Raw genomic sequence first — 47520 nt, forward strand, 5'->3', positions numbered from 1 at the left:
CCCCGTGAAAATGCCCATCGGCTCGTCGGCGCCCCCGCCGAGATCGGTCAACATTAGCGAGATGCTCTCCGGCGTATGGCCCGGCGTGTGCAGAACCTCGAACGAAAGGTTACCGACCGCAAACCGGTCCCCGTGCTTTATGAGCCGGCACTTCACCTCTTCCGCGTACCGGTAACGCCAATCGTCGCCGCCCTCGTCCGACAAATACAGCTTTGCCCCATGCGCGACGCCAAGCTCGCGGGCCCCCGAGACGAAGTCCGCATGAATATGGGTTTCCGTAGCAGCAACAATGCGCAGCCCTTCCGCCTCGGCGGTCCGCAGGTAAGGCGCCGGATGGCGGCCGGGGTCGATCACGATCGCTTCGCCCGTCCGTTGACAGCCGACCAGATAAGAGGCGTGAGCCAGTTTTTCATCGTAAAAATACCGCAGCAGCATATTCCTTCCCCCTTTTACAATACTCTCATTGCCAATAGGATTCGCCGCGTTACATCCGTCCTTTTAGCATGCCGTTCCAATACATGACGGGCAGCACATTTTTCTTCAGCAAGTACATGCTGAGCCGCTCCTTCGATTGATCGAACGGGAACGTCTCCTTCGGCGTCAGATTGTAATCGAACTCGGCCAGCACCAGCCGGTTGTACCCGGTGACCAGCGGGCAGGACGTGTAGCCGTCATAGCTTGCGGTCAGCGGCTCGCCTTGCAGGAATGCCAGCACATTCCGCTCGACGACCGGAGCCTGCTTGCGGATGGCCGCGCCGGTTTTGGACGTCGGCAAATTCGCGCAGTCCCCCAGGCCGAATACATTCGGGTACGCTTTATGCTGCAGCGTGGAAGGATCGACATCGACCCAGCCTCCCTTGTCGGCGAGCGGACTTTCGCGGATAAACGCCGGTGCATGCATCGGCGGCGTAACGTGAATCATGTCGTAGGAGAGGACTTCCTGCTCCTTCGTACCCAGATGCTCGAACACCGCCTGCTTGGCCCCCGGACGCAGCTCAATCAGATGGGTCCGGTACTTCGTCTCAATCTTTTTCCGCCGGATGACTTGCTCCAGCGTGCGCGCGTATTTGGGAACGTCGAAAATGACGTCCTTGGCCGAGGCGAAAATGATATTCGAGCGGTCGCGCACCCCCGATTTGCGGAAATAGTCGTCCGCCAAATACATGATTTTTTGCGGCGCGCCGCCGCACTTGACCGGCGAATTCGGATGCGTGAAGATCGCGGTCCCGCCTTGAAAATTCCGGATCGCGTCCCAGGTGCCGTCTACCGTCTCGTACGCGTAGTTGCTGCACACGCCGCCAAGGCCCAAGGCTTCCTTCAAGCCTTTGATGCGTCCCCAATCGATTTCCAGACCTGCTGCCACCACCAGGCAATCATAGCTAACGACTCTTCCCGGCTGCGTCAGCAACCGGTTGTCCTCCGGGGCAAACGATACGACCGCCTCTTGAATCCAGTCGACACCGTCCGGAATAAGCGAGGCCATGTCCCGCTCCGTCTCCTCCTTCTTCGCCGCGCCTGCGCCGACCAAGGTCCACAGAGGCTGATAATAATGCTTCGCCGCCGGATCGATGAGCGCGATTCGTCCCCTGAGCGACCGGGAAGCCCGGGCTAAGCGTGCCGCCACGGAAATACCGGCGGTTCCTGCGCCTGCGATCACAACGGAATAATGCTCTGGAGCTGCCATAATCATCCTCCCGCTTAAGTGTTAGGGTTTCCCCCGAATGCTGTTCTTGCGGTGCGATTTCCGTCAACGCCAGTGTACTGCCGGGCCGCTTCTTGCGCCATAGGGGAACTCCCCTACGGCCGCCGCTCAAAGCGCAAGCTCCAGATAGTTGTTTTTGATCGCATATTGGATTAATTCGTGCTTCGTATCCAGCTCCAGCTTTTGCATAATGTTCGTTTTGTGGTTTTCCACCGTTTTGACGCTGATGGATAATTGCTCCGCGATCTCTTTGTTGGCGTAGCCCAGCACGGTCAGGCGGACGATCTGCTTCTGGCGGGTCGTGAGCGGAGACAGCTGCCGCTCCTCATCGGCATGCATCCACTGCCTGATAGTATCGTCCGACACGGAGGTTTTGTAAAAGCGCTTGCCTTGGACGACTTCGACAATCGCCTGATGCAGCAGCTCGCCGTGACTGTTCTTCAAAATGTAACCGTCGGCCTCTACCCGAACGGATTGCCGTACGAAAATTTCTTCGTCGTGCATGGTCAGAATGACCGTCTTGACGGAAGGATGCCGCCTGCGGATTTCCCGGCAAGCGGCAAAACCGTCCAGTCCGCTGGGCATAGACAAGTCCATAACGACGACATCCGGCTGCAGCCGGCCCGTCATGTCGACGGCCTCGCAGCCGTCCTGGCTTTCGCCCACGATTTTAAGCTCAGGGTAGCCTTCCAGCAGCATGCGAAGTCCCTTGCGGACCATCGTGTGGTCGTCGACCAGCAGCACGCGTATCATGCTCTTCCGCCTCCTTGTACGGTACTTTGACTTGGATGGCGGTCCCTTCGCCGGGGAGGGACCGGATGTGCAGCCGCCCTTCCATTTGGCCGGCCCGCTCTTCCATATGCTTGAGCCCGAGTCCTTCGTCCACGCGATTACGGATAAACCCGATCCCGTTATCCTGTACCGTTAGCACAAGCTCGGCCCTCTCGCGGTACAAAATCACTTCGACGAGTCCGGCTTTCGAATACTTCAAAGCATTGTGCAGCGCCTCTTGAATGATCCGGTACAGATGGATTTCCAGAGCCGGCTTCAGCCGATGGCCGACTTGGCTGTGGCTGAACGTCAGCTGCCGGTCGGGATGCGCTTTGTTCAAGGTGGAGACGAGATGGTTCACCGTCGGAATGAGACCGAGCCGGTCCAGACTGTGGGGACGAAGCTGGAGCGAGTACAGCTTGACGTCCCGGATGACCTTTTCCAGTTCGTCCACGATCTCCTGCATATAGCCTCCCCAAGACTCTTCCTGGTGCTTCATCCGGGAGCGGATCGCCTGCAGGCCCACAGACACGGAATACAACGATTGCCCGACGCCGTCGTGCAACTCCTGCGCGAGCCGTTTGCGTTCGTTTTCCTGGGCTTCCAACGTTTTTTGCAGTACCATTTTGGAAATTCTCGCTTCTTCCTCCTTCCGTTTGGAGGTCAGGTCCTTCAGAACCAGAAGCACTTCCTGCCGCCCCTGCCCCGCATTCTCGTAAATGACGGCCGTGCTCATTTCCATTTCTACCAGACCGCCTTCGTACGTCGGCATGGAGGACAGAAAGTACGGGACCTCCCGTTTGGCCAGCAGATAACAGCGTTCTTCCCCCGGCTCCAGCGCTCGGGTTTGACAGTAGGAGCAGTACGGCACGTGCCCGCCTTCGCTCCAGCCGGTAATTCGTTCGGCCGACGGATTCATCATCACAATCCTTCGCTCTTGGTCCATCACGATGATGCCGTCCTGCAGGTGGGTGTAAATTTGCTTGAAATAATCGTTTTGATCCATCATAGGAACCTCGCAAAATATGGAAATAATATTATTTATTTTCCTTTTTTATGTGCGATGCGTCAAATTTGCGGCAGAAAAAAACAGCAAGCCTTTCCAAGAACGTTCGGATGATGCGCGAACGTTCTCTGGAAAGGCTTGCTGCATAAGGCAGCGAATTATAGGTCCGGTCATTCCGGCAAAGCGAGCTTGCCCATGACGGTGGGACGCGAAGCGCCGGTCGCGGATGGCAGCTGGTTCGGAATGCCGTGCAGGAAATTGTTCGCAAACACGGCAAACGCGATCGCTTCCTTGGCATCGCCGGAGATGCCGAACGCATCCGCTGTCAGCACCCGCTGCTCCGGCAGCAGTCCGGCAAGCATGTGCAGCAGCGTCCGGTTGTGCGCCCCGCCGCCGGACACGATCACTTCGTCCGCCCGGCAGGCGGGGAAGACGAAGTCGCGGTAGCCCGCGGCAATGGAACGCGCGGTGAAGGCCGTGAACGTGGCGACGATGTCCGCGTCCGCGAGCCCCAGCCGCCGCGCTTCGCCGATCCATTCTGCCGCGTACGGCTTGCCGAACATTTCGCGGCCCGTCGTCTTCACGGGCTTCAGCGCGAAGTACGGATGGCTGAGCATCCGGTCCACGAGCGAATCGTCCGCCCGCCCTTGCGCCGCCCAAGCGCCTCCGTCATCGTAGCTCTTGGTGCCCCCGGACAGCTGATAGACGGCTTCGTCGATCAGCATGTTGCCCGGCCCCGTATCGAAGGCGATGACCCCCTCCGGCAGACCGCCCGCCGGGATGGCGGTGCAGTTGCCGATTCCGCCGATATTTTGCGCGATTCGCCCCTTGTCCGCGTCCCGGAACAGGATGAAATCGGCGTACGGCACGAGCGGCGCGCCTTGCCCGCCAACCGCCATATCGGCGGTCCGGTAATCGCCGACGACCGGCTTGCCGGTAAGCTTGGCGATCACCGACAGATCGCCGATTTGCAGCGTCGAGCGGACCTGACACCATTCGCCCGGGTCGGCCTCGGGAATATGCCATACCGTCTGGCCGTGCGAGCTGACGAGGTCGATCTCGTCCATCGACAGTCCCGCTTCCGCAGCGGCCAGACGTACCGCCTCCGCGAAAATGCGGCCGAGATAAAAGTTCATGCCGCACACCATCGCCACGTTGGACCGGTCCAGGCTGCACAGCTCCTTCAGCTTTTCGCGGAGCGTGTCGTCGTATGAAACCGCGGTGTAATGAACGAGCTCGACCTTCGTATCAAGCCCTTGGCCTTCGATGCGGACGATGGCGGCATCGACGCCATCGAGCGACGTGCCGGACATCAGACCGGCGACCAGCCGCTGCGGTTTGCGGAAGTAGGACGCTAGCATGACCCGTCCGCCCCCCATCCCGCCGGGTAAGCTTCGCTGACCGTGACCGGCAGCCTGCCCCGCATCGGGATCGCGCCGGTCAGCCCCTTGGCTGCGCTTTCCAGCGCGAGCGGCCTCGATTCGTACACGGCAACATAGGTCGATATGCCCGGGAATTCGCGCAAATCGTACGGATTACGCAGCGCGACGACAACCGGGCGTTTGCCGAGCGATTGCAGCGCTTCGATCAACCGGACCTGCCCGGGATAAAAGGAAGCGTTGTACGTGCCCACCACAATCTGCCCGAACGGCTCCGCCTGCGTCAACAGCGCTTGCAGCGCCTCGCCGTCCGGAGATACGGGAATGATCCGTTCGACGACCTCCAGCCCTTGCGCAGCCAGCGCTTTTCCGAGCGTATGCGGCATATCGACGGCTTCGTCGGCAATCGAAGTCGCAACAGCCGACGTATGGATCACCAACGTCGGAACGCGCCGGAGCGGCAGCAGCCGCTCCTCGTCTTTGACCAGCGTCACGCTCGCCTCGCTGATCCGCCTCGCCGTCTCCCGGTGCTCCTCGCAGCCGACGGAGCGGAGCGCCGCTTCATGCGGCTGCGGCGCTCCGCCCGTCCCGGCGGCCAGCCGCTTCCGCTTCAGCGCAAGCAGCCTGCGGACCGACGCGTCGATCCGCTCCTCGCTGATCCGCCCGGAGCGAACCGCCTCCAGCAGCGCGTCGAGCGCGCCCTCCTGCAGCTCGCGGCTGTGGCTGATCAAGACGATGTCCGCGCCCGCTTCCACAGCCAGGACTGCCGCTTGCACCGTGCCGTAATGGGCGGCAATCGCCTGCATCTCCATGCAATCCGTCACGATAACGCCGTCGAAGCCAAGCTCCTCCCGCAGCAGTCCCGTCAGTACGCGGCGGGATAATGTCGCGGGCAGCCGCTCCGGCTCGAACGCCGGAAACACGATGTGCGACGACATGACCGCATCGACGCCTTCGGCAATGGCGCGCCGGAAAGGCACCAGCTCGACGGCTTCGATGCGCTCGCGCGAATGCGGGATCGTCGGCAGATCGAGATGCGAATCCGTTGCGGTGTCGCCGTGTCCCGGAAAATGCTTCGCCGTCGCCGACACGCCCGCGTCCTGAAAGCCGCGGATCGCTGCCGCCCCGTACTCCGCAACGGCCTCCGGGGCTTCGCCGAAGGAGCGTACCCCGATCACCGGATTGGCCGGATTGTTGTTGATATCCAGATCCGGCGCAAAATTCACGTTGATGCCGAGCGCCCGCAGCTCGCGGCCGGCAACGAGAGCCGCTTCGTACGCCGCCTCCCCCGAGCCCCCGGCGGCAATTGCCATCGCTCCCGGCATCAGCGCGACGCCTTCCGTCACGCGCGCTACCATGCCGCCTTCCTGATCGATGGAAATCCACAACGGAGCCGTTCCCGCCCGCTGCGCCGCCTCCTGCAGCTTCCCGGTCAAAGCCGCGACCTGCGCCGGGTCCTGCACATTGCGCGCGAACAAAATCACGCCGCCGATCCGCCGCCGTTCGATCAAGTCCAAAATATGCCCGTCCGGCTCCAAGCTGTGGAAGCCTGCCTGGATAAGCTGTCCGACCTTTTCCTCCAACGTCATGCCTGCAAGCTCCATCATGCTTCCCCTCCGTACAACAAATAAGACCGCCTCGCGTCGTCCCATGCCTTCGCTTGCGCGTCCCATAACGATATAATCCGGTTCAGCCCAGCCTCCGTCTGAATCGAAGTCCGGACCTGATCGCTGCCGGACAAATAGTCGATAAAAGGCTTCCGTCCTTCCTTAAACGGCGGCGTCCATTGGAACTGCGCCGGGTAGAGCGCCGCAATCGCATGCAGCAGATGCAGCGCCGTCGCAACGGAACGGTACGCCGCCGGATCGGTCACGAACAGCTGCACGCCGCTGCACAGCTCGCCCTGATACTTCGAGAACGTCGGCGTAAAATAGACCGGCTGCAAGTGCACGCCCGGCAGTCCCAAGCGGTTCACCGCTTCGCCGACCGTGCGTCCGTCCATCCAGGGCGCGCCGAGCAGCTCGAACGGCCGCGTCGTCCCCCGTCCTTCGGACACATTCGTGCCCTCGAACAGGCAGTTTCCCGCATACACCCGCACCGTGTCCATCGTCGGCATATTGGGCGAAGGCATGATCCATGGCAGCCCCGTGTCGGGGTATTCCATGTCCCGCTTCCAGCCGAGCAGCGGCACGACCTGCAAGTCGCACCGCACAGGCAATTGGCTGTTCACGTATCCCGCAAACTCGCCGATGGTCAACCCCGTGCGGAACGGCGCCGCCCACGCGCCTACCATCGACTCGTAGCCCGGCTCCAGCATGCCGCCCTCGCTGACGAGACCGCCGAGCGGATTCGGCCGGTCGAGCACAATCAGCCGTTTTCCGCAGGCCGCGCACGCTTCCATCATGTAAACAAGCGTGCTCAAGTACGTGTAAAAGCGCACGCCCAAGTCTTGAATGTCGAAAACGACGGCATCCACCCAGTCCATCATCTCTTCCGTGGGCCGTTTGTGGTCCCCGTATAAACTAAAGACGGGAATCCCCGTCTTGTCGTCCTTCTCGTCGCCGAAGCGGACCCCCGCCTGCCGTTCGCCGCGAATGCCGTGCTCGCAGGCGAACAGCGCCGTCAAAGCCGCCGACTTGAACCCGGTGCACCCGTCGATCACGGATTCGAACCGCCGGTTGATCCCCGTCGGGTTCGTCAGCAGCCCGAAGCGCTGCCCGCGAAGCCCGGATTCCAGCAGCGGAAGACGGTCCGCTCCCGTCTGAACCATCCGCTCCATCGCTCAACTCTCCCTGCCTGCAAAATGTAAGTCGCCGGACACGGCTGTCGATTCGTCCGCCCCGCTACCGGACCGGGATGCCTCCTCATCCTTCCGCAGCACGTTCGCCGTGACCAGATTCGCAAAAAATCCGATCATCCCCATATACAAGCAGGCGAATCCGACGACCGTCACGCCCAGCAGAACGGCGAAGCACAGCATCTGGAAGCAAGCGCCGATCGTATACATCGGACGGGCGACGAACAGCTTGACGCTGCGGCCCATGGCGCTGAAGATGCCGAGCCGCTCCTGAACGACCAGAGACAGCGTATAGGTCTGCGATATGAAAAAGAGCGCCACGAAGTAGGTCTGAAACACGGCCAGCGCCAATGGCATCATCCCGCTCCGGCTGCCGTAATACCACCAGGAGGAGACAAGGATCAGCACGAATAAGGCGCAGACCAGCCCGAAGACGAGCGCAGAGCCGTAATGGGCCAGCGTTCCTTTGAGCATGGTCCGCACGCTTCCCTTTTCCCCTTGCAGAATGCGGTGACACGCGTAGAGCGCGCCCGCCGCCAAAGGCACGTACAGCAGCACCAGTACAAGCAAGGCCAGCGGCACGGGCAGGAAGAGCAGCACCGGAAACAAGACGAGCGAGCTGACGATGCTGAACAAGGCGACATGAATGATTTCGCGGTACGTTTGCAATCCCGACCGCACCATGATTTCACTAAGCTTCCGCATCGGACATACCTCCCTTTTTTAGAAAAGTTCGGTGAATATGAGCGGAGCAACCGAAAGCGCTCTGTAGAAACGAAGTGTTCGCCTTTGTTTCCGGATTTCAACCTTTTAAGGAGTTGTAAGATCATGAAATCCGGGAACAAGAGCGATCGGAAGAGTGCTTCGGATGCGCAGCGCCAGCTATTCACCGGACTTTCCAGCTTCTTTTACGCCTCCAGCACGATACGTTCTTCCGTAGCCGGATCGAAGAAATTCAGCTTGCCTCCGTCGAAGGCGAACAGCTTCGCTTGCCCCACCTGCGCCGTCGTCTCCGGATGGACGCGTGCCGTCACCATCCGCTGGCCGACCCGGAAGTACACGAGGTTCTCCGCACCCAGATTTTCCACGACCTGCACGACGGCGTTCAGCCGGTACGCCGATGCGGCCGTCGGCGCGTACTCCTCGCCGTATATATTCTCCGGGCGCACGCCCAGAATGATGCTTTTGCCTTCATAGGCTTTCAGTCCCCGGACCGCGGCGTCCGTCAGAGCGAAGGAGGCCCCTTCTACATGCACGTGTCCGCGCTCGATCCGAGCGTCCATAAAGTTCATGGCCGGCGACCCGATAAATCCGGCGACGAACATATTGCTCGGCCGGTTGTACAGCTCCGTCGGCGACGCAATCTGCTGGATGCGCCCCTGGTTCATGACGACGATCCGTTCGCCGAGCGTCATCGCTTCGACCTGATCGTGGGTCACATAGACGATGGTCGCGCCGAGCCGTTTATGCAGCTCCGCCAGCTCCACGCGCATCTGAATGCGCAGCTTGGCGTCGAGGTTCGAGAGCGGCTCGTCAAACAGGAACACCTGCGGATCTCGCACGATGGCGCGTCCGACGGCCACCCGCTGGCGCTGTCCGCCGCTGAGCTCGCGCGGCTTGCGGTCCAGCATGTCGGTCAGTCCCAGAATCGACGACGCCTCCTTCACCTTGCGCTGAATCTCGTCCTTCGGGCGTTTCAGGTTTTTGAGGCCGAAGGACAAGTTTTCTTCAATGGTCATGTGCGGGTACAAGGCATAATCCTGAAACACCATCGCAATGTCGCGGTCTTTCGGATGCATTTGGTTGACGAGGCGGTCCCCGATGTAGATATCGCCGCTCGTCTGCCGCTCCAGCCCTGCGATCATGCGCAGGGAGGTCGTTTTGCCGCAGCCCGAGGGGCCGACGAACACGACAAATTCCCGGTCTTCGATTACAAAATTGGAGTTTTCGACCGCGGTAAAGGTCCCTTTTTTGTCGTCCACATACTCTTTGCGTATATTTTGAAACACCACGCGTGCCATCGCTTCGCTTCCTCCTTCTAGCCTTTCACGGCTCCTATGGTGATCCCTTGCAGGAAATATTTTTGCAGCGCGAAGAACAGGATGATCATCGGCAGAGCGCCGATCGTCGCCCCCGCCATAATCGCGCCATAGTCCGTGGACTCGGCAAATTTGAAGCTCGCGAGACCGACCTGGATCGTCCGCATCTCACTTGAGCGCGTCACGAGGAACGGCCAGAAAAAATCGTTCCAGTTCGCCACGAACGTGAAAATCGCCAGAACGGCGAGGCCGGGCTTGGCCATCGGCAGGATGATTTTATAAAAAATGCCGAATTCGCTGCAGGCATCGATGCGTGCGGCATGAATAAGCGATGTCGGTAACGTGGACATGTACTGCTTCATGAGAAAAATATTCCCGACGCTGACCAACGTCGGTATGATCATCGCCGTATACGTATCCGCCAGGTCGAAGACGTTGATCACCAGCACGTACAGCGGGATCAGCGTGACCTGCGCCGGAATCATCATCGTGCCGAGCAGCACCCAGAAGATCGAATTGCTCCCGGGAAATTTGAGCTTCGCGAACGCATAGCCCGCCATGGAAGCGAAGAGCAGGTTCGTGACGGTCAGCACGGAAGAGACGAACAGCGAGTTCAACAGCCATTGGACGGCGTTGTTTTTCATGAAAAAGCGCTCGTACGGCGCGACGGACCAAATGTCCGGAATCATCTGCGGCTTGAAGACGGCCGAGGCCAGCGAATCCTGAAACGAGCCGATAATCATCCAGTACAAGGGGATGACCGTGATGACCGCCCAGAAAGCGAGGATGATCACTGCAATGCCGATGAAGATCACTTTCGATTGGTTGCTCAACGCAGTCACCCCTTAATATTCGATGTCCGATGAGAAATATTTGAATTGAATGATCGAGATGATAATAATGACGATGGCCAGCACGAACGATTGCGCAGACGCCAAACCGAAGTCATAAAATACGAACGCCGTCTGATAAATGAGATAAGCGATCGTCGTCGTGGCGAAGTTCGGACCGCCCTGCGTCATCAGGTACACGCTGATGAACACCTGGAACGAGGTGATGACCCCCGTCACCAGCAAGTACAGCGTCGTCGGCTTGAGCAGCGGCCACGTAATTTTCGTGAACTTCGTCCAGCCGCTCGCATGGTCGATATCGGCCGCCTCGTACAGCGATTTCGGAATGCCGCCCATCGCCGCGAGGTACAGGATGATGCCGCCCCCGTGCGAGCCGAGGTATGTCATCAGCATCAGCGAGAACAAGGCGCTGTTCGATTTTCCGAGCCAGATGACCGGATCGATGCCGAACCAGCCGAGCACCGTGTTCATCGGTCCCCAAGGGGTCGGATCGAAGATCGCCAGCCAGACGAGCGAGATCGTCACACCCGAAACGACGCCCGGCAAGTACAAGGCCGCTTTGAAAAACGTCTGCCACGACTGACGCATCTGGAAGATGAGAAAAGCGAGCAAGAACGTCAAAATTATGTTGACCGGCACCGTGCCGATGGTGAAAATCACGGTATTTTTCATCGACTTCCAGAACACTTCGTCCTGAAACATAAACTTGTAGTTATCCAGGCCGACCCAATCCGTTTTCATGACGGTATACTTCTGAAAGCTCATCAGAAACGCCGAGATGACCGGATACAAGGTGAACACCAGAAAGAGCAGCACCGGAACGAGGATAAACAAGTACGACCAGCCGTAATCCCGGATGAACTGCTTGACGGAAGTGTTCGCCTTCCTTTGCCCGATGGCTGGGCCCGGCACACCCGGCCCGTTGTGTAAATTGTCCATGGCGATCCTCCTTCATGCCTATGCCGGCGAGTCCGAAAAAAAAGGCCCCATATGACTCCATACAGGGCACCTTTTCGCACGGCTTGTTGCTGAATTACTGGCCGAACATTTGCTTGCCTTTGGTTTTGAATTCTTCGGCGATTTGCTCCGGCGTTTTCTCTCCTGCGAACAACGCCTGGAAGGCCGGCTTCTGCACCTGCTCCCGGAATTGCTTCAGCTTCGTCGACTTGTCGACGTCCAGATTGTTCTCGACCGATCCCGTGGTGCTCTTCATGAAATTTTGTGCGGCTTCCCAGTTGTACTTCTGGGCTTTGCCCTTGCCTTCGTACATTTTCGCCTGGGATTTGCGGACGAACGGCAGGTTCAGCTCGTTGGAGGAGTTCCCCGCTTTTGCACCGCTCAGCGCTTCCATCACGAGGAAAGTGTTCTTGGCGTGCTGCTCGCCTTTGTCGTTCTTCTGCTTGAACATGACATAGCCTTCGCCCATCACGTACGTCTTGCCCGGTGCATTCTCATGGTGCGGAACCGGCAGCAGGATGAAGTCGATTTTCTCGCCCTTCAGTTTGCCCGCGTCGATATCCTTGTTGCGGTTGGCGATAATCGTATCGTAATAAGGCAGCGCTTTGCTGATGACGGCGGCTTTGCTGTCGTAGAACATTTGCGTTCTTTGCTGCGGGTTGAGTCCGCCCGTTTCCTTCGGCATTACGCCATCCTTCATCAAGCCGTCGATGAATTTGAGGGAATCGAGAATTTTGTCGTCGTTCCAAATGAACTTGCCCTTCTCGTCCAATACGTCGACCAGACCGGCGTTTTGCGTAATCAGCTGGCTGAAATCGAGGCTGGTGCCGTCCGTCACGAGACCGTACTGCATCGAGCCGTCAGGCAACTTCTTGGTCATCTTCTTGGCGATTTCGCTGAATTCGGACCAGGTCCAGCCCTTCTCCTGAATCTTCTTCCAGTCGACGCCCGCTTCTTCCAAAATGCGCTTGTTGCCGCCCCAATTCCATTGTCCCGCAGTCAGCGGCAAGCCGTACTGCTTGCCTTGAATTTTGGCCAGATCAAGCATGCCCGGCAAGTAATCGTCCTTGATTTCCGGAGTCAGGAACGGGTCGAGCTGGATGGCAAGCCCCGTGTTGACATAGTGCCCCGACACCGCATGGTAATACAAATCCGGCGGGTCGCCCGCGTTCAGAGCAATGTCGAATTTCTTCGGACCTTCGGCCCAAGACAACATTTCGTATTCCACTTTAATGTGCGGGTACTGCTTGTTGAAATCGGCGATCAGTTCCTTGATGTCCTTCTCGTAATCCCCATGAACCGGGTAGGCCCATACCTTGACGGTATCGGGCTTCTTGTCGTCCTTCGCGGCTTCGCCGGGCTGGGCGTTGGTTCCGCCTTCTTTTTTGGCGCAGGCGGAAACAAATACGAGACTTAAAGCTACCGTCATGGCAAGCAGTTTGCTGACCTTCATACATCCATCCCCTTAGTTAGCTTTTATGATTAAATTTAGTCATGCCGTTCGCAAGTTCCCGGATCGCCTGACGGCTTCGGTCGAGGTACATGACGGACTGCTCGTAGTTGTTGCTTGCGACCCCGAGGTATAAAATATCAATCACGTTAAGCTGGGTAATCCGGGACGACATCGCCCCGCTTCGGATCTCGTTCTCCGTCGAGGAGATGCAGAGCGGAATGTCCGTGTACTGGGCAAGCGTCGTGCTGCCGTACTTCGTGATGCCGATGGTTACGGCGCCGTTCTGCCGGGCGGCTTTCAGGGCGGCGATGACTTCCTTCGTTTCGCCGGAGTACGAGATGCCGACGGCGACGTCCTCCTCTGTCAAGGTAACGGCCGACGCGAGCTGCACATGCGGATCGGCAAAGCAGAAGCACGTCCGGTTGATGCGCAAAAATTTCTGCTGCGCGTCCTGACCGATCAGATTGGAAGCGCCGATACCGAAGAAATAAATCCGCTTCGCCTGATGAAGCGCCTGCACCGCCTTGGACACCTGCTCCAAATCGAGAATTTTCACCGTGTCGTGGATCGCTTGAATATTATTGTTGGAAACGTGCTGCACGATCGTCGCAATCGAATCCTGCGGCCGGATTTCCTGGTAGCCTTGGACGCCCCCCGTCTCCCGGAGGTCTCCCGCCACCTTCAGCTTCAAATCCTGGTAGCCCTTCACGCCCATCGATTTGCACAACCGGATGATGGCGGCCTGACTGGCCCCGCTCGCTTCGGCCAACTGGGCGACCGACAGCTCGATCATCCGCTCGGGATGCGCAAGCACGTACTCCGCGACCTTTTTCTCCGAAGGATTCAGCCCTTCCAAAATCTCTCTTAACCGAACCAAACCTCCATGCATAGCGCTCACCCCCACTCTTCTGTAACCTATTATCACACATAATGTTATAAATTGAAACACAATGGCGTTATTGATACCGTTTCCAATGATCAAGCTCATTATAGCGCATTTGAAATTTTAAATCAATATTATTTTTATATCGTGAAATTTTGTTTTACAACCAAGCTTCGTTGTCTTATACTCAAATTATGCAAAGAAGGTGATAAAGATGGATTATATCGTCGGACTCGATGGCGGCGGCACCAAAACGGAAGCGGTCGTCATTGACACTTCGGGCAACCGGCTCTTCGGCTGTACGGGCGAATCGACGAATTCGAAGGCGATCGGCTTCGAGCAGGCTTCCCGTCATCTGGAAGCCGTGCTGGACCAAGTGCTTCAGCATGAAGCCTGCGCAAGCGGACGCTGTCTGGCCGTCTGCATCGGTATGGCCGGCACCGATACGCCGGAGGAAAAGCAAGCGGTCGAAGCCGTTATTCGGGCTTATCAGGCGGGAATCGGCGCCTCGTTTGAGGTGTTCGTGCGCAACGATGCGGAAATCGTCCTGATGGCTTCGCTTCGCCGCGAATACGGCATCGCCGTCGTCTCCGGCACCGGCTCGATCGTCTTCGGCTGCACACCGGAAGGCCGGCGGTACCGAGTCGGCGGCTGGGGTCATCTGCTCGGCGATGAGGGAAGCGGTTACCAAATCGGACTTCACGCGCTGCAAGCCGTGATGCGCAGCCATGACGGCATCTGCCCGGCAACGGCATTAACGGATATGATCCGGCACACGTATGGTTTTGACTCGATTACCGAACTGAAAACGTACATCTACGGACCGGACATCCGCAAAAAAGACGTCGCCGCCTTTGCCGAGCTGTGCATCAACGCCAGCAAGCAAGGGGATGCCGTTGCCGTGCGCCTTATTGAAGGCGCGGCTGTAGAGCTTGCCGTCGCGGCGGCAGCCTTGGTCCGCAAGGACGCCTGGTTCCCGGATTCGGACCTAGTGACGACGGGCTCGGTGTTCAAGCATTCTCCTTTGTTCGCCAATACGTTCCGGCAGACGATCTCCGAAACGTTCCCCGGGCTGCGCCTGCACCCGGCTTCCGAGCAGCCCGCCGCTTACGGCGCCGCCTTGCTCGGCTTCGAGCTCTTTCAAAGAACGCGATAAAAGGAGCAGTCCCTATGTTTAACCTGCTGAACGAATTAACGACCGAACAGCGCAACCCGAACACGACGCAAATCGACCGGCTCAGTTCCGAGGAAATCGTCCGGCTCATCCACGCGGAGGACCGTCTGGTGACCGAAGCGGTCGGCCGCATACTCCCGCAGGTCGCACAGGCCGTGGACCGGATCGTCGCCGCTTTTCAGCGTCAGGGCCGGTTGTTCTACATCGGCGCCGGCACCAGCGGGCGGCTCGGCATTCTCGATGCCTCCGAATGTCCGCCCACCTACGGAACGGACCCGTCCATGGTGCAGGGCATCATTGCGGGGGGCTTTCAAGCGGTGAAAGACCCGGTCGAGGGAGCGGAAGACAGCGAGGAGCTTGGCGCGAAGGATATCGACGAGCATGGTGTCACGGACCGCGACGTAGTCGTCGGCATCGCCGCCAGCGGCCGCACCCCGTATGTGCTCGGCGCCATGAAGCGCGCGAAGGAAAAGCAAGCGACCGTGATTGGCCTGTGCAATAATGAGCATACCCCGATGACCGGCATCGCCGATCTGATGCTGGAAGCCGTCGCCGGTCCGGAGGTCGTGCTCGGTTCGACCCGGATGAAATCGGGTACCGCACAGAAGCTGATCTTGAACATGCTGACGACCGCCTCGATGATTCGCATCGGCAAAGTATACGAAAATCTCATGGTCGACGTTCTGCCTTCCAACGAGAAGCTCGTCTACCGTGCCAAGCGGATCATCGGCATGGCGACCGGCGCTCCGGAGGATGTCATCCATGAAGCGTATACCGCTTCCGGAAGACACGTCAAAAGCGCGATCGTCATGATTTTAGCGAAGACGGACCGGGACGGCGCGCGCGAGCTGCTGGAGCGCTCGGGCGGTTTTGTACGCCAGGCGGTGGCGCTGGCGAACGGCGATTAACACGAATCGAGGAACAAGGAGGAGAATTTACGGTGGCAGACATACGGCTCGTCCGGCCGGACGAGATAGCCGAAGCGGTCAAGCTTTCGGATTCGATTTTTCGCGATACGCAGCAGATTTCGATGAAGCCTGCGTTTCCCGACGTCTTTTCAGCGGCCTTGGGCCAGTCTTACGGAGCGTTCGAGGACGGGAAGCTGGTCTCGTTTATGGGACTCGTGCCGGTCACGATCCGCATCGGTAAGGCGGCGCTGGGCACGTATCAGCTCGGCTCCGTCGGCACCGATCCGGCTGCCCGGGGCAAGGGCTATGCCAGTCTGATTTTACAGCGTATTTTTGAACATATCGACAAGGCAGGCGCGTCCCTGCTGCTCATTTCGGGCGGCCGTTCCTTGTATACGCGGGTCAATTGCCTGCCGTTCGGAGTGATCCGCCGGTACACGGTGGACGCCGCTGCGGCGCAGGCCCTGCAAAGCCGGCATGCTTCCGAAGAAGTTCGGCTGCGCGATCTGGAGCCGACCGACTGGCTGTATCTGCGGGAGCTGGCGAGCGCAAGATTGGCCCGCTTCGAGCACAGCGTCACCGACCTGGCGAATCTGGTCCATAACGAAGCGCTCGTCAGCTGCATTAAGATGAAGCACCGGGTGCTCGTCGCCGAGCGACACGGGAAGCCTGCGGCGTTTCTTGTCGCTGCAGTGCCGAATCCGCCGCTCGTCCCGAAGCGGGTTCCGTTCCTGATCGAAGCCGCCGGGGACGGCCCGGCCGTTACGCTGCTGGCCGCGTATGCGCTCAAGCGGCTGGAGCTGGGGCAGATCCAGCTCCCGGTTTCCGTGCACGAGAGCGATTGGCTGGAGGCACTCGCCCCGGTGCCGTACCAGGAGGAGCCGAACCAAGGCACGGTCTACGTGGTCCGGCCCGAGCGCTTGATCGAGCAGCTCCGGCCGTACTGGGCGGAAGCGGCTCCGGGCCGCCATGAAGCGCTTCGCGTGCAATCGGCAGGCGACGGCCGGGTCAAGCTCGAATACGACGGCTTGTCGGCAGAGCTGGACCCGCAGGCGTTCATCTCGCTCGTCTTCGGAGGAGACGAAGGCATGGCGGAGCACTCCGCGCTTCGCAGCGCCTTGAAAGAGCTGTTCCCGGTGCCGTTTCCGTTTACGGCCGGGTTGAATTATGTGTGAGCGGGCTTCGGCCCGCTTTTTTGCGTTGACAAACGCCTGCCGCGGACTTATATTACTTTATAATAACATTACTCAAAAGTAATATATTCCTGTGAAGGGGCGGTGGTGACTTGTCCACGCTCGTTATCGTCATTCAAATTATACTGGCTGGGATGTTCTCGATTTCTTCCTTTATGAAACTGAAGCGGACATCGTCGATGGTCCAGCATTGGAACGAGTACCGGTACCCGATGTGGTTTTTGACCCTTACGGGCTTGGGAGAGCTTGCAGGCGTCGTCGCGCTTCTTGCGGGCTTCCGGTTTCCCGCGCTGCTGCCGTACGTCGGCTTGTTCTTCGTCGCCTTGATGGTGGGAGCCGTTCACGCGCATCTGTTCCGGGCGAAGCACCGGCCGGTGATGGCTATCAATGCCGCTCTGATGCTTGCGCTGTCCGTTGTCATGATCGCTGCCACATGGTGAACTCCGCCGCCTTTCGCGGAACAAAAATAGACCGGCCATCCCACAAAACGGGACGGAGCGGTCTATTTTTTGATTCATTCCTTCTTGGACTTCATTTCGATCACTTGCTTAGGAGCGTTCCACGTCACTTCATAATGAAGCGCCTCGCTGACGAAACGCAAAGGCACCATCGTCTTCTCGTTCCGAAGGGTGGCCGGCACCTCCAGCCGGACATCCTCGCCGTTCGCTCTAGCCACCGGATTGTTCAATTGCAGCGCCCCGAGACGAACCGTGTGATCGCCGGACAACGGGTGAAATTCTACGGCATGCTTTCCCTTGGGAAGCTTCACGACATATTGCCCGTCTTTGTAAAATACGGGAGCCTACCTTACTGCCCTTGCTGTTTTATTGCTTTCCGGCGTCCCGTTTCTCCTTGCGCCGCAACCGGATAAACACGATCAGCAGTCCGATCAGCAGCACCGGTATAAGCACCATGAGCCATACCGGAATACCTGGCGCTTTCCCCGTCGGATTGACCGCATTGCCGTCTTGAGCCGCCTTCGATTCCGAGGGGGCCGCAACGGTGAACACGGCTTTGGCCTTGTTCATAATGACGACTTGGCCCGGCTTCTTCGCGTTCTTCAAATATTGCAGCAGATTCGGATGAACAAAAGAGCCTTGCTCCCCTGCCCCGACGCTTACCTGCTGGAAGACGGCCATCACCCGGTTCTCGTTCCAGACCGACGGCTGGATCCAGGCCGCATAATCGGTCGTTTCGTTAATTGCGGCGTACTTCCCGAGCTGCAGTCGGTCGTTCTCCGTCGGAAGCAGCAGTTTGTCGCGCAGTTTCTGCAGCGACGGGAATTGACCGAGGTCTCCCGGCACGATCACATGATAATCCTTCAACTGCTTAAGCGTCTGATCGTCAAGCGGTTCGCGGAATACCGCGATCCGACGGTTCGTATCCGAAGCGGATGTCAAATCCCCGGCAAGCCGGGAAAGCTGCGACAGGAACGTCCCGTTCACCTGCTGCGGCACGAGAATGGCCGTACGATCCGTTCCTTGATCGCTTACAAAAGGCGCCGGCCAGTGCTGGAACGAGCTGTCCTTCGACATTTCGTGAGGCACGTTGAACGTGCTTGCTTTATCGACGAAAATCCACCGGCCATTGTTGCTGTCCCCGGTACAAGGACCCTCGGTCCGGCCGATATTGGCTGTAAATACAATATCCAGCGCGCCGCTGCTGTCGTTATCCTGTAAAGCGGAGGTTAAAGGGATGCTCACCGTGTACGTATCGCCTTGCGTTTTCGTTTTGCCCAGTTCCTGAAGGGATACCGTCTTGGGGATGCCGTTCACCGTTACCGTCAGTCCGTATTTTCCGTAACGGTCGGCCCCGGCTTCCTTCGCTTTTTTCTCGGTCTTGTGCTCCGTCTGCTCTCCGATCTCGGTCATCAGCAGCGGAGATACCTTCAGCTTCAGCTCCAGCGAGCTCTCGCCGGTCAGCTTCCAATACGACGGTACGCTTACGTTCAGCTTGCCGGATTCCGGCTTCGTCTCGTTCAGCAGCAGGTGCTCGGAGCCGAACGAAGCGAGCGTAAGCTTCTTCGGCTCGTTTCCTTCACCCGCAACCGCAGGCGTCTGGCGGATGACCAGATGGCTTCCGGTAAGCTGCTCCGCCAGCTTCGGGTTCGTTAACACGCGCAGCTTCTCCGCGATGGCCTCATCCTTGGCCGCGGACAGCAGCAGCATTTGCTTCGAGCCGTTCTTTCCGGTCTCCTCCAAGGACATATAGTCAAGCGCCAGCTCTTCGTTCTCGGCGCGAACGCCGTTGTCCTCGACAATTTTTTTCACCGGTCCGGTCCAAGCCCCGACACTTCCCATAGCAATAACATGGGCCGGTTTGCCGTCCGCCTTCGCCCATTCCGACTCCGTCATCATCGGAACCGGCTTTTTCGCCGCCGTCAGCGACGATAACCGGGCCGCCAGCTCCAAAGCGGAAGAAAGCAGCCCGGACGACGGGGCGTCCGGCACGACGATCACACCGTAAACTTCCTCCGTCGTCCCCGGCTCGACAAAAGGATGCGGGAACTCCTTCAGCGGGTCCGCTGTCGTGTATGTCGCTTTCGAATCGATATACACGAAAGACGAACGCGCGATTTGCAGCCAGTTGGCCGGGTTGTCCGGGTCCTCGCAGAAATCGTCCGAGACGACGCCGTGCTTGGCGAACGTTATCTTGTGAAAGCCGGGCTTCGCTTCGTCCGCCCCGAGCGCAATCGTCACTTTGCGCTGCTTCGCCTCCTCCTTGGTCAAAAACACGCTCTGCAGCGGCTTATTGTCCACAAGAACGGTCAAGGTAGACTGGGAAGGCAGCAGCAGATCGGAGTAGCTCAAATCGAGCTCCAAATAATGGTTGCTTCCAAGCTCGGCTTTCGGCACATTATAATACACGTCGTAAGACCGGTCTACCCCGGTCAGCATAATAGGCTCGTTGGCGAAGCGGTGCACGTAGCCCGGCGACAAAGCCGATACGTTCGAATCGGTCGTGACCGCCGTCCCCTCTTTCCAGGCGGTCGCCTTCACCTGCCGCCCGCCGTCCGCCCCCTCCGCCTTGACGGCGGGCGGTACTGATCCGGACGCCACAAGGACGGCGCTCAGCAATAAGATGGCCTTTCGGAGGCCGAAACCGTTGTTCATTGTTCTCTCACACCTATTCGTTGTCATGATACGGCCTCGCCCTTCTTGTCTTTCGAGAAGCGTTCCGTCTTGTACCATTTCGTCTCCTGACGAAACAGCACGCGTTTGATTTCCAAATATAAGGCATAAATGACCAGCGCGATCCACAGCTGGGAATAGGTAAAATACATCAGCAGCACGATCGCAAAATTTTTCAGCGTAAACTCCGTCTTTTCGATACTGAGCGCAATCATCACTTCCGTGGCGTACAGGAAGAACGCCAGAATCCACAAAATGATCGAAACGATGCCGACATCCAGATGTAAATCGACAAACAGGTTGATGACGAACAGCAGGTCCGATACGATCACGCCCATAAAAAACATAAAGTACGTGAAAAAGAAGTACACCAGGTCGAACACGATCCGCTTCTTTTTTAGCGAGAACAGCTGCCGCATAAATTTCAGCACGACGTATTGATTGCCGCGCGCCCACCGGGTCCGCTGCTTCCACCATACCTTCCACGTTTCCGGCTCCTGCTCCCACGTGATGGCGGCGGGAAAGAAGCGGATATAATAGCCGGCATCGTAGACGCGGATCGTCAGCTCCGTATCTTCGGCGAGCGCCTTCTCGTCCCAGCCTCCCAGCTGCTCGATCAGACTGCGGCGGATGGCGAAATTCGTGCCGGGAATCGTCGTCACCCCGAACCAATTGAAGCGGCCGGCCTGCGCCATCCACTGGAAGGAAATGGTTTCGATGTTGATGAAGCGCGTGAGCAGGTTGCGGGCTGCGTTCACGACGCGGAATTTCCCGACAATGACCCCTGCCGCCGGATCGTTCTGCATCGCCAGAACCAGGTAACGAACCGCCTGCCGTTCCGGCGTATTGTCCGCATCGTAGACGACGATAATTTCGCCGCTGGAATGGAGCAGGCCTTGGTTCAGCGCGCCGGACTTGCCTTTGCCCGCATTGGGCGGCTTGGTGTGGACCACTTGGACACACGGATATTTGGCCGCGTAGCTGTCCGCGATTTCGCCCGTCCGGTCCGACGAATTGTCATTCACGACGATGATCTCCAGCCGGTCCTTCGGATAATCGAGCCGGACCATCGCTTTAATCGTACGCTCGATCACAACCTCCTCGTTGTGCGCGGGAATCAGGATGCTCACTTTGGGAAGCGGGGCCTTGGCTTGCTCCCACTTCTCAATCGGCTTTCTGTACCGCAGATAATGCAGGTACCCCCCTTGCATCAGAAACATATGGTATAAGAGCATGATCCAGATCATCGTTAGCGATACATAAAATAAAATTTCAGCCATGGATGCTCCGCTCCTCAAACAACTGCTTTCGTAAGCTCATTCGAATACGAAGCGTATAGATCAGAAAGGCAATCACAGCCAGCGCAACGACCGCCGCAATGCCCCACAAAATTTTCTGCGATACTCCCATCTCCCCGAGCTCCGGCAGCGGGCGGGAAAGGCCCGTCGTGACAAGCGGCGTATTCGTACGGTCCACCGCTTGAAACCGCTCCGACGGCTTATGCTCCAGACGCTTCAAATCGATCCATTCCAGCCCCGGAACGGTTTCTACGGCCGCAAGAAACGCCTTCAGCCGGTCCGCCCCGAGATACGGATGATAAAACATGCCGATGACACCGCCGCTTACGAATTGCATTTGCCGCACTTTTCTGGCCGTCTCCGCAACCGCTGAAGGCGAGACGGCATCGTAATAGCCGATCGTCTCGGGCAGCAAGGTCATGCCGTGCAGGAACGCGGGAGCCGTGATATACGGAGCCGTGCTCATCCGCTGCCAATCGCGGTCGCCCAATTGAACCTGCCCGAGCACGTATTGAAAATATTCCGCAGCCACCCGGTACCCTTCCTGACTCATCGTGTAGTGCGGAGCCTCGAAGCCGAGCGGATACAGCCCAAGCTCCGTCAGCTCCTTAATGCCGCTCTCCAGCCGATGGCGGGTATACGATTCGTTGAATTGCCTGTTCTTCTCCACATAGCTCTCGTACGCTTCCTTACTCGGGAAATCGTGCCTGTGCAGGACCGTAATTTCCCGGTCGGGCTCGTCCATAATCGGCGCATTGTTTTCCACATCCCAGAACTCGAAGCCTTCTCCGGTTTCCGAATGTCTGTACTGGTGCGTATACCCGTGCAGAACGATGCTTGCGCCGCGCTTCTGCAGCTCTTTCAGCACTTCCACCAACTTCGGCGTATCCTTTAAACGCAGCTGCTCGTGCGTGACCGGATTCGTGTATACCGGGATGAGCGCGATCATATAAGGAATGCCCTTTTCCTCCAACACGTCGCCAGCCGCCTTCAGCAGCACGGGATCGGACTGCGGATGGATGTCTTCCAAACGAATGTAAGCCGGGTGGCCCGCCGCAGGCAGCTCCCGGAAAAAGGAATAAAGCCCTTCTCCCAAATAATATAGAAACGGCGCATCCAGATTGACCGAGGAAAAATAAAAGCTGTCCCGGTCCACCGCAAGCAGCGGATACGCCTGGTCCCCCTTCCAGCCCTGCAGCATCGCTTCGCCTTGACGGAGCGCGATCTGCGCAATCGGATAGGTCTGATCCAGCAAGTCGTAGGAGGAGTCGTCCCGCTTCGTTACTTTATGAATCGCCACCTTTTGCTCGACCGATATGTAGGAAAAGCGTTCGCCGAGCTGCCCGACATTGTCGCCGACAGCGAGAAACGGCCCGCGGTAGGCCGCCATGAGCTGCGCAGCCCGCTGCGGCAAAGCTCTGGGCACCGCGCCGTAATACACCAAATGCGAGATGTCGCGAAGGTCTTCGCTCTCTACGGCTTCATCGCTCTTGAATACGACATCCCTCGTAAAATGACCCAGCAGAAGATCCAAAATCCGGACCGGTTCGCTAATCGTCCCGTCCTCCGTCGTATACACGACCAATATTTTGCGGGCGTCGTCCGCTTCTTTCATCGCCGAACCCCACGCTCCGTGCGAATTTCCTATCAGCAGCAGCAATGCGCCAAGCCAGACGACGGCCCGGAACGTTCTATGGAATGTATTGCTCAAGCTCATCGCTCGCATGTTGCACCAGCTCCTTCGCGTCGCCAAGTCCCTCGTTATAGCTTGAAACGCCGAAAGCTACGCTTAGCGTAACGGCTTGCTTCTGATTGGCAAGCACGTGGGTTTTGAACAAGCCTCCGATTTTTCCGATGACGATATCCGCATTTTCTTCCTCGGTGTTCGACAAGATGACGGCAAACGTATCGTCCGCCATGCGGAATTTGCGGTCGGTCATTCTCGTATGGCTCCATAAAATACCGGAAAGGGATTGCAGCAGATGAAGCGTCTCCTTGGCGCCGTACAATTTTTGAAATTGCTCGAAGTACTTGACCTGAATCAACAGAAGAGTAAAGGGCGCGCCGGTTCTTCTCGAACGTTTGAACTCATCCTCCATTTCGAACAAGAAGCGCTTGTAATTGTCGAAGCCCGTCGCTTCGTCAATGGTAACAAGCTGGCCGAACTTCTCCTTCATCTCTTGATTTTCGGCCGCCATCGTCGCGACCCACTTGTGCAGCATGCCGGTGACGACCGGCGCCGCAAGGATCGCCGCCATCCAGATGACGATCTCTTTCGCAGACAGGAAGATCGCGGAAGACACGAACGCTTTCCACAACAGAATGGACCCGAACACAAACATGACGGCAAGACTGAGGCCGAGCCCGGCGACCAAGCCGAATACCGTGCCCGCGATGCCAATGAGCAGAACGGCAGCCAGCAAAAGCGCCTTGTTCCAGGAGACCGGAGGCGACCCGAACGCAAAATAGCAGGCAAGCGGCGTAAGCAGCAGCAAGAGGAGCTGATAGAAGAGATAGGTTTGATTTTTAGCGTAGAAGCCCTTCATCGTACATTTTCCTTTCCGCCAATAACGGAACGAGGTTGTCGAAAATATGCGTATCGTCATCGAACACAAAACCGCCATACCATTCGTTCGCGGGGTTCAAGATTTGAAAGCGCAGCATCCGGTAATACAGCGATTGGGCAAACTCCCGGTCCCCGAGCTCCACAGCGCTCAGAATCGCCAACCCGTATACCGCCGGAGATTCGAAGTCTACCGCGGGCAATTTGGATTGAGCATGGTACCTTCCGTACAGAACGCCGTGCTTATTGAATTGTTCCTTGAGCAAGGACCAGACTTCGTCGGAGGGGATACCCGCTTGAGCGCGATGGTAAACAATGTACAACTGATCGATCCAGTTGATCTCGTCGTTGTACAGATACGTTCCTTTATCTAAATCGTAGGAAAACGGGAACCACGCGTCGCGCGTCGGGAGATGTTTCAGAAAATCGACCGCGCCCGTGTACACCGGTTCGCTCAGCTTGCCGCGCTCGTACATCGCTTTGAATGCAGAGACATGCAAGTAGGACAAGGTTAAGACATTGCTTTTCCACGCGGAGGCATGGTCGTAGAAATCGGAGAACCGGCCGTCGTCCGTAACCATATGTTGGGCAATGCTGCCGGAGATCGTATCCGCCAGCTCCGTATAAGCCGGCTTGTCCCATCGGCTGCCAGCCTTGTACAAGGCGTCCGCAATCCGCAGATCGTCGATCAAGGCGTTGGTGTTGACCGCTTCGGACGACGCGCCGACCTTCCAATAAATCCAGCCGTCGTCTTTGAGAAAACGGGCTCGCAAGACGCCTACGTTTTGCTCGAATAAGGTCTTGTCGCCCTTCTGGACCGCATACTGAAGCCATAGCCCGATCGATTCGGAAAGCGCCTCTTCGCCCTGCGCCACATCCCGGCTCGCGGCCGCGTGCGGCTTCAAATTCGTTTTCAGCGTCCCGTCCGCGTTCACCATGTGCCGTCGGATAAAGATTTCTCCGGGCAGCCTGTCGCTCCGGGGCTCCGGATCTTCCGCCTTTCCCTTCAACGCATTCGATGCGAGTGGTCCTCCTGCCAGCAGTAAAGCGGCGGCCATCAGCATAACCAATAGAGCAACGGTAACATAAGCCCACCTCATTTTCGTGTCCCGTTCTTCCTTTCCATCCGGCAGCGGCAGCTTGTAAGGTCTGCGGTCCGTTGTTTGTATTTGCGAACAAAGATGTTTGTTTTTACGAACAGCGTACCACTGTTGCCTTCGTTTAACAACCGGTAACGGAACTTTTTTTTCGAGAGGCTGCAAGGGAATGGAAATACGCCCGGCTTAAAGGATCCGGGCGTTACTTCCGTTCAGGCGAAAAATGTTAAATACGCCCGTTCTGCTAAATTATTGCACATCGTCCGCCATGCTGCTCTTCCAAGCTTCGCTGCCGTCGCCATTCCTTACGGATTCATGCGAAACGGTTGCTTCCTGCACATCGCCGAAGCCCCAATGGCTTTCCGCAACATCCGGGAACTGAGGGGCAGCCCCTTTCAGCGGACCGCGATACAGCATCCGGTTAATCATCGTCACCGCTTCGATCCTGCGGATGCTGTCCGCAGGCTTGAAGGTTCCGTCCTCGTATCCGGCAAGAAACTTGCCGCGGTACAGCGCTTCAACCGCATTCCCTGCCCAGTGTCCTTGGACATCCTTAAAGTGGTTCTCGCCGGATGCGCCGGCATCGAGGCCCAGGAAGCGCGCCATAACGGAGGCCAGCTCTCCCCGGGATACTTTAGCTTCCGGACGGAAGCTGCCGTCTTCGAAGCCGTTAAAGTAGCCGTATTTCGTTGCAATCTTAATGTAATTCGCCGCCCAATGGTTCTCTTGAACATCGGTATACGCAAGAGCGTCGGTTACCTTTGCATTTTCTTTCATTCTCGCCACAATCGCCGCGAGCTCCGCACGGGTCAGAGCATTATCCGGGTAAAACTTGCCGTCCGGATAGCCTAAAATATAACGCTGATGCTTCAAATTTCCGTAGCGGTCGGAAAAGACCTTCATTTTGACCGCAGAGTCGGCCTTCGCAGCGCTTGATGCGTCTCCTTCGACCGTGAACTTTCCTTGAATGTCGAACTCCGCGTCCGCTGCGGCGACCGCCCCCCATTTCAGCTTCAGCTTGTAGCTGCCCGCTTGGCCGGCCGACAGCTTGCCGACCTTCCACGTAACCGTGTTTCCGCTGACGGTACCGCCGTCCGCATCGATCACTTCCGCTCCTGCCGGAATCGTTACGGTAACTACTCCCGCATCCACCGAGAACACGGACTGGTTCTTATAATCAACCGTAATCGTCGATTGCTCGCCTTCTTTGACAAGATTTTTATCCACGGACAAATTCAAGGTAACGCCTGACGTTGCAGACCCGTAGTAAAATCCGCCGCCGTAGGAAGTGGATGACGTGCTGCTCACCGGAATTTGCCGGATCGCGAAATCGAAGGCTACGATATCTTGCCCGACATGAATAATGCCGTCCTTAATGTAGCTGTCCGAGCCGTTTGCTGCCGGCGCGTTCGGTTTCGTTACCAGCGTGCTGTAATCGTTGTACCCCGCTTTGGTAGCGACAATATAGTAGTCTGCATTCGGATACACCATCCAGGCGTACTGTCCGGTCGCATCCGACAGCTGCGGGTTGTGATTCTTATTCGGCGCAAAATCCGGCAATTCAGGCAATTCGACAGGCGTGTGCGGCGTACGGCCGTTTTGCTTGTTCAGCTCCGTATCCGCCCAATACAGCTTCACGCTCACTCCGTCCACCGGCTTGCCGGAAGCCTCGTCGGTAATCGTGCCGTAAGGATCGATCAAGGAATAGACTACGCCCAATTCCCCGTTTTGCTTCACACGAACGGTGGCCGACGGTCCCGCCAGCACGGCGCCATTCGGCGCTTTCATTTGGTACGAAATTTTGTACTCGCCGCCCGGCACCTTCTCCAATTCAAAGCTTCCGTCGGCTTTCAGCGCCAGAGTCGATTGGAAGTCGTTTCCGTTGATGCCTTGGATCAGGGCGCTGACGTTGCCGCTTCCGAACAGGCTTTCCGGCGTCTGCTGCACATTCGAAGCGGAAGGTGCGATAAACAGTTGACCGCTGATTTTGTTCGCGGAATCAATTTTTTGGCCGGTCGCATTCAGTTGGCCTACGACTGCCGTTTGTGTGCTCTTTAAGGTGACCGTCCGGTTTCCAAGCTGTACCGGCGTTTGAATATTCATCGTATAAGCAAAGTTGCCCCGGGGTACCCCGATTCGGTAAGAGCCGTCTTGTGCGGTAGTTACGGTCGAAGTGAAGTCGACGATGCCATCCCCGTTAAAATCGGCGGTAACCGAAACCGTTGCCCCTGCCGCCGGCTTCCCTGTCACCTGATCGATCACGATCCCTTGGACAGCCGCAGGCATGTAAGTCACTTCTACGCTTTGCTGCTTCGACAAGCCCGATTTCGGATCTTTCGCCGATACCGTGATTACTTCGTTTAGAGGCGAAGTCCCTTGAAGCGCCGGCGCAGTATATTCGATAGAAGCAATTCCTTGCTCATTCGTGGTGGCCGTTACATCGTTCATCGTATTTCCGAAGTGGAACGTAACCGGTACGCCGGCGACCGGAGTTCCGTCAGCCGATACGACGCCTGCACTCAACGTCACTTTGGAATTGCCGTCTCCCGGAATCGAGTCAGGCGATTTGTTCACCGTCAAGTTGAACGGCGGTTCTTGCTCTTGCACCACGATCGTTTCCGTTGCGGTTTTACCGTCGTAGGTTACGGTAATCACGGCCGTTCCCGGAGCTTTGGCCGTAATCACGCCATTCGCATCAACCGAAACGATATCGGGATTCGAGGAAACGTAGGTTGCTTGTTTGGTGACGTCTTTTATGCTTTCGTCCAAATAAACCGCTGTCGCCTGCGTCTGATGAACGCCGCCCGGTACAAGCGTATAGTTGGCCGGAGTTACTACCAGATCGCGCAGCGTCGTAGTAGTGGCTCCCGTTGCGCCGGAAGCCGGTGATTCGATTCCGTTGCTTACGGCGCTTACCGTAAAGTTATGGGCTGTTCCCGGTTGAAGTCCCGTTACCGTATAACGGGTATCGGTTACCCCGGAAGCAATCAGTTTCCCGTTGTCGTAGATGTTATAGGACTGAGCGCCCGGAACCCCATTCCAACTCACCGTTGCGCCCGTGGATGTCACATTGTCCGTTGCGACCCCAGTCGGAGCGGCGATAGGTACTGTGACGGAAGCTTGCAATGTTTTTCCGTTGTAAACGGCATAGATCACCGTCGTTCCTGCTCCGACAGCCGTAACAAGTCCGCTCGGACTGATGGTGACTACGTTGTTGTTACCCGAGCTGAATACGGACTGATTCGTTACTTCGACTTGGGTTCCGTTCGAGTATACGGAGGAAACGACCGTTTGATGCGTAGTGCCGATCGGCAGCGTATAGCGCGTGCTGTCCAACGCAAGGCCCGCCGGAGTCGGAAGCGTTACGCTGTTGGTCGGCGCGGATTCCATTACGCCGTTCTCGTCAACGACTACCGCTGTCACGGTAAATGTCGCAAATTCTCCCGGCGCAAGACCGGTTACCTGGTAAGCGGGGCCGCCGACATTCGTCGCGTACAACGCTCCGTCTTTATACAGATTGTAATACGTGGCGCCGGTCACGGTATTCCAGGTAAGCTTGTTGGCCGTCTCCGGCGTCGTTCCGGCTTTCAGATTCGTCGGCGAAGCCGGAATGGCAACGGTAACGTAAGCGCCTCCGACCATCACCTTGGCCGTCACTTCGCCCGAAGGCGGGTTGCTTCCGAAATCCAGAATCGTCGTTCCCCGGCCGCTGCCGTCCGAAACCGTATCCGGGTTCGTCAGCGTGCCCTGTGTCGACGCAAAGCGGATCGGAGCGTCCGAAACCGGATTTCCCTCGACATCATACGGGGTGGCAATGACTTGGAATTGGCCCGGCTGCCCTGTCGGCACCGTATCGACGGTTACTTTCGTCGGGGCCTGCTTGTATTGATATTTCGTCGTATCGATCGGGGCCAGCTCGTTCGTGAAATACCATGAAATGATATCGTGTCTCTCGAAAGCGCCGCCCGTTGCCGAGGTAAATCCCGCGTAAACCCCCGGCTTCCCTTTGAAGATGTCGGCCAAATCGATATTATCGACATTGAGCGCAGGAGTCGCCGGTCGCGCTTCCGTCTTGCCGATATATACCTTGACGTTTTTGTCGGCTCCGTTGTAATCGATCCACGAATAATAGTCTGTTCCGTTGGAAAGATTTATGCCCTGCGAATTCAGGTAGCTGCCTGCCGTATACCAGCCGGGCTTCGTATTGCTAACGTCGCCGTTTACGGCCAATCCGATATAGTTGTTCGACGGATCGGTATCGTTTTGATAAGTATCGTATTTCACCGCAAAGCTGGGCTTGATTCCGCCGTAGCCGATTCCTTGGCCTACCGATCCCGCGCTGTTGGATTCGGCTTGAATCGTAAAGGTAATGCCGTCGGCCGGAGAACCCGAATTGCTCTCGTTCAACCGGAATTTAAAAAACGTGCTGAACGAGTAATTATCGCCCGGCGCAATAAGCTTTTTGTTAAACGCGGTGCCGAACTTGTTGGTCACTGCCTCGGTTAAACGCAGTACCTTACGGTTTTGATTATCCGTGGCCACTTTGGCAGTGCCGTTTAACGAGAACAACGCGAGTTGTTTCTCATTGGAAAAATCGTCATTCTTGTAGGTAACCCACTTCACGCTGTCTTCTGCCGCTTGAGCCCGCAGGGCCGGCTGCAGCAAGGTTACCACCATGGAAATCATGAGCAGCCATGACATCCATTTCGATTGGTGCCGTTTCATCGTTTCCGCTCCTTTTTCATCATCTCTCTCTTGAATAGCGATCCAACGATCTTCTCGTTTTTTGTCCGCGCCTCCCCTTCATTCGTTTTAAAGAACATTTTCGCTCACTTTATCAACCGTTTCTGAACAAAAACTGAACACCTCTCGACATTAAATCAGATCGTTCGAGCAAATTCGACCAGATTATGGCTGAGTAGCGAGTGAAAAAGCGGTAAATCGGTACTTTTTCCTAATTGGCCCAAATAAAATTTTGTGAAATAATTAACATTTTTTCGTTTTAAAATTCAGAAGGGGACGAAATTTTGATATGATTAAGATAGGAAAACGGCGGGTTCTCTGCCGTCCCGTTCGAATGGATTTTTTGCCGAGCAAGAAGGATTTTGACGAATAGATTACTTTTGCATACAGAAAGAGGAGGGCGCGGATTTGCCACTCAACTACACGACTACGGGGTCGGGTTTGCCCGGTTTGCGCAAAGCGAGGTTTGCCGATGATTCGGATCATTCTTGCAGACGATGAAGCGCTGGCTCTATTCAGCTTGCAAAAGCAGCTTGAGAAGCTGAACGGCGGCGTCATTGTGGGCGCCTACCCGAATGGAGGGGAAGCCGTCGAGGCGGTGCTGCGCGAGAAGCCGGAAGCCGTCTTTTTGGACATCGACATGCCGGAGATGAGCGGTTTGGAAGCAGCCGAGATCATCATGTCCCGCCTGCCGGAAACCGAGATCATCTTTGTGACGGCTTACGAGAAATACGCGATCAAGGCTTTCGAGCTGGCGGCGATCGATTATTTGCTGAAGCCTGTCTCCACGCAAAGGCTCGCCAAAACATTAGCCCGGCTGTCGCAGGCCAAAGCCGCCAAAACCGGGCTGGACCAACCCGCGGTCCGCCCGTCAACGGGGACGAAGGAGCAGGTTACGATCCGCTGCTTTCAGACGCTGGAGGTCGACACCGGCGAATCCGGGCCCGTGCATTGGCGAACGAACAAAGCGCAGGAGCTGTTCGCCTACTTCGTTCACCTCAGGGACCAGCCCGTGCGCAAAGATGCGCTGCTGGAGCTGTTCTGGCCGGATATCGATCCGAAGAAAGGCTACACGCAGCTCTACACCACCATCTATCAAATCCGCAAAACCGCAAGCGCCATCCATCCCGGCATCCGGATCGTCAGCGGAGACAAAGGGTATCGGCTCGAGCTGAATGAGGTCGACGTTGACGTGCTGATTTGGGAAGAGGGACTGCAGACGGCTCCGCCGCTCAGCGAGCATACGCTCGCGCGGCATCTGCAGCTGCTGGAATTGTATCGCGGCGACTACTTGGAGGATTGCGGCTATTGGTGGGCGGAGAACGAGCGGGAGCGGCTGCGTATGCTGTGGTACCGGCATGCGATGCGCGTCGCGGCTTTTCTGGAAACACAGGACAATGCGGCGGAAGCCTTCCAGCTCTATTTCCTTATTCAGCGCAGATTTCCATTCACCGAAGAGGTGTACTGGGCGCTGATCAAGCTCTTCACATCTATCGGCGACCGGGTGTCTGTGGAACGGCAGTACGAGATGCTGTCGCAAATGCTGTTCGACGAATTCGGTACGAAGCCGGCGAGAACGCTTGAGCAGTGGTACCGGGAGCGGGTTGTTTAAAAAATGTTCAGAACCTTCGCCTATACTCAAGAGGCTGTTTCTTCGCGTGCGGTGCAGGCACGTGCAAGAAACGTAGTTTCTTGAGGCGGTGATACCATTTGGCCAAAATTATGGTCGTAGACGATGCCGCATTTATGCGGATGTTTATGAAGGATATATTGGAGACGGCGGGACACGAAGTCGTATGCGAAGCGTCCAACGGAAGGGAAGCGATTGAGAAGTACGCCACTTTTCGTCCGGACCTCGTCACGATGGACATCACCATGCCGGATATGGACGGCATCGAAGCGTTGAAATTGATTATGGAGCGGGACCCTGCGGCACAAATCATCATGTGCTCGGCGATGGGGCACCGGGAGATGATTCTTGAGGCGATCCGAAGCGGAGCGAAGGATTTTGTCGTCAAGCCGCTTCTTGGCTCGCGGGTGCTGGACGCCGTCGACAGGCTGCTTGAGGTCTAGTGTCCGAACAGAAAAAAGGAGGCTTGAATTTTGAATTGATGCCTCCTTTTTTTCTATGTCCTTATGTCCGGGGCACGATCTCTCCACGCCGCTCCGGTCCGACGAGCCGGCCCCGCTTATACACCGCCTGCACATCCAGCTTGCCCGCCTCGGCGTTCCAGCGGAACGTCACCACATCCGCAGCCTGCCCGATTTCCAGCGTACCGATTCCCGCGCACCCAAGCAGGCGCGCCGGCCTGTCCGTCGCCATCGCTACGGCCGTCGCCAGCGGGGAGCCTGTCATCTGTGCGAACCGCCCTACGCAGTCCGCCAGGCTGACCGCCGATCCGGCCAGCAGGTTCGGATTGTCCACCATATGCAGCCGGCCCGATGGCAGCAGCTCGACCTCGCCGCCGACATGCGTGCGGTAGGTGCCGGGCGGCAGGCCTGCCAAATGGACGGCATCACTGACAAGCAGCAGCGTCTCGCCTTTCACTTTGTGCATCACGTTCACGACGGAAAAGTGCAGATGATGTCCGTCGCAGATGACGCTGGCGGCAAGCCGGTCTTCCGCCAGCTGCGACCAAATATAGTGCGGATGGCGCGGAAGCTGCGGGTGCGCTCCGTTCCCGAGATGCGTGCTCATTCGCGCCCCCGCCTCCACAGCGGCCGCGATGTGATCGTGATCGGCCGCCGTATGGCCGATGCTGGCAACGACGCCCGCCTCCGTCAGCTTGCGGATAAATTCCGCCGCGCCCGGGCGTTCCGGCGCCAGCGTAACCAGCCGGATGCGGTCCCCCGAAGCTTCCTGCCATGCGCTGAACTCGGCCCAGTCCGGATCCCGCACGTGCTCGGCCGGATGGGCGCCCCGAGGTCCGTTTTCGCCGGATATGTAAGGCCCCTCCATGTGAATGCCTGCCACGGCGGAAGCCGTCAGCTCATCCTGCTCGCAAGCGAGCCGCACCGCCGTCATGCAGTCTTTCATTTGCTCGAAGCTCGCCGTGATCACTGTCGGGCAGAAGGATGTCGTACCGGAAGCGAGTACCGCGCGAACCAGCCGCTTCACGGTCTCCACCCGCTGGTGCATATCGGCCCCCGTCAGGTTGATGTCCTCACCCCCGTACCCGTTGATCTGCAGATCGACGAAGCCCGGAGCGATCCAGAGCTCGTCAGGTCCTGCCGCGGCTTGACCCGGGCTTTCCGTCTCTTCCATCAAAGCAACGAAGCCCCCGTTTGCCACCAGCCGGATCCGTCTCCCGGTATCCGCCCGCCTTCCTTCGATTATCGTCGTGTTGGGATCGGTCATTTTCGTCCCTCCTTGGGTTACACCGCTATTGCGCCGCAATGCGGGAAGCGCTGGCGAAATCCAGAAACATATCGCAGCGGGCCGACCGTCGCAAGATCGACGCCGGGCACGCCGAGTCGACCGGACCGAACAGCGTCCGATGCACCGCGTCGCTTTTGCGCTCGCCGGGCACCGTGCAAATGATATGTGAAGCCGATACGATGGACGGAATGGTCAATGTCAGCGCTTCGCGCGGCACCGCATCGAGCTGCGGGAAGCAGCCGTCGTTGACCTGCTGCTTGCGGCTCGTCTCATCCAGTTCGACCTTCTTAATGCGGACGGGGTCGTCGAAATCCGCCACATGAGGATCATTGAAGGCGATATGCCCGTTCTCGCCGATTCCGATGCAGGCAATATCGATCGGGTGCCGCTCCAGCAGCTCCGTATAACGGGCGCACTCTGCCGCAGGATCGTTCAAACCGTTCAGCGCATAGAATTCCAGCGGCGTCCGGAATGCAAACAGCTCTGTCCGCAAATACGCCGCAAAGCTCTGCGGGGCCTCGGTCGGCAAGCCGACGTATTCGTCCAGATGATAGCAGCGGATGCGCTCCCACGCGACGGAATCCATGGTCCGCAGCGAACGCAAAAATTCGTTCTGCGACGGAGCGGAAGCAAAAACGACCGCGGCCGTCTCTTTCTCCCGCAGCGTCGTACGGATCGCTTCCGCCAGCCGCTGCGCCGCCGCTTGCCCCATGCCTTCCCGGCTAGCGTAGGCCTCGACGGTCACCTGTTCGATCTTCCATTGCTTCATATCCTCATCCTCCATTCGTTGGGTGCAGTCTCAAGATTCAAGATTTAGTTCAATTCGCCGCCGTCCGCACGGATGACCGCACGACGAGCTTCTCGTCGAAGACGATCCGCTGCGGCGGAGTATCCGGCCCGCCGAAGATCCGCCCGAACAGCGTACGCGCCAACGCTTTGCCTGCCTCGTAGGTTGGAATAGAAACGGTCGTCAGCGGAAAAATCATCAGGTCGATATCGTCAAAGCCGGTCAAGGACATCTCCTCGGGAATCCGCAGGCCTTCGCTTTGAAAAGCTTTGACGACCCCCAACGCAACCACGTCGTCGAAGCATATAAGCGCCGACGGCCTTTCTTTCATCGCGATCAGCTTCCGGCCGATCTCTACCCCGTCCGCGAGCTCTTGGGCTCCCTCAAAGGTAAACTCTGGCCGCAAAGCAAGCCCGTGCGCCGACAAAACATCCCGGCAAGCCCGAAGGCGCTCCCGAGACGCTCTGGATGTAGGGAGTCCGGCAGCGAAGCCGATGCTGCGATGGCCCCGTTCGAGCAAATGCTCCGTCACCTGCCGCCCGCCGTCGTAATCGTCGAACTCGACATACGAGCTGTCCAGCCCCGGCACGCTTCCAAGCAGGACGAAAGGGACGGACTTCGCTTTCAGATCGAACAAGTGGTCGAACGTCACCTCCTCCAGCAGCGGCGCAACGATCAGGCCGTCCACCCGTCTGCTCAGCATGGCTTGAATCTGCTCTTTTTCGGTGTGATGATCCTCGAAGCTGCTGCATAGAAAAACCGTATAGCCGTATTCGCCCGCAACCTCCTGGACGCCCTTGGTCAGCTTGCTGTAGAACGGATTGGCGATGTCCTTGATGACAAGCCCGATCGTTTTCGTATATTTCGTCGACAACCCCCGGGCAATCTCATTCGGAACATAGCCGTACTGCTCGGCCGCCTGCAGCACCTTCTGTCTCGTTTTCTCGGAAAATCCGTCCTTGTTGTTCAGCACGCCCGATATGGTGCTTTTGGCGAGACCGGTCATTTTCGCCAAGTCGCTAATGGTAAGCTTCACGATCCGCACCCCCTCATTTGAACCGGTTCAAATTTTATTTATAGTAAAAGGAAATGCTTGAACAAAAACATTTCCAATATGAAAATAAAATAAATTGAACCGGTTCAATTTCCTGTATTATATGTCCTCGCCGCTCGTCCTGTCAAGCTGTGGTAAAGCGGGCACAGCGAATATCGGCGCAAAAAAATCGAGGAGTAACCCGAAGCGGCACTCTCGATTTTTTTCATGTATTATAATCGCCACAACAAGCCGATGGCAGGTAAAATTCCCATTTGGTCATGCGCTAACCATTCGACAAAACGTTGTTATTCCCCCGAGCATCAACCGCTCAAGGCAAAGCCGGCAGCCTGACGGTAAACGTCGTTCCCTCGCCGGGAACGCTCTGCACGGCAACGGAGCCCGTATGCATCTCGACAATCCGCTTGACGATCGCAAGCCCGAGCCCGCTCCCTCCCGCGTTTCGGTTGCGGGATTTGTCGGCCTTGTAGAACCGCTCGAAAATATGGGCCGCATCCTTCTCGGAGATGCCGATCCCGGTGTCGGTAACGAAGACGACCGCCTGCTGACCGTTGCGCTTAAGCCGAACGCCGATCGTCCCGCCGGCCGGGGTAAATTTGATGCTGTTGTGCAGCAGATTGAGCCACACCTGGCTCAGCAAATCTTCGTCAGCCTCGATGCTGACGTCTTCCAGCGATACATCCATGTCGATTCCTTTATCGTGCCACTGCGGCTCGCACGCCAGAATGAGGCTGCGCAGCTGCTTGTCGAGCCGGTACCGCCTCCGCTCGAACGGATGGTGGTCGGATTCGAGGGAGGTCAGCTTCAGCAGGTTTTCGCTCAGCTTGGACAGCCGGGCGCTTTCCTTTTCGATGATGCCGAGATAATGCATCCGTTCTTCCCGGCTGAGCTCGTCGCTTTGCAGGATGCGGGCAAAGCCGCCGATCGACGTCAGCGGCGACTGGATTTCATGGGAGACGTTGGAGATGAACTCCTGGCGCATTTTTTCCATCTGATTGAGCTCGACGGCCATGTGGTTGATGCTTTCGACGAGCTCGCCGAACTGGCCCGGGACGCGCTCATCCGAGGGAATGCTGACGGTAAAATCGCCTTTGGCGATCCGCCGCATGGCATCGATCATCGGGCGGAACATTTCCATGCGCTTGTCGCGGAAAATAACTCCGATCGTCCCCATAATCCCCATGCTGGTAACAAACGCCACCAATTGGGTAAACAGCTGGCCGACATAATCGGAAGGCCGGCTTCCCAGCGCATTCAGCAAATAGCGAATGAAGAAATACGCGGCCGACCAGCTCGCCAGCGAAAATAAAAGTAAGAGGCAAATACCGAAGAGACTTTTCAAAAATCGCCATCCGCTCCGCGGTCTTCGGCTCACCCGATGCTGTACTTCCACTCCCGTCCCTCCTACGTTTAAACCGGTTCTTGAATACGAAGCTGCTGCGCAGCGAATTCGCGGTACAGCGCATGCGTTTGGAACAACTGCTCGTGCGTGCCGATGCCCGTTACTTTGCCTTTCTCAAGAAAGACGATTTGGTCCGCATCCACCACGGTCGACAGCCGGTGCGCAATGACCAGCGTCGTCCGTCCCTGCATCAGGTTGTTCAGCGCCTGCTGCACGACGATTTCCGACTTGCTGTCCAGACTGGAGGTCGCCTCATCCAGCATCAGAATTTGCGGGTTGCGCAGCAGCGCCCGCGCAATCGCTATTCTCTGCCGCTGTCCCCCGGACAGCTTGATTCCCCGTTCGCCGACTTCCGTCTCGTAGCCGTTCGGAAGCTCGTGAATGAACGTATCGGCATAGGCCATACGCGCCGCCTGCTCCAGCTCTTGATCCGTCACGTCATGCGGCAAGCCGTAGCAGATATTGTCGCGGATCGTCCCGGCGATCAACGGGCTTTCCTGGGAAACATAGCCGATGCGGCTGCGCCATGACGGCAGCGAGTACTCATGGATCGGCTCGTCCCCGAGTTTGATGAAGCCCTCGGTCGGCGGGTAGAACCGCTCGAGCAGCGCGAACAGCGTCGTTTTTCCGCTGCCGCTCGGTCCGACGATGGCTGTCACTTTGCCGGGCTGAATCGTAAAGCTGACGTCGTCCAGTATCGTTTCGCCGTTTTTATAAGCGAAGGTCACGTGTTCGAGCATCAATGGCCGGCCTGCGTTATCAAGGGGCTTGCCGGAGGCATGATCTTCTTCCCCGAGCTCCAGCAGCGCCGCGATTCGTTCCGTCGCTCCGACCGCCTTTTGAAACTGGGTGAAGAAGGTCGTAATTTGCGTAATCGGAAGCACGAATTGAAACAGATACAGGATGAACGCGACCAGATCTCCCGCCGTCAGCGTGCCGGAAGCGACCCGCGCGCCTCCGTACCCGATAATCACCACAAGCAGCAGCATCAGGATGAAAAAGATAAGCGGCCCGACCCACGCCGACACGATGCCTTCCTTCAAGCCAAGCCGGAACAGCTTCTCAATGCCCGTCCGCCCGTTCCGGTATTCGGCCGTCTCCGCATTCGAAGCCTTCACCAGCCGGATCTCCGACAATACCCGGCTGATCACCGCCGTAAAACCGGCCGTTTCATCCTGCAGGCCGACCGAAATCTTATGCATCTGTCTGCCGAGCGGGGTCAAAATCAGGATGGCCAGCGGCACGACGATCAGCATCATCAGCGTCATTCGCCAATCGAGATACAGCAGAACCGCAATCGACCCGACGACGCCCAGAATCCCGGTGAAGAAGCCGGTCAAATGCTCGCTGATCAAGCCTTTGACGACGCCGGTATCGTTGGTCATCCGGCTGATCGTTTCCCCCGTCTCATGATTGTCGTAGTAGGAGACCGGCAGAGCCAGCAGCTTTTTCCACAGCCGGTCCCGCAGAGAGGCTACGACCTGCTGCCCCGCCCGGTTGAGCAGATACACCCCGATGCCGCCCGCAAGCGCCTGCCCGACGAAGGCCGCCCCCATCAGCACGATCTGTGTCAGGCTTAAGGAGGTCAGCGAAAAGCTGTCGACCATATTTTTCGTAAACAGCGGAATCGCCAATCCGACCAAGGTCGAGATAATGCTTAGAAACAGCGCGGCGGCCAGCAGAGCCTTGGAAGGCTTCGTTTCCCGGACCAGCCGGATCAATTGCCGCCAATTCGCTGATTTTTTCGGATTTGACATATGTATCCCAACTCCATTCTATTTTCCTATAACTCTCTTCCGTTTGACAATCTGTACTTTACGATACTTTTTTAAACGGAATATTAACGGAAAAGACTGGAACCCGGGGAAATGAAAAAAGCCTTAACCCGCCGAAAACATCGGGTTAAGGCCGCCGCGTAGACGGCGTCGTATCGGCATCGGCTCAGACGGACGCTGCTTCCGCGGAGCGTCTCATGATCTCGCTCACCGTCTCTTCCGGAGTCAGCTCGGACGTATCGAGCCAGAGGCCGATTTTCGGCGTTTCGTTATGCAAAATACCGTTCAACCCGGCAACCGTCCACAGTCCGTAGCCTTTCTTCCCCCTGGCCGCCTCTCTGGCGGCAACCGCCTCCTCGCCGGGCGCCAGCACGACGACATAAAGCGGACGATGCCGGATGAAAGAGACAAACTCTTCCAGCATCGGCCCGATGACGACGTCCTGCACGACGACGGTGAAGCCGGCATCGGCATACGTGTCGGCTGCGGCGGCCGCCAGCCGGTACCGCAAACGCAGCTGACGGGTCGCCTCCTCCGAGGCGTCGGGAAGCAGCTCTTCCCGCCCTTTGACGATCATCCTGCGGAACGTGTCGCCGCGCAGATGAACCGCCCGGTCGAATTGCTCGGCCAGCAGCTGTGCGACCGTCGATTTGCCGCTCGCCATCACTCCGGTGATTAGATAAATAGCTGCGCGTTCCTTAGGTTTCATGCGAATGCCCCTCTCCCCCGAACTTCATATGCTTTCAGTGTAACATCCGCGTGAACCCATCATTAGGGACAGTTTGAATAAAACGGTTTGCTCCGGTCCGAACAGCGCCTACGAGCAGCTACTTGACCAGGGCGACGCGATTTTCCGGGTGTACGTGCGCCCATCCTTCTTTCGCGTAACGCCCCTCCGTCCGCAGGCGCTCCAGCCAAGCTTGCGCTTCCCGCTCCCCTGCTCCGCGCACCGTCCGGTAGGCTTGTTGCAATGCCGACTCCACCTCCGCGATCGCCTGAGCGTCATCCCCGCATACATAGATGCACCCTCCCCCATCAAGGATGTTCATCAAATGGGAGGCATGGCGTTCCAGCAAATGCCGTACATGGCGGCTGCTTTTCCCTTCCGCATCGGAAAAAGCTCGATGAAGGGTAACGACATCCTCCCTATCGTACTGCTCAAGCTCCTCGCGATAAATCGAATCCGCTTCGCTGCGGCATCCGATATAAAGATGCGCCTCGCCCAGCGCAACTCCTTTCTCGCGGATAGCGGCCCGCGCCTGTAAAAAGCCGCGGAAAGGCGCGGCCCCCGTCCCGGTCCCCACCATGATGATCGGCGTCGCCGGATTTTCCGGGAGCCGCAATCCGGCTTCGGGCGAACGGATGAAGATCAAGATTTCTTCCCCGGGCCTGCTCCCGGCCAAGGCATTCGATGCCGTGCCCCGGTATTCGCCGCCCCCGCTCCAAGCGCGGGCCTGCACAACGTCTACGGCAATACTGACCTGCCGGGGACTGACCCGCGGGGAGCTCGTTATGAAGTAGTACCTCGGCTGGAGAGGAGGCAGCAGTTCGATCAGCCTTTCGAACGGCAGCTGGCAAGCTTCATACTTTTCAAGCAGGTCCAGCATCGAAATGCGCTTCTTCAGGATCTGCTCCTCGTAGTCGCTCGCCTCAGCCATCGCTTCCAATTCGCGCTTGTGCGGAGGACACACCGTATGCGCCGCAAGCTCGCGCAGCTGCTCGCGGGTAACGGGCTCCTGCAGCTCTAAGCACCGGCTCAGCAGCTCATGGATACCGACCGGGCGGTTCAGCGGGAGATGCGTCGGGCCGTTACCGTTTGTCGCCGAAACCATCAATTGATCGCTCCCCTTCAATCCGTAACGCCGCAAAACCCTGCCGACAATGGCCTGGCTGTTGCTTGGCAGCACTCCGAGAAGATCCCCCTCCCGGTAGGCAACCCCATCCGGCAACGCGATCTCCAGATGCCGCGTACTCCGGCCGCTGCCGGCCATCCGGAGCTCGCGGTTATCCGCCACCGCAGCGTAAACGGCATCATAGACACGGGCAAGCGGAATCCTTTCCAAGCCGCTGACCATTCGGACTTGAACGCCGCTTTGCTTCTTCTCTGCGTTGTCTCGTTCCAGTCCAAAAGCATGCCTAAGGTCGGACCAGAGGCGGACCCGCCATTCATCGAGCTGCTTCTCGAAGTCGCCGCCGGCATCCGCCTCGCCGCGTACCGAGAGTCTCGCCGCTCCCTTCCGGGCCAACTGCTCGTCGATCCACCGCGGCACGTCCTGATACGTGTTGGACCAATTGCGGTCCCCGCACCCGAATACGGCGTAGCGAACGCCTCGAAGCTCGCCCGGCTGCACGCCTTCCAGCCATTTCACAAATTCGCGCGCATTGCCAGGAGGCTTGCCGTTATAAGACGCGGTGACGATGAGCACCGCCACATCCTTGGGCAGCCCTCCGATCCACTCGTTCAGCGGCGCAGCCTCGCTTCGGAAGCCTTGTGCCCGCGCGGTATCCGACAGCTCGCGGGCGATCCCTTCCGCCGTGCCTAAATTGGAACCGTAAAGCACGAGCAGAGACGTCTTTTCCGCCCCTGCAAGCGGACGGTTTGCCTGCTGCTCGCTTGGCTCCGCTTCGACGGCTTGGGAATGGGCTGGTGTTTCCGGTCCCTGAACTGTGGGGCTTGCCGTCTTGCGCCGCGGCCGTACGCGGAGATGAAAATCGCCCGGTTTGAGCGTCAAAGTTTGCTTCACGTCCAACTGATAGTTCGTATGATCCACCAGCTCAAAATGCCGGAGAATCATGCCGAGAACCAGCGTCGCTTCGTGAAGCGCAAACTGCATTCCGATGCAGGCCCGTTGACCGTTACCGAACGGCTTGTAGGCATGGGCGGGAATGCCGCCGGGATCTGCGAACCGTTCGGGACGGAATTCGTCCGCGTCCGCGCCCCAGGCGGCTTTGTCCCGGTGAAGCTGCGGCAGGAGAACCCCGATGCCTTCTCCCTTGTGAATGCGGTACTTTCCTCCAATGACCGTATCTTCCTTCGCATAGAGCTCGAATCCCGGGGCCGTTGGCCACAAGCGCAGCGATTCGTTTAATATGAGCCGGATGTAATGGAGCTGCAGCACCTGCGCATACGACGGAAACGAATCCGTCAGCACCCGGTCCGCTTCCAGATAAGCCTTCTGAAGCACATCCGGATGCTTTATCAAAAAATATAAAGCGAACGATAACAAGCCGCTGGTCGTTTCGTGTCCGGCGATCAAGAACGTGATGATCTGATACCTGATATTTTCGTCATCCAATTTCTCGCCTGTCTCCGGGTCCTTCCCGTTCAGCATCCGGGCCAGCAGGTCGATTTCGCCCCGGTCCCCGCTTGCCTTTCGTTCCCCGATGATTTTGTCCACGAGGGAAAACATCGTTTGAATATCTTGGTTAAACTGCTGCCTCGTCCGCACCATGAACAGGTTTAGAATTTTCAAGCGCCCGCTTTGCATCATGGCTTCGTTCAGAGCGCAGACCATGCTGTTAATAAAAGGGCTTGGCGTTTCGCGATAAAAACTGTTAAAGCGGTAATTGAAGCCGCACAAGCCGATCGTATCCAGCGTAAGCCGGGTCATGTCTTCTGCGACATCGATGCTTTCATTGGGATTGAGGCGGGCCCATTTTTGAATCAGCTGCGAGGCGATATCGACCATCATCGCATGGTACCCTTTCATCGCCTGCTGGCTGAAGGTAGGGAGAAGAATACGATGGGCTTTTTGCCAATTCGGCTCATCCGTCCGGCTTGTAAACAACCCGTCTCCGCCAAAGGCGCGCACATTCTCCAAGTCGCCTTTAATGCTTTTGTCGAAGCGCGATTCGTCGCAGACTTCCGCCACCAGTTCATGCCCGGACACGACGATGCTCGAATAACCGGGAATCGTTAGCCGGTAAATGGGACCGTACTCTTCCGCAAGCTTGCACATCGAAAGAGTCGGTTTCTTGCTGTCGATCAAAGGTAAATTTCCAAGGAGACCGTAAGTTCTGGGCTGAGGAATCACTCCCGCTTCACTCATAACGCGCATCCTCCCGAATCAATTTGCCTTGCCGAGCCTTTTCAGCCTGCTTACGGCTTGCTTGCTTTAAAACCGTGGTACAGCGTCTCGAGAACAAGCGCCGCCGCCGATTTTTTGGCCACGTGGCCTTCATGAACCTGCTGCCAGGTGACAAAGAGGAGCGAGTACAGCACGTTCAGAATCCATTCGCTGCTCATATCCTGCCGGAAATGGCCTTTGCGCTGCAGCGATTGGATCATGTAACGCAGCGGTTCCTTCAGCTTCTCCTCGGCCGCGGACATCTCGGGGTTGTAATTCAGCGAGGTTTCATGAGCGAGAAAATAAATTTTGTCCCCAAGCGGAATCAGCGCTTCCATCAGCTGCGAAATATAGGTTTCGCTCGATTCCTCGTCCAGCGGGATCCGGCTTATCGTCTCTCCCACCACCTGCGCCGCTCTTAGCCCCAGCTGCAGCATCAGCTGCTCCCTGCTCTCCACGTACCGATGCAGGGTGGCAATACCGATGCCCGCGTATTCGGCAATCTCGTTCAAGGATGCCGTAGGCTTCTCGACCAGGAGCTCCGTAGCCGCATCAAGAATGGCATGAAGCCTGAGCTCTCTTGTCGCCGATCTGGCCGTTCTCATAACCCCGCCTCACCTCCAATGAAATTGATAGTTTTATCTATCATTTGATACCATTATAAACCATTAAATACCCAAATTCAACCAAAAAACCGTGCTGCTCACGGCTTAGATGATGCTATGGATATGGGATTAGCCCGCCTTTGCTCCGAACCGGCTTGTTTTCGGGAGTAACAAACTAGTGAAATCGCCGCCGGGTCATGCTATGATATGAAAATGCATTACCACTAAACCATTTTATTACAGCGAGGTTCCGATGAATCCGTACTCCCTCTATTATGAATTCGATCGTCAGGCGTGGTCCGGACTGCCCGCTACCGCGCCGCTTCGCATTACGCCGGAAGAGTTCGAGCAGCTCAAAGGCTTGAACGACAGAGTCCCGTTTCAAGAGGTCGAAGAAATTTATCTTCCCCTGACGCGGTTTCTCGATCTGCTGGTGGAGAACGCCAGGACACTTCACCGCACGTCCGCTTCGTTCCTGCAGAACGGCGCCGAACCGGTTCCGTTCATTATCGGCATCGCCGGGAGCGTGGCCGTGGGCAAAAGCACGACGGCGAGGCTGCTGCAGCTGCTGCTGTCGCGGTGTTCGGAGCACCGGAACGTGGAGCTGATTACGACGGACGGCTTCTTGTTCCCGAACCGCGTGCTCGAGGAACGAGGGCTCATGAAGCGCAAGGGCTTCCCGGAAAGCTACGACATCAAAAAGCTGCTCCGGTTTATCCGCGATATTAAAGCGGGCAAGCCCGTCGTCCATGCCCCGGTCTACTCGCACTTATCTTACGATATCGTACCGGATGAGGTAGAGACGATCCGCCAGCCCGATATTTTGATCGTGGAAGGGATCAATGTCCTGCAAGTCGGGAAGCAGTCCCAAGTGTTCGTCAGCGATTTTTTCGATTACTCGATTTATGTCGACGCGAAGGAAGAAGACATCGAGCAGTGGTACGTCGAACGGTTCCGGATGCTCCGCGAGACGGCGTTTCTCAATCCGAAGTCGTACTTCCACCGTTTTGCCGAGCTGCAGGGCGAGGAGCTCGTCGCAACCGCTTCCGGGATCTGGAAAGACATCAATGCCGTCAACCTGCACGAGAACATTTTGCCGACCAAGGGACGCGCGAAGATGATTCTGGAAAAAGGGGCGAACCACGCCGTACAACGGGTATTCGTGCGGAAATGACACGGCAAAAAGCCGCCCCCTCCCCGCAGCGGCGCCGAACTGCAACGCCGAAACGGCGTAAGGCGCGGCATTCAAGGAAACGGACGGCTGTGCCGTCACAGGTCCGCTGCCCTTAAAACTCGCTCGCGTCCGCAAGATGTCCACCGTAATCGTGGAACCGGTTACGAAGCCGCACTCGTCGGACGCGAAAAACAGAGAAACATTCGCGACTTCGCCGATCATGGCCTCAAGGCAGCTCGGGTACGTCCGGACGCCGCCGGAGCCGGAATAAGCGGCAGCCTCCCCGGCCTTCCGGGCGATTTTTTCCCCCGACGCATAGTGAAATCCGCATTGTACCATGCTATGATATGGAAAACCATGACAACATCCGTGGGAAACCTGATCTTGAGGTGAATCCGGTGCGAACTCCGGCCAAATTTATAAAAGTAACCCCGCCGCGCGTATTGGCGGGGGGCTTTGCTCTCATTATCATCATCGGCTCCCTTCTGCTGACCCTGCCGGTCGCATCTGCGGACGGGCAGTCCATGAGATACATCGACGCTTTGTTTATGGCAACGTCGGCCACCTGCGTCACCGGGCTGATCGTTGTTGATACCGGCGTTCATTTTTCGTTATTCGGACAGATCGTTCTGCTGCTGATGGTCCAGTTGGGCGGACTCGGCTTCATGACGATGGCCACCTGGTTCACGCTGGCTTTGAAGCGCCGGGTCTCGCTGCGGGACCGTCTTTTATTGAAGGAGTCGATGAACCAGGACAATATTGACGGCATCGTCCGGCTGATCATCCGGGTATTCCTCTATTCGATGACTATCGAAGGGGCCGCGGCGCTTTATTTTATGCTGCGTTGGTCGCAGGAGATGCCGCTCGGGAAGGCCGCTTATTTCGGCGTGTTCCATGCCGTGTCGATCTTCAACAACGCGGGCTTCGAATTGTTCGGCGGATTCCGCAGCTTAACGCCCTACGTCAACGATCTCGGCATCAATCTCGTTTCCATGGTGCTGATCTTTTTCGGCGGCATCGGGTTTGTCGTTATCTCGGAGCTGATCGAATTTCCCAAGAAACGCAAGCTGTCCTTGCACAGCAAGGTCGTCTTGTCGACGAACGGCATTCTGGTGCTGACGGGCGCCGTGCTCATCCTGATCTTCGAATTCACCAATGCGAAGACGCTGGGCGGCATGCCATGGGACACGAAAATCGTCGCCTCCTTCTTCCAATCGATGACTTTGCGCTCCGCCGGCGTCAACACGCTCGACATCGCCGAGCTTCGGACCGCCACGCAGTTTCTGATGATCGTCATGATGTTCATCGGCGCGGCTCCCGGCTCCACCGGAGGAGGCATCCGGCTTACGACGTTCGCGATTCTCGTCGGGGCTTTCGTGGCGATGCTGCGCGGCAAGGAAGACGTCGTGCTGTTCCGTCACCGGCTGCCTGCGAAGGACATTTACAAAGCCGTCACATTCACGCTGACCGCCGTATTCTTCCTCGCCTTCGCGACGATGCTGCTGTCCACCTTCCAAGACCAGGATTTTCTGAAAATCCTGTTCGAGACGACCTCGGCCTTCGGTACGGTAGGCCTCAGCATGGGGTTGACCGCCGATCTGACGTTCGCCGGCAAAATTCTGATGATTTGCGTCATGTTTATCGGAAGAGTAGGACTCGTGACGCTGGCGTTCGCCTTGCAGCCGAATCCGAAAAAAGAGCTGTACCGCTACCCGGAAGGGAAAATCATCATCGGATGAAGACGGACTGGCCTTCCGCTACGATTTCAGCAGCTCGATGGCTCTCGCCAGCACCGGGTCCTTCCCGGCTTGAATATCTTCGTTGCGGATCAGCACTTCTTCGTCCGGCTTCAATCCGACCCGCTCGTAAACTTTGCCGTCGGCAGCCTTATATTGCTCGGCGCTGAGCATGACGATCCATTCGTTAGGCAAAATGTTCATCAAGACATCGGAGTGGATGCCTCTTGTCGTTTCGCCGATCACTGTCACCCGGTCGATCTCCTTCAAGGACATCGTTGCAATCTCCGCGGCGCTGGCGGTGACCTCGCTGGTCATGACGACGATTTTATCGGCCGGGATGCTCTCCCCCTGAGGCTTGATATAAATCGGCGTCGGCGCCAAAAATTGTTCATGGCCGCCGCTTCTCGCCTGCTTCGAAAACGCCAGCTTCTTCTGATCGGCAAACCGGTTCGCAAAAGCCACCGCAAAGGCGTCCGACCCGCCGCCGTTAAAGCGCAAATCGATGACGACACCGCGACTCCCGGCAAGCTCCTTGGCCACATCCGCCAACGCCGCGTCGATTTTCTTCATGTCGAACTCGCCAAACCCATTCATGTCGATATAACCGATGCCGTCTTTCGTTTGGCCGTATTGAAGCTGGTCGTTCAACCGCTTTTGAAGCGGTCCATTCAGGTAGCCGAGGATATTTTTCCGCATGGTCTCTTCGTTCTCGTTATAAAGCTTCTCCCGCTCGCTCTCCTCCCGCGAAACCGTGGTTGTCGTGCCCGAAAGAATCATCGTATGTCCGTCGTTCAGCTTTCCGATCATTTCCTTAAACAGAAGACGAAGCTCCTCCTCGGACGTCTGCTCCGTTACTTTAGGCCGATACTCCTCGTACACCTGCTTCCAATCCACTTTGGCAAGCTCGAACAAACTGAAGCGTTCGTCGAAAATTTGCCAGAGCGTTTCGAAGTTTTGGATCGGATCTTTGGTAAACGCGTTGATTTTTACTTTCGGCAGCTCGTCGATTTTCTTATACCGTTTCACGGCCCCGGTTTCTTCCGTTAAAATCCCGTTCTGAAAATGACCCAACGGCGCCCTTTTCCAAAGAGTGGTATTCAGCAGCGGATTGCCGTGAAACTTTTCAACATAGATGACGCCGTCCTTCTCGATTTGCCCGTAGGCAAAGGGAAGCAAGCTATCCTTCGTAAAGTTATAAACGATGACGTTCTCGCCGTCCATTTCAAGGATGTAATTGTATCCCTCCGATTGCCACAGCTCGCGCTTCGATGGATCAATGTGCGGAGGCGTGCCCGTCTTAGCCTTCAAATAGACAAACGCGCCTCCAACGCATAAAACGACAAGGATACCTATCGAAACCGCCATTTTCCTCCACATAGTTTCTCCTCCTTTTCCCCAATCCCCAGTATTCTGGGAATCGAACCATATTATTATATTTTTCCGATAACTATTCCTAACCATCATTCCGCCTAGGCAAAACAAAAAAACTCCCGAGATCGAATAATCGATTCTCCGGGAGAGGGGATTGCAGCTCTATCGGTGGTGCAGCGCGCCGATCAGCTCGATCATCGCCAGGACAGCCAAGTGAGCCGG

At 57.3% G+C, this 47520-nt stretch carries 37 protein-coding genes; 8 read left to right on the plus strand and 29 right to left on the minus strand.

Annotated features, from left to right (window positions below; all coding sequences use genetic code 11):
* The 13 genes from PEH01S_RS23100 to PEH01S_RS23160 all read right to left on the minus strand — a co-directional run.
* Positions 1-435 (minus strand): MBL fold metallo-hydrolase (locus tag PEH01S_RS23100; protein WP_164827991.1); only part of this gene is annotated, 435 nt, incomplete at its 3' end.
* A gap of 49 nt (positions 436-484) precedes the next feature.
* Positions 485-1684 (minus strand): NAD(P)/FAD-dependent oxidoreductase, encoded by a 1200-nt coding sequence (locus PEH01S_RS23105; protein ID WP_127488285.1) that lies wholly within the window; start codon positions 1682-1684, stop codon positions 485-487.
* Between the two features lie 126 nt (positions 1685-1810).
* Positions 1811-2455 (minus strand): response regulator, encoded by a 645-nt coding sequence (locus tag PEH01S_RS23110; RefSeq protein ID WP_127488287.1) that lies wholly within the window; start codon positions 2453-2455, stop codon positions 1811-1813.
* Complete coding sequence (locus tag PEH01S_RS23115; RefSeq protein WP_025848309.1) at positions 2379-3479, minus strand: PAS domain-containing sensor histidine kinase; 1101 nt, start codon at positions 3477-3479, stop codon at positions 2379-2381. Before PEH01S_RS23115 ends, PEH01S_RS23110 begins: the two co-directional genes overlap by 77 nt.
* Before the next feature lie 170 nt (positions 3480-3649).
* Complete coding sequence (locus PEH01S_RS23120; RefSeq protein ID WP_127488289.1) at positions 3650-4840, minus strand: anhydro-N-acetylmuramic acid kinase; 1191 nt, start codon at positions 4838-4840, stop codon at positions 3650-3652.
* Positions 4834-6465, minus strand: a complete 1632-nt coding sequence (gene nagZ / locus PEH01S_RS23125) for a beta-N-acetylhexosaminidase (RefSeq protein ID WP_025848306.1) — start codon at positions 6463-6465, stop codon at positions 4834-4836. The genes PEH01S_RS23120 and nagZ overlap by 7 nt, the downstream gene beginning before the upstream one ends.
* On the minus strand, positions 6462-7637 hold the full coding sequence (locus tag PEH01S_RS23130; RefSeq protein WP_127488291.1) for an exo-beta-N-acetylmuramidase NamZ family protein: 1176 nt from the start codon (positions 7635-7637) through the stop codon (positions 6462-6464). The genes nagZ and PEH01S_RS23130 overlap by 4 nt, the downstream gene beginning before the upstream one ends.
* A 3-nt stretch (positions 7638-7640) precedes the next feature.
* Positions 7641-8360 carry a DUF2189 domain-containing protein gene (locus PEH01S_RS23135; protein WP_127488293.1) on the minus strand — a complete coding sequence of 240 codons (720 nt, stop codon included), beginning with the start codon at positions 8358-8360 and terminating at the stop codon, positions 7641-7643.
* A 203-nt stretch (positions 8361-8563) separates the two neighbouring features.
* Positions 8564-9676: an ABC transporter ATP-binding protein gene (locus PEH01S_RS23140; protein WP_127488295.1), complete on the minus strand. Its 1113-nt coding sequence runs from the start codon at positions 9674-9676 to the stop codon at positions 8564-8566.
* 17 nt (positions 9677-9693) lie between these two features.
* A complete protein-coding gene (locus PEH01S_RS23145) occupies positions 9694-10527 on the minus strand; it encodes a carbohydrate ABC transporter permease (protein ID WP_025848301.1) in 834 nt (277 codons plus the stop codon).
* Between the two features lie 12 nt (positions 10528-10539).
* The gene (locus PEH01S_RS23150) at positions 10540-11484 is read right to left on the minus strand and encodes a carbohydrate ABC transporter permease (RefSeq protein ID WP_025848299.1); all 945 of its coding nucleotides are present in this window, start codon (positions 11482-11484) and stop codon (positions 10540-10542) included.
* A gap of 94 nt (positions 11485-11578) precedes the next feature.
* Positions 11579-12955 carry an ABC transporter substrate-binding protein gene (locus tag PEH01S_RS23155; protein WP_025848296.1) on the minus strand — a complete coding sequence of 459 codons (1377 nt, stop codon included), beginning with the start codon at positions 12953-12955 and terminating at the stop codon, positions 11579-11581.
* Between the two features lie 16 nt (positions 12956-12971).
* Entirely contained in the window at positions 12972-13844 is an 873-nt protein-coding gene (locus PEH01S_RS23160) for a MurR/RpiR family transcriptional regulator (RefSeq protein WP_025848295.1), read from the minus strand.
* A 208-nt stretch (positions 13845-14052) separates the two neighbouring features.
* Between PEH01S_RS23160 and PEH01S_RS23165 the strand changes: the two genes are divergently transcribed.
* The 4 genes from PEH01S_RS23165 (at position 14053) to PEH01S_RS23180 (ending at position 17553) form a co-directional block, all read left to right on the plus strand.
* The gene (locus tag PEH01S_RS23165; RefSeq protein ID WP_025848293.1) at positions 14053-14994 is read left to right on the plus strand and encodes a BadF/BadG/BcrA/BcrD ATPase family protein; all 942 of its coding nucleotides are present in this window, start codon (positions 14053-14055) and stop codon (positions 14992-14994) included.
* A gap of 14 nt (positions 14995-15008) precedes the next feature.
* On the plus strand, positions 15009-15920 hold the full coding sequence (gene murQ / locus PEH01S_RS23170; RefSeq protein ID WP_127488297.1) for an N-acetylmuramic acid 6-phosphate etherase: 912 nt from the start codon (positions 15009-15011) through the stop codon (positions 15918-15920).
* 32 nt (positions 15921-15952) lie between these two features.
* The gene (locus PEH01S_RS23175) at positions 15953-17095 is read left to right on the plus strand and encodes a GNAT family N-acetyltransferase (RefSeq protein ID WP_025848290.1); all 1143 of its coding nucleotides are present in this window, start codon (positions 15953-15955) and stop codon (positions 17093-17095) included.
* 110 nt (positions 17096-17205) lie between these two features.
* The gene (locus tag PEH01S_RS23180; protein WP_127488299.1) at positions 17206-17553 is read left to right on the plus strand and encodes a DoxX family protein; all 348 of its coding nucleotides are present in this window, start codon (positions 17206-17208) and stop codon (positions 17551-17553) included.
* 74 nt (positions 17554-17627) lie between these two features.
* Here the strand turns inward: PEH01S_RS23180 and PEH01S_RS23185 are convergent, their stop codons facing one another.
* The 7 genes from PEH01S_RS23185 to PEH01S_RS23215 all read right to left on the minus strand — a co-directional run bounded on the left by PEH01S_RS23185 (position 17628) and on the right by PEH01S_RS23215 (position 29927).
* Positions 17628-17882, minus strand: coding sequence for a copper amine oxidase N-terminal domain-containing protein (locus tag PEH01S_RS23185; RefSeq protein WP_127488301.1), 255 nt, complete (start codon positions 17880-17882; stop codon positions 17628-17630).
* Positions 17883-17937: 55 nt separating this feature from the next.
* The gene (locus PEH01S_RS23190) at positions 17938-20226 is read right to left on the minus strand and encodes a cellulose biosynthesis cyclic di-GMP-binding regulatory protein BcsB (RefSeq protein WP_164827993.1); all 2289 of its coding nucleotides are present in this window, start codon (positions 20224-20226) and stop codon (positions 17938-17940) included.
* Positions 20227-20249: 23 nt separating this feature from the next.
* Entirely contained in the window at positions 20250-21524 is a 1275-nt protein-coding gene (locus tag PEH01S_RS23195; RefSeq protein WP_025845293.1) for a glycosyltransferase family 2 protein, read from the minus strand.
* Positions 21517-23268 carry a polysaccharide deacetylase family protein gene (locus tag PEH01S_RS23200; protein WP_127488305.1) on the minus strand — a complete coding sequence of 584 codons (1752 nt, stop codon included), beginning with the start codon at positions 23266-23268 and terminating at the stop codon, positions 21517-21519. Before PEH01S_RS23200 ends, PEH01S_RS23195 begins: the two co-directional genes overlap by 8 nt.
* On the minus strand, positions 23234-24088 hold the full coding sequence (locus tag PEH01S_RS23205) for a GGDEF domain-containing protein (RefSeq protein ID WP_164827996.1): 855 nt from the start codon (positions 24086-24088) through the stop codon (positions 23234-23236). Before PEH01S_RS23205 ends, PEH01S_RS23200 begins: the two co-directional genes overlap by 35 nt.
* Positions 24069-25205, minus strand: coding sequence for a glycosyl hydrolase family 8 (locus PEH01S_RS23210; protein WP_127488308.1), 1137 nt, complete (start codon positions 25203-25205; stop codon positions 24069-24071). The genes PEH01S_RS23205 and PEH01S_RS23210 overlap by 20 nt, the downstream gene beginning before the upstream one ends.
* A gap of 246 nt (positions 25206-25451) precedes the next feature.
* Positions 25452-29927 carry an S-layer homology domain-containing protein gene (locus PEH01S_RS23215; protein WP_127488310.1) on the minus strand — a complete coding sequence of 1492 codons (4476 nt, stop codon included), beginning with the start codon at positions 29925-29927 and terminating at the stop codon, positions 25452-25454.
* A gap of 490 nt (positions 29928-30417) precedes the next feature.
* Between PEH01S_RS23215 and PEH01S_RS23220 the strand changes: the two genes are divergently transcribed.
* Entirely contained in the window at positions 30418-31557 is a 1140-nt protein-coding gene (locus PEH01S_RS23220) for a response regulator (protein WP_127488311.1), read from the plus strand.
* Between the two features lie 98 nt (positions 31558-31655).
* A complete protein-coding gene (locus tag PEH01S_RS23225; protein ID WP_025845283.1) occupies positions 31656-32018 on the plus strand; it encodes a response regulator in 363 nt (120 codons plus the stop codon).
* A 61-nt stretch (positions 32019-32079) separates the two neighbouring features.
* Here PEH01S_RS23225 and PEH01S_RS23230 read toward each other — a convergent pair whose 3' ends face one another.
* From PEH01S_RS23230 to PEH01S_RS23265, 8 genes are all read right to left on the minus strand, one after another.
* The gene (locus PEH01S_RS23230; protein WP_127488313.1) at positions 32080-33303 is read right to left on the minus strand and encodes an N-acetylglucosamine-6-phosphate deacetylase; all 1224 of its coding nucleotides are present in this window, start codon (positions 33301-33303) and stop codon (positions 32080-32082) included.
* 25 nt (positions 33304-33328) lie between these two features.
* Positions 33329-34093 carry a glucosamine-6-phosphate deaminase gene (locus tag PEH01S_RS23235; RefSeq protein WP_127488315.1) on the minus strand — a complete coding sequence of 255 codons (765 nt, stop codon included), beginning with the start codon at positions 34091-34093 and terminating at the stop codon, positions 33329-33331.
* 49 nt (positions 34094-34142) lie between these two features.
* The gene (locus tag PEH01S_RS23240) at positions 34143-35147 is read right to left on the minus strand and encodes a LacI family DNA-binding transcriptional regulator (protein WP_025845278.1); all 1005 of its coding nucleotides are present in this window, start codon (positions 35145-35147) and stop codon (positions 34143-34145) included.
* Between the two features lie 328 nt (positions 35148-35475).
* Positions 35476-36558, minus strand: a complete 1083-nt coding sequence (locus tag PEH01S_RS23245; RefSeq protein WP_084159407.1) for a sensor histidine kinase — start codon at positions 36556-36558, stop codon at positions 35476-35478.
* 17 nt (positions 36559-36575) lie between these two features.
* On the minus strand, positions 36576-38324 hold the full coding sequence (locus tag PEH01S_RS23250; protein WP_127488316.1) for an ABC transporter ATP-binding protein: 1749 nt from the start codon (positions 38322-38324) through the stop codon (positions 36576-36578).
* A 184-nt stretch (positions 38325-38508) separates the two neighbouring features.
* A complete protein-coding gene (locus PEH01S_RS23255; RefSeq protein WP_127488318.1) occupies positions 38509-39051 on the minus strand; it encodes an AAA family ATPase in 543 nt (180 codons plus the stop codon).
* A gap of 118 nt (positions 39052-39169) precedes the next feature.
* The gene (locus PEH01S_RS23260) at positions 39170-42391 is read right to left on the minus strand and encodes a bifunctional cytochrome P450/NADPH--P450 reductase (protein WP_127488319.1); all 3222 of its coding nucleotides are present in this window, start codon (positions 42389-42391) and stop codon (positions 39170-39172) included.
* Between the two features lie 50 nt (positions 42392-42441).
* The gene (locus tag PEH01S_RS23265) at positions 42442-43014 is read right to left on the minus strand and encodes a TetR/AcrR family transcriptional regulator (RefSeq protein WP_025845271.1); all 573 of its coding nucleotides are present in this window, start codon (positions 43012-43014) and stop codon (positions 42442-42444) included.
* 253 nt (positions 43015-43267) lie between these two features.
* Here PEH01S_RS23265 and coaA point away from each other — a divergent pair, with 253 nt between their 5' ends.
* Both coaA and PEH01S_RS23275 read left to right on the plus strand, forming a co-directional pair.
* Positions 43268-44188 (plus strand): type I pantothenate kinase, encoded by a 921-nt coding sequence (coaA, locus tag PEH01S_RS23270; RefSeq protein ID WP_025845269.1) that lies wholly within the window; start codon positions 43268-43270, stop codon positions 44186-44188.
* Between the two features lie 398 nt (positions 44189-44586).
* Positions 44587-45927, plus strand: a complete 1341-nt coding sequence (locus tag PEH01S_RS23275; RefSeq protein ID WP_025845268.1) for a TrkH family potassium uptake protein — start codon at positions 44587-44589, stop codon at positions 45925-45927.
* Between the two features lie 18 nt (positions 45928-45945).
* Here the strand turns inward: PEH01S_RS23275 and PEH01S_RS23280 are convergent, their stop codons facing one another.
* Complete coding sequence (locus PEH01S_RS23280) at positions 45946-47304, minus strand: S41 family peptidase (RefSeq protein ID WP_164827997.1); 1359 nt, start codon at positions 47302-47304, stop codon at positions 45946-45948.
* Positions 47305-47520: the final 216 nt, after the last annotated feature.

The sequence above is a fragment of the Paenibacillus ehimensis NBRC 15659 genome (assembly GCF_004000785.1).
Classification (GTDB): Bacteria; Bacillota; Bacilli; order Paenibacillales; family NBRC-103111; genus Paenibacillus_G; species Paenibacillus_G ehimensis.

What these genes read in the sequence shown, in the direction of transcription:
- PEH01S_RS23105 (WP_127488285.1), bottom strand. Translation starts at nt 1,684, where the DNA reads ATGGCAGCTCCAGAGCATTATTCCGTTGTGATCGCAGGCGCAGGAACC.
- PEH01S_RS23110 (WP_127488287.1), bottom strand. Translation starts at nt 2,455, where the DNA reads ATGATACGCGTGCTGCTGGTCGACGACCACACGATGGTCCGCAAGGGA.
- PEH01S_RS23115 (WP_025848309.1), bottom strand. Translation starts at nt 3,479, where the DNA reads ATGGATCAAAACGATTATTTCAAGCAAATTTACACCCACCTGCAGGAC.
- PEH01S_RS23120 (WP_127488289.1), bottom strand. Translation starts at nt 4,840, where the DNA reads ATGCTAGCGTCCTACTTCCGCAAACCGCAGCGGCTGGTCGCCGGTCTG.
- nagZ (WP_025848306.1), bottom strand. Translation starts at nt 6,465, where the DNA reads ATGATGGAGCTTGCAGGCATGACGTTGGAGGAAAAGGTCGGACAGCTT.
- PEH01S_RS23130 (WP_127488291.1), bottom strand. Translation starts at nt 7,637, where the DNA reads ATGGAGCGGATGGTTCAGACGGGAGCGGACCGTCTTCCGCTGCTGGAA.
- PEH01S_RS23135 (WP_127488293.1), bottom strand. Translation starts at nt 8,360, where the DNA reads ATGCGGAAGCTTAGTGAAATCATGGTGCGGTCGGGATTGCAAACGTAC.
- PEH01S_RS23140 (WP_127488295.1), bottom strand. Translation starts at nt 9,676, where the DNA reads ATGGCACGCGTGGTGTTTCAAAATATACGCAAAGAGTATGTGGACGAC.
- PEH01S_RS23150 (WP_025848299.1), bottom strand. Translation starts at nt 11,484, where the DNA reads ATGGACAATTTACACAACGGGCCGGGTGTGCCGGGCCCAGCCATCGGG.
- PEH01S_RS23155 (WP_025848296.1), bottom strand. Translation starts at nt 12,955, where the DNA reads ATGAAGGTCAGCAAACTGCTTGCCATGACGGTAGCTTTAAGTCTCGTA.
- PEH01S_RS23160 (WP_025848295.1), bottom strand. Translation starts at nt 13,844, where the DNA reads ATGCATGGAGGTTTGGTTCGGTTAAGAGAGATTTTGGAAGGGCTGAAT.
- PEH01S_RS23165 (WP_025848293.1), top strand. Translation starts at nt 14,053, where the DNA reads ATGGATTATATCGTCGGACTCGATGGCGGCGGCACCAAAACGGAAGCG.
- murQ (WP_127488297.1), top strand. Translation starts at nt 15,009, where the DNA reads ATGTTTAACCTGCTGAACGAATTAACGACCGAACAGCGCAACCCGAAC.
- PEH01S_RS23190 (WP_164827993.1), bottom strand. Translation starts at nt 20,226, where the DNA reads ATGAACAACGGTTTCGGCCTCCGAAAGGCCATCTTATTGCTGAGCGCC.
- PEH01S_RS23195 (WP_025845293.1), bottom strand. Translation starts at nt 21,524, where the DNA reads ATGGCTGAAATTTTATTTTATGTATCGCTAACGATGATCTGGATCATG.
- PEH01S_RS23200 (WP_127488305.1), bottom strand. Translation starts at nt 23,268, where the DNA reads ATGCGAGCGATGAGCTTGAGCAATACATTCCATAGAACGTTCCGGGCC.
- PEH01S_RS23205 (WP_164827996.1), bottom strand. Translation starts at nt 24,088, where the DNA reads ATGAAGGGCTTCTACGCTAAAAATCAAACCTATCTCTTCTATCAGCTC.
- PEH01S_RS23210 (WP_127488308.1), bottom strand. Translation starts at nt 25,205, where the DNA reads ATGAGGTGGGCTTATGTTACCGTTGCTCTATTGGTTATGCTGATGGCC.
- PEH01S_RS23215 (WP_127488310.1), bottom strand. Translation starts at nt 29,927, where the DNA reads ATGAAACGGCACCAATCGAAATGGATGTCATGGCTGCTCATGATTTCC.
- PEH01S_RS23220 (WP_127488311.1), top strand. Translation starts at nt 30,418, where the DNA reads ATGATTCGGATCATTCTTGCAGACGATGAAGCGCTGGCTCTATTCAGC.
- PEH01S_RS23230 (WP_127488313.1), bottom strand. Translation starts at nt 33,303, where the DNA reads ATGACCGATCCCAACACGACGATAATCGAAGGAAGGCGGGCGGATACC.
- PEH01S_RS23235 (WP_127488315.1), bottom strand. Translation starts at nt 34,093, where the DNA reads ATGAAGCAATGGAAGATCGAACAGGTGACCGTCGAGGCCTACGCTAGC.
- PEH01S_RS23250 (WP_127488316.1), bottom strand. Translation starts at nt 38,324, where the DNA reads ATGTCAAATCCGAAAAAATCAGCGAATTGGCGGCAATTGATCCGGCTG.
- PEH01S_RS23255 (WP_127488318.1), bottom strand. Translation starts at nt 39,051, where the DNA reads ATGAAACCTAAGGAACGCGCAGCTATTTATCTAATCACCGGAGTGATG.
- PEH01S_RS23260 (WP_127488319.1), bottom strand. Translation starts at nt 42,391, where the DNA reads ATGAGTGAAGCGGGAGTGATTCCTCAGCCCAGAACTTACGGTCTCCTT.
- PEH01S_RS23265 (WP_025845271.1), bottom strand. Translation starts at nt 43,014, where the DNA reads ATGAGAACGGCCAGATCGGCGACAAGAGAGCTCAGGCTTCATGCCATT.
- coaA (WP_025845269.1), top strand. Translation starts at nt 43,268, where the DNA reads ATGAATCCGTACTCCCTCTATTATGAATTCGATCGTCAGGCGTGGTCC.
- PEH01S_RS23280 (WP_164827997.1), bottom strand. Translation starts at nt 47,304, where the DNA reads ATGTGGAGGAAAATGGCGGTTTCGATAGGTATCCTTGTCGTTTTATGC.